Source organism: Paenibacillus diazotrophicus (genome assembly GCF_042610465.1).
This window is the reverse complement of sequence record NZ_JBGJZN010000008.1, coordinates 286,704-341,398: the sequence shown is the minus strand read 5'-3', so window position 1 is coordinate 341,398 and position 54,695 is coordinate 286,704. Positions and strand designations below refer to the sequence as shown.

General features: G+C 49.8%; 54 protein-coding genes and 1 pseudogene (1 of these 55 only partly in view). 7 read left to right on the top strand and 48 right to left on the bottom strand.

Going from position 1 to position 54,695, the window contains the following annotated elements; translation table 11 throughout:
* On the bottom strand, window positions 1–1,637 hold a 1,637-nt coding region (locus tag ACAN54_RS26155; RefSeq protein WP_379162519.1), incomplete at its 3' end, for a dynamin family protein.
* A gap of 298 nt (window positions 1,638–1,935) precedes the next feature.
* Here ACAN54_RS26155 and ACAN54_RS26150 point away from each other — a divergent pair.
* Both ACAN54_RS26150 and ACAN54_RS26145 read left to right on the top strand, forming a co-directional pair.
* Window positions 1,936–2,361 (top strand): SRPBCC family protein, encoded by a 426-nt coding sequence (locus ACAN54_RS26150; protein ID WP_379162516.1) that lies wholly within the window; start codon window positions 1,936–1,938, stop codon window positions 2,359–2,361.
* 2 nt (window positions 2,362–2,363) lie between these two features.
* Window positions 2,364–2,696 carry an ArsR/SmtB family transcription factor gene (locus ACAN54_RS26145; protein WP_379162513.1) on the top strand — a complete coding sequence of 111 codons (333 nt, stop codon included), beginning with the start codon at window positions 2,364–2,366 and terminating at the stop codon, window positions 2,694–2,696.
* A gap of 110 nt (window positions 2,697–2,806) precedes the next feature.
* Here the strand turns inward: ACAN54_RS26145 and ACAN54_RS26140 are convergent, their stop codons facing one another.
* The 8 genes from ACAN54_RS26140 to leuC all read right to left on the bottom strand — a co-directional run bounded on the left by ACAN54_RS26140 (window position 2,807) and on the right by leuC (window position 12,973).
* Window positions 2,807–3,073 carry a hypothetical protein gene (locus tag ACAN54_RS26140; protein ID WP_020432793.1) on the bottom strand — a complete coding sequence of 89 codons (267 nt, stop codon included), beginning with the start codon at window positions 3,071–3,073 and terminating at the stop codon, window positions 2,807–2,809.
* 25 nt (window positions 3,074–3,098) lie between these two features.
* Window positions 3,099–3,788, bottom strand: a complete 690-nt coding sequence (gene nth, locus ACAN54_RS26135; protein WP_379162510.1) for an endonuclease III — start codon at window positions 3,786–3,788, stop codon at window positions 3,099–3,101.
* A 138-nt stretch (window positions 3,789–3,926) separates the two neighbouring features.
* Window positions 3,927–6,677, bottom strand: coding sequence for an S-layer homology domain-containing protein (locus tag ACAN54_RS26130; RefSeq protein ID WP_379162506.1), 2,751 nt, complete (start codon window positions 6,675–6,677; stop codon window positions 3,927–3,929).
* Between the two features lie 79 nt (window positions 6,678–6,756).
* Complete coding sequence (locus ACAN54_RS26125; protein ID WP_379162503.1) at window positions 6,757–7,413, bottom strand: GerMN domain-containing protein; 657 nt, start codon at window positions 7,411–7,413, stop codon at window positions 6,757–6,759.
* 112 nt (window positions 7,414–7,525) lie between these two features.
* Complete coding sequence (locus tag ACAN54_RS26120; RefSeq protein ID WP_379162500.1) at window positions 7,526–8,965, bottom strand: N-acetylmuramoyl-L-alanine amidase; 1,440 nt, start codon at window positions 8,963–8,965, stop codon at window positions 7,526–7,528.
* Between the two features lie 163 nt (window positions 8,966–9,128).
* Window positions 9,129–10,736 (bottom strand): N-acetylmuramoyl-L-alanine amidase family protein, encoded by a 1,608-nt coding sequence (locus ACAN54_RS26115; protein ID WP_379162497.1) that lies wholly within the window; start codon window positions 10,734–10,736, stop codon window positions 9,129–9,131.
* A gap of 182 nt (window positions 10,737–10,918) precedes the next feature.
* On the bottom strand, window positions 10,919–11,521 hold the full coding sequence (gene leuD, locus ACAN54_RS26110) for a 3-isopropylmalate dehydratase small subunit (protein WP_379162494.1): 603 nt from the start codon (window positions 11,519–11,521) through the stop codon (window positions 10,919–10,921).
* A gap of 27 nt (window positions 11,522–11,548) precedes the next feature.
* Entirely contained in the window at window positions 11,549–12,973 is a 1,425-nt protein-coding gene (leuC, locus tag ACAN54_RS26105; RefSeq protein ID WP_379162491.1) for a 3-isopropylmalate dehydratase large subunit, read from the bottom strand.
* Window positions 12,974–13,185: 212 nt separating this feature from the next.
* Here leuC and ACAN54_RS26100 point away from each other — a divergent pair, with 212 nt between their 5' ends.
* The 4 genes from ACAN54_RS26100 to proC all read left to right on the top strand — a co-directional run bounded on the left by ACAN54_RS26100 (window position 13,186) and on the right by proC (window position 17,934).
* Entirely contained in the window at window positions 13,186–14,097 is a 912-nt protein-coding gene (locus tag ACAN54_RS26100; RefSeq protein WP_379162488.1) for a LysR family transcriptional regulator, read from the top strand.
* 467 nt (window positions 14,098–14,564) lie between these two features.
* Entirely contained in the window at window positions 14,565–15,668 is a 1,104-nt protein-coding gene (gene proB / locus ACAN54_RS26095) for a glutamate 5-kinase (RefSeq protein ID WP_379162485.1), read from the top strand.
* Between the two features lie 74 nt (window positions 15,669–15,742).
* Window positions 15,743–16,990, top strand: a complete 1,248-nt coding sequence (locus ACAN54_RS26090) for a glutamate-5-semialdehyde dehydrogenase (protein WP_379162482.1) — start codon at window positions 15,743–15,745, stop codon at window positions 16,988–16,990.
* 77 nt (window positions 16,991–17,067) lie between these two features.
* The gene (proC, locus tag ACAN54_RS26085) at window positions 17,068–17,934 is read left to right on the top strand and encodes a pyrroline-5-carboxylate reductase (RefSeq protein WP_379162479.1); all 867 of its coding nucleotides are present in this window, start codon (window positions 17,068–17,070) and stop codon (window positions 17,932–17,934) included.
* A gap of 136 nt (window positions 17,935–18,070) precedes the next feature.
* Here the strand turns inward: proC and ACAN54_RS26080 are convergent, their stop codons facing one another.
* The 22 genes from ACAN54_RS26080 to ACAN54_RS25975 all read right to left on the bottom strand — a co-directional run bounded on the left by ACAN54_RS26080 (window position 18,071) and on the right by ACAN54_RS25975 (window position 40,158).
* Window positions 18,071–18,835 (bottom strand): DnaD domain protein, encoded by a 765-nt coding sequence (locus tag ACAN54_RS26080; RefSeq protein ID WP_379162476.1) that lies wholly within the window; start codon window positions 18,833–18,835, stop codon window positions 18,071–18,073.
* A gap of 20 nt (window positions 18,836–18,855) precedes the next feature.
* Window positions 18,856–20,151 (bottom strand): asparagine--tRNA ligase, encoded by a 1,296-nt coding sequence (gene asnS / locus ACAN54_RS26075; protein ID WP_379162473.1) that lies wholly within the window; start codon window positions 20,149–20,151, stop codon window positions 18,856–18,858.
* Window positions 20,152–20,173: 22 nt separating this feature from the next.
* A complete protein-coding gene (locus ACAN54_RS26070; RefSeq protein ID WP_379162470.1) occupies window positions 20,174–21,382 on the bottom strand; it encodes an acetate/propionate family kinase in 1,209 nt (402 codons plus the stop codon).
* Entirely contained in the window at window positions 21,379–22,251 is an 873-nt protein-coding gene (locus ACAN54_RS26065; protein ID WP_379162467.1) for a 3-hydroxyacyl-CoA dehydrogenase family protein, read from the bottom strand. Before ACAN54_RS26065 ends, ACAN54_RS26070 begins: the two co-directional genes overlap by 4 nt.
* 132 nt (window positions 22,252–22,383) lie before the next feature.
* Window positions 22,384–23,886 carry an AAA family ATPase gene (locus ACAN54_RS26060; RefSeq protein WP_379162464.1) on the bottom strand — a complete coding sequence of 501 codons (1,503 nt, stop codon included), beginning with the start codon at window positions 23,884–23,886 and terminating at the stop codon, window positions 22,384–22,386.
* A complete protein-coding gene (locus tag ACAN54_RS26055; RefSeq protein WP_379162461.1) occupies window positions 23,879–24,421 on the bottom strand; it encodes a hypothetical protein in 543 nt (180 codons plus the stop codon). The genes ACAN54_RS26060 and ACAN54_RS26055 overlap by 8 nt, the downstream gene beginning before the upstream one ends.
* Before the next feature lie 428 nt (window positions 24,422–24,849).
* Window positions 24,850–25,368: a cell wall elongation regulator TseB-like domain-containing protein gene (locus ACAN54_RS26050; protein ID WP_379162459.1), complete on the bottom strand. Its 519-nt coding sequence runs from the start codon at window positions 25,366–25,368 to the stop codon at window positions 24,850–24,852.
* Between the two features lie 44 nt (window positions 25,369–25,412).
* Window positions 25,413–26,714 carry an amidohydrolase gene (locus tag ACAN54_RS26045; RefSeq protein ID WP_379162456.1) on the bottom strand — a complete coding sequence of 434 codons (1,302 nt, stop codon included), beginning with the start codon at window positions 26,712–26,714 and terminating at the stop codon, window positions 25,413–25,415.
* Entirely contained in the window at window positions 26,701–27,354 is a 654-nt protein-coding gene (locus ACAN54_RS26040) for a redox-sensing transcriptional repressor Rex (protein WP_379162453.1), read from the bottom strand. Before ACAN54_RS26040 ends, ACAN54_RS26045 begins: the two co-directional genes overlap by 14 nt.
* Window positions 27,355–27,533: 179 nt before the next feature.
* Entirely contained in the window at window positions 27,534–30,395 is a 2,862-nt protein-coding gene (dinG, locus tag ACAN54_RS26035; RefSeq protein WP_379162450.1) for an ATP-dependent DNA helicase DinG, read from the bottom strand.
* A 116-nt stretch (window positions 30,396–30,511) separates the two neighbouring features.
* On the bottom strand, window positions 30,512–31,153 hold the full coding sequence (locus ACAN54_RS26030) for a tetratricopeptide repeat protein (RefSeq protein ID WP_379162447.1): 642 nt from the start codon (window positions 31,151–31,153) through the stop codon (window positions 30,512–30,514).
* A 107-nt stretch (window positions 31,154–31,260) separates the two neighbouring features.
* Complete coding sequence (gene panD, locus ACAN54_RS26025; RefSeq protein ID WP_379162444.1) at window positions 31,261–31,644, bottom strand: aspartate 1-decarboxylase; 384 nt, start codon at window positions 31,642–31,644, stop codon at window positions 31,261–31,263.
* Window positions 31,637–32,473 carry a pantoate--beta-alanine ligase gene (gene panC / locus ACAN54_RS26020; protein ID WP_379162564.1) on the bottom strand — a complete coding sequence of 279 codons (837 nt, stop codon included), beginning with the start codon at window positions 32,471–32,473 and terminating at the stop codon, window positions 31,637–31,639. The genes panD and panC overlap by 8 nt, the downstream gene beginning before the upstream one ends.
* Before the next feature lie 55 nt (window positions 32,474–32,528).
* Window positions 32,529–33,395: a 3-methyl-2-oxobutanoate hydroxymethyltransferase gene (panB, locus tag ACAN54_RS26015; protein ID WP_379162441.1), complete on the bottom strand. Its 867-nt coding sequence runs from the start codon at window positions 33,393–33,395 to the stop codon at window positions 32,529–32,531.
* Window positions 33,396–33,817: 422 nt separating this feature from the next.
* Complete coding sequence (locus ACAN54_RS26010) at window positions 33,818–34,618, bottom strand: biotin--[acetyl-CoA-carboxylase] ligase (RefSeq protein ID WP_379162438.1); 801 nt, start codon at window positions 34,616–34,618, stop codon at window positions 33,818–33,820.
* Window positions 34,608–35,999 carry a CCA tRNA nucleotidyltransferase gene (locus ACAN54_RS26005; RefSeq protein WP_379162435.1) on the bottom strand — a complete coding sequence of 464 codons (1,392 nt, stop codon included), beginning with the start codon at window positions 35,997–35,999 and terminating at the stop codon, window positions 34,608–34,610. The genes ACAN54_RS26010 and ACAN54_RS26005 overlap by 11 nt, the downstream gene beginning before the upstream one ends.
* Window positions 36,000–36,013: 14 nt before the next feature.
* The gene (gene bshA, locus ACAN54_RS26000) at window positions 36,014–37,171 is read right to left on the bottom strand and encodes an N-acetyl-alpha-D-glucosaminyl L-malate synthase BshA (RefSeq protein WP_379162432.1); all 1,158 of its coding nucleotides are present in this window, start codon (window positions 37,169–37,171) and stop codon (window positions 36,014–36,016) included.
* 87 nt (window positions 37,172–37,258) lie between these two features.
* A complete protein-coding gene (bshB1, locus tag ACAN54_RS25995) occupies window positions 37,259–37,978 on the bottom strand; it encodes a bacillithiol biosynthesis deacetylase BshB1 (RefSeq protein WP_379162429.1) in 720 nt (239 codons plus the stop codon).
* A complete protein-coding gene (gene mgsA, locus ACAN54_RS25990) occupies window positions 37,975–38,397 on the bottom strand; it encodes a methylglyoxal synthase (protein ID WP_379162426.1) in 423 nt (140 codons plus the stop codon). Before mgsA ends, bshB1 begins: the two co-directional genes overlap by 4 nt.
* Before the next feature lie 15 nt (window positions 38,398–38,412).
* Entirely contained in the window at window positions 38,413–39,216 is an 804-nt protein-coding gene (dapB, locus tag ACAN54_RS25985; protein WP_379162423.1) for a 4-hydroxy-tetrahydrodipicolinate reductase, read from the bottom strand.
* Between the two features lie 31 nt (window positions 39,217–39,247).
* Complete coding sequence (locus tag ACAN54_RS25980) at window positions 39,248–39,769, bottom strand: tetratricopeptide repeat protein (protein WP_379162420.1); 522 nt, start codon at window positions 39,767–39,769, stop codon at window positions 39,248–39,250.
* Window positions 39,770–39,828: 59 nt separating this feature from the next.
* A complete protein-coding gene (locus ACAN54_RS25975) occupies window positions 39,829–40,158 on the bottom strand; it encodes a nucleotide pyrophosphohydrolase (protein ID WP_074114995.1) in 330 nt (109 codons plus the stop codon).
* 208 nt (window positions 40,159–40,366) lie between these two features.
* Between ACAN54_RS25975 and ACAN54_RS25970 the strand changes: the two genes are divergently transcribed.
* On the top strand, window positions 40,367–41,242 hold the full coding sequence (locus ACAN54_RS25970) for a YitT family protein (protein WP_379162416.1): 876 nt from the start codon (window positions 40,367–40,369) through the stop codon (window positions 41,240–41,242).
* Between the two features lie 151 nt (window positions 41,243–41,393).
* Here the strand turns inward: ACAN54_RS25970 and ACAN54_RS25965 are convergent, their stop codons facing one another.
* The 17 genes and pseudogenes from ACAN54_RS25965 to trpB form a co-directional block, all read right to left on the bottom strand.
* Window positions 41,394–42,287 carry a sporulation protein YpjB gene (locus ACAN54_RS25965; protein ID WP_379162413.1) on the bottom strand — a complete coding sequence of 298 codons (894 nt, stop codon included), beginning with the start codon at window positions 42,285–42,287 and terminating at the stop codon, window positions 41,394–41,396.
* A gap of 63 nt (window positions 42,288–42,350) precedes the next feature.
* Window positions 42,351–42,992, bottom strand: a complete 642-nt coding sequence (locus tag ACAN54_RS25960; RefSeq protein ID WP_379162410.1) for a DUF1405 domain-containing protein — start codon at window positions 42,990–42,992, stop codon at window positions 42,351–42,353.
* A gap of 93 nt (window positions 42,993–43,085) precedes the next feature.
* Complete coding sequence (locus tag ACAN54_RS25955; RefSeq protein WP_379162407.1) at window positions 43,086–43,961, bottom strand: c-type cytochrome; 876 nt, start codon at window positions 43,959–43,961, stop codon at window positions 43,086–43,088.
* Window positions 43,962–43,991: 30 nt separating this feature from the next.
* Window positions 43,992–44,663 (bottom strand): menaquinol-cytochrome c reductase cytochrome b subunit, encoded by a 672-nt coding sequence (gene qcrB, locus ACAN54_RS25950; RefSeq protein WP_020427667.1) that lies wholly within the window; start codon window positions 44,661–44,663, stop codon window positions 43,992–43,994.
* Window positions 44,664–44,668: 5 nt separating this feature from the next.
* Window positions 44,669–45,223, bottom strand: a complete 555-nt coding sequence (locus ACAN54_RS25945) for a Rieske (2Fe-2S) protein (RefSeq protein ID WP_379162403.1) — start codon at window positions 45,221–45,223, stop codon at window positions 44,669–44,671.
* A gap of 225 nt (window positions 45,224–45,448) precedes the next feature.
* On the bottom strand, window positions 45,449–45,868 hold the full coding sequence (locus ACAN54_RS25940; protein WP_379162400.1) for a DUF2487 family protein: 420 nt from the start codon (window positions 45,866–45,868) through the stop codon (window positions 45,449–45,451).
* A 96-nt stretch (window positions 45,869–45,964) separates the two neighbouring features.
* On the bottom strand, window positions 45,965–46,144 hold the full coding sequence (locus tag ACAN54_RS25935) for an IDEAL domain-containing protein (RefSeq protein ID WP_020427670.1): 180 nt from the start codon (window positions 46,142–46,144) through the stop codon (window positions 45,965–45,967).
* Window positions 46,145–46,162: 18 nt separating this feature from the next.
* The gene (locus ACAN54_RS25930) at window positions 46,163–46,669 is read right to left on the bottom strand and encodes a gamma carbonic anhydrase family protein (RefSeq protein WP_379162396.1); all 507 of its coding nucleotides are present in this window, start codon (window positions 46,667–46,669) and stop codon (window positions 46,163–46,165) included.
* Window positions 46,670–46,739: 70 nt separating this feature from the next.
* Window positions 46,740–47,825 carry a hypothetical protein gene (locus ACAN54_RS25925; protein ID WP_379162393.1) on the bottom strand — a complete coding sequence of 362 codons (1,086 nt, stop codon included), beginning with the start codon at window positions 47,823–47,825 and terminating at the stop codon, window positions 46,740–46,742.
* A gap of 90 nt (window positions 47,826–47,915) precedes the next feature.
* Window positions 47,916–48,503: a histidine phosphatase family protein gene (locus tag ACAN54_RS25920; RefSeq protein ID WP_379162390.1), complete on the bottom strand. Its 588-nt coding sequence runs from the start codon at window positions 48,501–48,503 to the stop codon at window positions 47,916–47,918.
* Between the two features lie 156 nt (window positions 48,504–48,659).
* Entirely contained in the window at window positions 48,660–49,106 is a 447-nt protein-coding gene (locus ACAN54_RS25915; protein WP_379162386.1) for a hypothetical protein, read from the bottom strand.
* A 51-nt stretch (window positions 49,107–49,157) separates the two neighbouring features.
* Window positions 49,158–49,253 (bottom strand): annotated as a pseudogene (locus ACAN54_RS29925) (anti-sigma factor family protein); the annotation flags it as partial.
* 5 nt (window positions 49,254–49,258) lie between these two features.
* On the bottom strand, window positions 49,259–49,846 hold the full coding sequence (locus tag ACAN54_RS25910) for an RNA polymerase sigma factor (RefSeq protein WP_379162383.1): 588 nt from the start codon (window positions 49,844–49,846) through the stop codon (window positions 49,259–49,261).
* A gap of 766 nt (window positions 49,847–50,612) precedes the next feature.
* Window positions 50,613–51,707 (bottom strand): prephenate dehydrogenase, encoded by a 1,095-nt coding sequence (locus ACAN54_RS25905; RefSeq protein ID WP_379162380.1) that lies wholly within the window; start codon window positions 51,705–51,707, stop codon window positions 50,613–50,615.
* 48 nt (window positions 51,708–51,755) lie between these two features.
* The gene (gene hisC / locus ACAN54_RS25900; protein ID WP_379162377.1) at window positions 51,756–52,853 is read right to left on the bottom strand and encodes a histidinol-phosphate transaminase; all 1,098 of its coding nucleotides are present in this window, start codon (window positions 52,851–52,853) and stop codon (window positions 51,756–51,758) included.
* A 55-nt stretch (window positions 52,854–52,908) separates the two neighbouring features.
* The gene (gene trpA / locus ACAN54_RS25895) at window positions 52,909–53,730 is read right to left on the bottom strand and encodes a tryptophan synthase subunit alpha (RefSeq protein WP_379162374.1); all 822 of its coding nucleotides are present in this window, start codon (window positions 53,728–53,730) and stop codon (window positions 52,909–52,911) included.
* Window positions 53,730–54,695 carry the 3' portion of a tryptophan synthase subunit beta gene (gene trpB, locus ACAN54_RS25890; RefSeq protein ID WP_379162371.1) on the bottom strand. 231 nt of this gene lie beyond the right edge of the window, so only the last 966 of its 1,197 coding nucleotides appear in the window; the start codon falls outside the window, past its right edge — the gene reads right to left on this strand; its stop codon occupies window positions 53,730–53,732. Before trpB ends, trpA begins: the two co-directional genes overlap by 1 nt.

The following is a 54,695-nucleotide window of genomic DNA, read 5'->3' as shown; positions in this document are numbered from 1 at the left end:
GTGCCGGGGGTGAGGGTGCGGCGCGGCGGAAGCAGCGCCGCAAGTTCTGCCGCGCGGGCGTCCGCCGCGCGGTCCAGGGCAGCCAGCGCGCTGAGCGCGCGCGCCTGCCGCTGCAGGGCTGCCTCGCGGCGCGACAGAGCCGCGCGCCGCTCGTCCAGGAGCGGCGGCAGCTTCGCCAGCAGCTCATCGCCGATGCCAAGAGCGGCGCGCCGGAACTGGTTCTTGATCTCAGCCGCAAGCGTGCGGCAGAAATTCAGCAGCGCCTCGCCGCTGAAGCCGGTTCCCGGCTGGACGGCAGCCGCCAGCACACTGGGGCTGAACGCCGGGAAAGCCTGCTTAAGGGCATTCTCCGCGGCGTCATCCCAGACTCCGAGTTCTTCTCCCCACTGCCGGACCAGCTGGAGCAGATGCCATTCCAGCTGGGCTTCGATCTCCCGGCTCTGCAGCGTATGCCAGGCGGCCAGCCGTTTCTGCTGTTCCTTCTCCCTCTTAGCTGCCGTGAAGAGCAGCCCCTTGCGGAAGCCGGGACTGACACTTTCAGCATAGGCTCCGGCTGCTTCCCGTACCTCTGCCGGCATCAGGCTGCTGTTCCCCAGCAGCGCATCCAGACGGGTTCGCAGATGGTGCCGTGCTTCTTCAGCCAGCCCCTCAATGCTTGCCCGCTCATCCGCGCATTCGAGAAGCTCCCGCTCCACGTATTCCCGTTCCTCCGCTGTTCCTGCCTCCTCCAGCAGATGTTCCCTTTCCTCCCGCTGCTCTTCACGGTAAGCGGTCTTGGCTGCATCTGCAGTATGATAAAGAGAACGCGTCAGACTATACTGAAGCAGCTCATCCCGTTGTTCCAGGAGTTTCGCAATCAAATTCAGCAGATCCTTCCACTGATTTAAGGGATGATCCGGAACCTTAAGGGATGTAAAGAGAATTCCTGCCGGCTCTATCCCCCACTGGCCGAAAGCGCTTTCCAGTTGCTGCCGGTACACCTCGACCGTAATTTCCTGTTCACGGTGCTTGTCAATCTGATTAATGATGAGATACAGCGGCTTGCCCCATTCACTAAGTGTTTTGGCAAAAGCCAGATTATTCTCGGATTGCACATGGTTATAATCCATCACATAGAAGACTACATCAGCCAAATGGAGTGCCGAATGCGTTGCCGCCTGATGTCCGTGATCGGTCGAATCCACTCCCGGTGTATCCATCAGAACCCCATGGTTCCCCAGCAGTGGAACGTTTTCCCATACAGATATAGCGGAGTATTCGCCGCCTTTGCGGCAATAGTCCTGCAGATCTTCTGGGGTCGTCTCCAATGGAGGCGGCTGGATTCCAGTATCACCGGTTTGCGGATACAGCAGAACACGAGGGGTTCCACTCCGGATGGAGACAATATTCGCACTGGTCGGAACCGGTCCGGAAGGCAATACAGACTTCCCGCACAGAAGATTAATCATACTCGATTTCCCTGCCGAGAAATGCCCGCAAAAGGCCAAGGTCAGCTCATCTGCAGCAGCTTTTGACTCCAGATCTATGATAATCTGTTCTGCAGCCGGATCGTCCCATTGCTTCATAAGCTTCTTGAGCCCCGAAAAGGACAGTTTCTTCAAAATTTCATTCTCCAATTTGGCCCGTTCCGCTCCCACGTTTACTCCCACCTTTGCTGCTTCGTGTCTCTTTAGCTTACCAAGTATAGAATAATTACATTTTATCACCAGTTTGCCACAATTCAAATCAGAACTATTTACAAATTCCCCTATAATCCCTCACGAATCTCACAAACCCAGGCATCTTTTTTACAAACTTGTTGATCTTCTCATATTTATTCCAGAGTAAGAAAAGACTATACCAGGTTAGCTTACCCGTAAGCATTGAAAAATAACACCATATGGTGTTACAATGAATCACGAATTCAAAAAATTGCGCAACCCCTGGAGGTAACAAATGCACTCTGAAAAAACATTGCCTGAAATCCGCAAAACTGTAGTTCTGAACGCACCTATTGAAAAAGTATGGACAGCCGTGTCCACATCCGAGGGATTGGCAGCTTGGTGGATGGACAATACATTTGAACCGGTCCTAGGTAAGGAATTTATTCTGCGTTCAGGCCAATTTGGTGATTCTCCTTGCAAAGTTACTGAACTCGCTCCTCCTCAACGGCTGGGCTTTGACTGGGGCAAGGACTGGCATCTGGCGTTTGAATTGAAAGAGCTGGGCAATCAGCAAACAGAGTTCACCCTTATTCATTCCGGCTGGGATGAAGCAAAGGTTACCGAGTTCGGACAACCGCATTCGGTGATCCACGGCATCATGAACGGCGGCTGGGAGGGTATTGTCCATAAGAGCCTGGTTCGTTACACCGAGGCTTAGGCATGGCTGCTCCAGTCCTCAAACATGATGTATTTCAGGCGATCGCAGATCCCACCCGCCGAAGCGTGCTTAAGCTGCTCGTCCATAACGATATGCCGATTGTGGCCATCTCGGAGAACTTCCCTCTCTCGCGTACAGCCATTAACAAACATCTACACATCTTATCGGAAGCAGGTCTTGTCAGCTCCAGGCGGGTTGGCAGGGAGACAAGGTATTCGCTTCACCCTGAGCCTCTGGCAGAACTTAAAGACTGGTTAGCTTTCTTCGAGACCTACTGGGATGACAGACTATCGGTACTCAAGGCATTCGTCGAGAATGTCCCCGAGCCCAAATAATTTTGCAGAAACAATAGACGTTCTTATGGGCACAGCAAAAAGCCGGCCACAGGGCCGGCTTATCTACAACATATTCGAGTCACTTATATTAATAGAACCACGCTAATTCCTTAAGCAGTTTCCAGAACTGGCAGCAGAATTTCGAAAACCTTGCCGTGCTGCAGAATAGTCAGACCACGGGATTTGTCTCTCATCACGACCACTTCAGGTTTTTGGGACATCCGTTCCAGGTAATGCTCAGGCACATCGCCGGAGTGGCTGATTGTGATGCCTTCCACTTCCTGTTCTTCGTTTTCCTCAAGCGGACTTTCTACAACACGTTCAAAAATATCGGAGAACGCTTCAAAATTGTCGGTATATACAGAAATGCACTTCATCTCTATCCCATCCTCTTCTTCATCTCTAACTCTTCATTCTTGTTTCCGTATGATTCTTAGCTTTCCTGATTACAGCTGTTTTCATACGTTTCTTACCTTCCCGGCATACATCCAGCAGCGGGCATACTTGACATTTGGGGTTCTGTGCTTTGCAGTGATAGCGGCCGAAAAAAATCAGCCGGTGGTGCGTGAGCGTCCACTCGTCACGCGGCACCGCCTTCATCAGCTTCTTCTCTACTTCCATCACGGAATCCTTCCAGCCTGCAAGGGCAAGCCTCTTAGCTACCCGCTCGACATGTGTATCCACCGCTATGGCCGGTACTCCAAAAGCATTGGATACTACCACATTCGCGGTTTTGCGACCGACACCCGGTAGGGTTACCAGCAAATCATGTGCCTGGGGCACCTCTCCACCATACTGCTCAATCAGGATTGAACAGAGACTTTGAATATGCTTTGCTTTGTTACGGTATAGACCAATCCGCCGGATGTCACTCTCCAGTTCCTCTATCGGTACTGAAACATAATCGAGCGGGGCTTTATACTTTTGGAACAGGTCCTCGGTTACTTTATTCACTGTTGCGTCCGTACACTGGGCTGAGAGCAGCACGGCTATCGTAAGCTCAAAAGCGTTGCGGTGATTCAGCTCACAGTGCGCATCAGGAAACAGCTCTCCGATGGTATCCAGGATGTGGCGGACCTCTGCAACCTTCATAGTGTCCCCTCCACGGAGTGTTACGTCGCTTGTAGCGAGTGTAACTTCTCATTTGTACAGTCATTTCAAAAAAAACGTCTTGAAACAGGCAAAACGCCTGAATCAAGACGGTGTTTCACACGGAAAATCACCAAGCCCTTATTGTTTCGCGATCTCAACAAGAATATTATTATTGAAATACATTATAATATTATCATTTTCTTTGATAGATTGCACGGATAAAGTCGTGTCGCCTTGATGAATATATACATTCGAAGCCAGAACAAATTCGTAATTGTTATCCTCCGTACTTGAGCGTTTGACCAGAACCTTATTCGTTGCGCTTTCGTATCGCCAGAAAGTTCGTGTCTGCTGGCTTAATACACGAATTATTAGGGCTCCAGCGGAGTCCTTGCGCACTTCCACACGGTCAGCAGTAGTAAGCGAACCCAGTGTAGTAGCGGTGGAACCGTCGCGGATAATTTTGACCCCGCCAGTCGCTGTGAAGGTTTGTATTCCACTAATATAATCCTTCACAGTCAATGTTCCGGTAGCGGCATCTACTGCAGTCAGTTGTCCAGTAGTAAGCTTAACCGACTGAAGGGAAAGCGGTGTGCTGCCGCTAAAAGTGGCATTTACAAAGCCGCCCACCTTCAAATCACTGATTTTGATAGTTTGTCCGGATTCGTCTGTGATCGGCAGTGTCAGAGTGTTCAGCACAGTTGTGCCATCGGAATACTTCACTCCGAGCTTATTGGCAGTAGAATCCAGACTGATGATCTCCAGTTGCAACGATGAATTAACACGTAGCACAGAGATCACATTTTGATTATCAGCAAGGAAAGCTGTGACGGTGCTGCCCAGAGCCACATCTGAAATCGACGAAGTAACACGGCCAAATATATCCACGGTTTGAGGATAAGGCAAACTTAGCAGCTGCTCGTTGGCAAGTTTGATGGTCATCATTCTGGTCGTTGTATTTATGGCGCTTAACGTGCCTTCATATTTGGTACTAGTCTCCACTGAAAGTGCGCGCTGACCGGCAGCAACCACATCAATCTTACGGCCTTCAGTTAGTCTGTACCCCATATTGGTGAGAGAGGTGGTTACCGCTCCATCATATGCAAGCTTGGTGTTCGAATCAAGCTTTACTAGTTGTGCTTTGCCGCTGGTGTCCATTAAGGTCAAAAGCTGTGTCTTGGCACTGTAGTCCACCACAGACGCTCCCGTATACAAGGAAATTTGGCGGCTTAGCACTTCTATTTTGGTCACTTGATCACTACTGTTCAGCGTAATTTGCACATTGTCTCCAGCCGTTGTATCGGCGATCAGATCACTGATGAGCGGAGTTGCAACGCCAGGAATTACGATGACAGGCTTAGTGCCAAGCAGCTTCACCTCAAGCGTGCCATCCGATTTTTTGTACACGATTGTTGAACTGGTCAGCTCAGTAATCGCCCCTTTTACGGTTCGCTCAACCCCTGAAGTCACTTCTATAGTTCGGATCACATTATCCTTAACTGTGTATTTGACCGATGCCCCCGCCTTCAGATCAGCTGGCGTCAGGACTGCGCTTTGCGAACTGAACAGTGTTGACCCTTCCTCCCAATTGAAGGATTCGGTTACACCATCGGCTGTTTTAAAGGTAATTCTCTTGGCTGCAGTATCGACACTTTGAAGGGTTCCGGTCGCTGTTTTGTTCACCATACCAGAGGTCACTTGAACTCTGACGAGCTTGTTCGCACCGCTGAAGGTTTCCCGTAGCAGTGAAACTTTGCTGGCTTTAGTAATTGAAGATGGAGTAATTGCAGCACCATTCACATCCACAAAAGTAGTGCTTCCATCATAGCTGTATTGATCGTATCCGGATGGAGAATCCAGCCAGATCGTACCCGGAGTGATTTTGGCAAATACGCCCTCTATGCTCTGCACCTGCTGCACCGGATCTGTCACTTCAACATAAGCGGCATTGTAGGTAGCTCCGATAACAGTCACTTTGGTGTAAGGCTTAATATCACTAAAATTGATTCTGGTATCTGAAGTGCTGTTAAAGTATGCTGTGCTCGGTGTCAAATTATACCCGGAAGTGTTCCCATTGCTGTACAGGGTCAACTTCCCGTCCTGAAGGGCGCTGACGCTGCCTTTGACGGTATTGTCGTAGTCTAAGGTATTGTGTGCTTCAGCACGGCTGAAGAAAGTGGCCAGCTGCGCACGGGTTACAGCACCCTGCGGATCAAATCGGTTGCCATCCAGTCCGTTGGCCAGGCCCAAATCCACTGCAGCATTAATGAATCCCCGTTTGTTTGCCGTAACCTTGGCATCATCAGCAAAGCCTGTCGGTTCACCGGATACTGCAACGGCTTCCTGGCCTTTACCCAGCGCACGGATCAATAACTCAGCAATCCATTCACGGCTGGCCTTGCGTTCTCCCCATGAGGTCTTCAGATTATCCGCAGCCATTTCAACCGTCTTGTCCAGGAGTCCCTGCTGGAAAGCAAGTATTACATAGGGTTTATAGTAATTGGTTACTTTGAAATCTGTAGGAAGTACTACATCCGTATTATTGTTCACATTACCCTGCTGCTTCATGAAACGCAGTGCCATGAGTACCGCCTCTTGCTGCGTAACGGAATCCCCCGGACGAAACAGGCCGTTGTTGCCTACAACAATCCCTTGGGAGGCCAATTTATAGATATGTTTTTCGGCCCAGAAGCCGTTTTTCACGTCAGTAAAAATCCCTGCATTAGCCGCGGGAGCAGCTGCGTTAACTGCTGGTGTTGTTACTGCCGCAGCTGTATCGGCGAACGCCGAAGCTGCTCCGCCAAGCACCATCGTACCAGCCAGAATTACGCTTGCCGCTTTACTGGAATAATTATGAATAGAACGCTTTGATCTTTTTTGCCCGGACAATAGGTTATTCCCCTCTCTATAATCATCTAAAATGCCAGTATTTAATTTCGCCGGTTAACTGCTTATTCCTGCATTTTCCTTATAAACCGCTGTTTTCTCTAGTCATTGGATGCTCGAGATCCACATGTCCCATGAGACTTTCCACTTGTTCACCATCCACTAAAACCTCAATACTCTTCACTTCTTCAAATTGGAACAGAGTCTGGGCCAGTGCGCTGATGGCAAAGGCCTCACCGCCGGCACCAAGCTGGGCTTCATCCGGTTTATGGATGTCCATGGTAATCTGGCCGTCCGCAAATTTAAGCGATTTAAGCTCTATTTTGCCCCACAAAGGAATCTGTTCAGGGTTGGTGCTGCTCTGCAGGGCTTTGTAGGCCTCGCTGTACTTCTCCACATCATCTGTATAGCTAATCTCAGATTTAGCGGGAACCAGCTCCATTTGCTGAGGATCGGTGAAATACACGGAAATGCTCTGACTCTTTTTGGCGGGGGCTGTTGGCTGTTCTGTAGCTGCTGGTGAAGGAGTTGCAGATTCTGCTGTCGGCTGAGCAGTGGCACTGGCTTCAGGATCCTCGCTCACGTTGTTACTGCCAGCAGTACTCCCGGCGCCGTTCACAACCGTTGTGGAATCTTGTCCTGCTTGATCCGCCGGAGCTGCAGCAGGTTTATCACCGCATCCGGCGATCACAAGCAGAAGCACTGCTGCAATACCTGCATAGGTCCATTTCTTATTCATTTACAATTACCCCCTCTTGATGAATATGGGCAGACAGGGCCGCAAAGCCTTTTTGACCTGATGGTACGGCCGAAAGCTGACTTTGCGGCCCCGCTCTGCCGCTTGGCTGCTGCTATAATTTGAGATATTCCTTTATACCGGCGACCATACCTGCGGCTACTTTATTCTGCAGAGCCTCTGAGAACAACAAGGATTCGTCTCCTTTATTGCTCAGGTAACCGACCTCCAGCAGAACGGCAGGCATAGTCGTTTCACGAATGACGTGAAAGTTCCCATACCGGACACCCCGGTCACTTAATCCGGTTGCCTGGACGAGATACTTATGCATTACGTTTGCCAGAGCCTTGCTGGCCTCACGCTGATAATAGGTTTCTGATCCGCTCGAAACGGATGAACCACTGCTGTTCGCGTGAACAGAAATAAAGAGATCCGCTTTGAGATTATTGGCCATTCCCGCACGGTCCTTTAGTTCCAGAAAGGTATCATCGCTCCGGGTAAGAACAACATCGATGTTTTTTTCCTGTTTCAGCAGTGCGGCAGCCTTCAGTACAACGGCCAGATTAAAATTTTTCTCGTATTTGCCGGTAATCCCGACAGCACCAGAATCCTTAGCTCCATGTCCTGCATCGAGCACTACAAGTTTGCGTCCGCTGTTGCCCGGCAATGTCGCAGTGTCGTCGGTGCTTTCCGCATTCAAATCAATAACAACAAGCTTGGAGGTCTCTCCAGACACATCAACGCTATAGTTCTTGGCTTGATTCAGATCAATAACAAAACGAACGGTGTAAGGATTAGTGCTGTATAGCGAGTAGCGAACACCTGAAACATCCGGATAATCCGTCACGGTAAGTTTACCGTTCAAATTCGGATCAAGCACTTGGCCTGTCCCAAAAACATCCGAGAATGTAGCATTCGGCAAATCAATCACGATCCGCTCTGGTCCGGATACCTTGGATACCTTCGGCTGCGAACTTCCATCCATTGCAATGGTAAGCCTGTTCTCGCTGAAGCTGACTCCATTGACCATGGTTAAGTTAGCCGTCTGACTCGCTGGAGGTACAATTACACTGCTCCCGCCGCCAACAGTACTCTCTCCAGTACCAGTGTTACTTACAGGTATTTCTGGGGTAATAAGATTCACAACCTTGGCTGTGTTATCCCAGTTGACCTTTAAACCAAACTGTTCGCCGATGAACCGGATCGGCACGAGTGTTGTGTCGCTCCTTAGCAGAGGTGCTGTTGTTAGAATCACAGTCTTGTCATCTACAGAAGCCGCTGTCTGATCCACAATCAGCTTGATGGTCTTACCTTGCTGTTCAATCGTAACCGTCTTGCTCTTCTGATCCCAATCTACCTTGTATCCAAGGTTCTCGGCAATCATCCTAAGTGGAACCATGATAGAGTTGTTCACATTTTCAACAGAAACCTTCTGTCCTGCGTTAAGCTCCTTGCCATCCAGATTAATCGTGGTGGTCCCGGAGGCGGCATGTCCTTGTTCCGGCAGAACCAATACAAAGAGCAGCAGCAACAGCATAAAAACAAATTTCTTCATTCTTCACCTCTAAAAATCTAGTATTCCGCCTGTAAAAGCGTTCATGCTGACAATCCGACTGACAACCTTCGACATTCGTTAGACGCCGGCTATCCATAAAAGTTGCGAATATCTGCCATTCAAAAACTTATTTCAGTACCTGTATCTTTCGGGGCAACACCCGCTACAATCCCAGATATTCCTTAATTCCGGCAACGATTTCGCGGGCAAGATTATCCTGTAACAGATTGCTGTACATTGCCGATTCGTTACCCGGATTAGTAAGATAGCCAGCCTCCAGAAGCACAGCAGGCATGCTGGTTTCTCTTGTGACATGAAGACTTTTATTTCTTACCCCATTATCTTTGAAGCCTGTTCCTGCTACCAGATGCTTGTGCATGATCTGGGCGAGTGGCAGACTTTCTGTCCGCGAATAATAAGTCTCACTGCCATTGACCTTATCTCTGTTCGGATACTCAGCAGGCAAAGAATTACCATGCACGGAGATAAATAAATTAGCCTTTGCCGCTTCCGCTATCGCAACACGATCCTGCAGTCCAAGTGTGCTGTCAGTCGTACGCGTGTAGATAACGTCAACCAATCCCTCCTGCTTCAGCAGTGCACCTGCCTTTAGAATTACAGCGAGATTAAAGTTTTTCTCCAGTTTGCCCGTCAAGCTGACGGCTCCGGATTGTGAGCCTCCATGGCCTGCATCAAGGGCGACTATCGGCTTCCCGGTAATTCCGGTTCCTCCGGGGGCTGGTGCTTCTATACTCCCAACATTCAAATCTATGGTTACAAGTCCTGTACTGTCATCCGTACTTACCTGATAAGGCTGGCTTCCAACGGTCTGGATGACAAATCTGACGGTAGGCGGGCTTACGCTGAAGAGCGCGTACCTCACTTCGGTAATTAACGGATAGCCGCTGACATCAAGCTTCCCCTGAGGGCTCCCGCCAACAGAGGCACCAGGAAAGCTCCCTGCAAAATCCGATGCAAATACAGCACCAGGAAAATCAATGATAATACGTTCCGGATTGCCGATCCGACTTACCGTCGGTTTGGCTCCCCCAGCCGCAGCGATGATCAGTCTGTTCTCGCTGAATACAGCACCCATAACCTGAGGCGAAGAAGCAACCGTACCCGCGCTTCCTGGAATAGGAGTAGGTGTAGGTGCAGTTACACCGGATACAATATCTCCCCCTGTACCAGACCCGTCTGTAGGCACAGAGCTTGCCTGTGGCGATAGTGTGGGTGTTGGTGTTGGTGTTGGTGTTGGTGTTGGTGTGGGTGTTGGCGTTGACGATGGAAGTGGAACATTTGAACCGGCAGGTTCAGCAGGTATTCCGCCACTCAAGTAGACTGTTTTGTCACTGTTGTCCCATCCAACCTTCAGTCCAAACTGCTCGCTGACAAAACGGATCGGCACCAGTACGGTGCCGCCGGTCTGCTTCGGCGCTGCATTCAGCGCCAAAGACACTCCGTCGGCTTGGGCTGTTTTGCTGCCCACGGCCAGCTGAACACTTTTCCCGTCCTGCTGAACGGTGACATGACGTGACTCCTGCTCCCACAATACCTTAAACCCCAAATTCTCTACCACTACACGAATTGGTATCATAACGCTTCCATTTACATTTTCCAGATTGACTCCCTTGGGAAGCATTAATTCCTTGTTGTCCATTACAATTCTGCCCGTGCTGTTCCCGGCAGCAGCGGCTTCATGGCCGGCGAATGAAAGCAATAGCAGTGGCAGCAGTAAAAGAAATAACACCCGTTGTCCGGCTCTTCTCATCCTTTCCTCTCCTTCTGGCAAATGATAGATACAAAGATATAGATAAGATTAAGACGACAGAAAACTCCAAAAGTTACCTTCTGTACAATGAATATAACGATTATAGCAAAAAAACTTCTATTTCCGACACCCGGAAATAGAAGTTTTGTGTAAATCTTGTAAAGTTTTCGTATTGACTTCTCTTAAGAAAACAGCTTAGCAGCGTGACGCTCCTCATAGGCGGCGATTTCGTCCGCATGCTGAAGAGTAAGTCCGATATCATCCAGACCCTGCAGCAGAAATTGGCGGCGGTGCTCATCAAGCTCAAACGTAATACTGAGGCCGTATTCATCACTAAGCCGGTTATTCTCCAGGTCCACCGTCAATTGATATCCTTCATGCTCAGCCGTACGTTTGAATAGCTCATCAACCTGGGATTCCGAGAGTTTAATCGGCAGAATACCATTTTTGAAGCAGTTATTGTAAAAAATATCTGCATATGAAGGAGCAATTACGACTCTGAAGCCATAATCCATAATCGCCCATGGCGCGTGCTCACGTGAAGAACCGCAACCGAAATTGGCCCGGGAGATCAGAACCGAAGCCCCTTTGTACCGGGGTTTGTTCATTTCAAATGCCGCATTGTCGTTGCCAGCTTCATCAAAACGCCATTCGTAGAACAAAAACTGTCCAAATCCAGTGCGTTCGATCCGTTTCAAAAATTGCTTCGGAATAATAGCATCCGTATCCACATTTACCCGGTCCACCGGGGCAACGAGTCCGGTTAATTTCTTGAATTCTTCCATGATTATTTCCTCCTGCTCACTCAGTTTCTATGCGTTGACGGCTTCCGTCTTATAATTCCAGTCCCGTACATCCGTAAAATGGCCTTTGATCGCAGCGGCAGCCGCCATAGCAGGAGAAACCAGATGCGTGCGTCCGCCACGTCCCTGACGTCCTTCAAAGTTACGGTTCGAAGTTGATGCACAGCGCTGTCCTGGCTGCAGAACATCCGGGTTCATGGCCAGACACATACTACAGCCCGCTTCACGCCATTCGAATCCTGCTTCAGTAAAGATTTGGTCAAGCCCTTCCTTCTCTGCCTGAAGCTTCACACGTCCCGATCCCGGAACCACAATGGCCGTAACCTGACTGGATACCTTATGTCCCTTGGCTACTTCAGCAGCTGCCCGCAAATCTTCAATACGTCCATTCGTACAGGATCCGATGAAAACATAATCGATGCCGATCTCGGAAATCGGTGTTCCTGGTACCAGATCCATATATTCCAGCGCTTTTTCAGCCGCTTTGCGTTCATTTTCTGTTGTGAAATCCGCCGGATTCGGCACTGTAGAGCTGATATCCGTACCCATACCTGGGCTGGTTCCCCAGGTTACCTGCGGAATCAATGTCTCAACATCAAATTCAACAACCGTATCATACTGGGCACCTTCGTCACTGACAAGACCTTTCCAGTCTTCAATGGCAGCTTCGTAAGCTTCACCCTGCGGTACGTATTGGCGTCCGCGCAGGTAGTCAAAAGTAGTCTCATCCGGAGCAATCAGACCCGCTCTTGCGCCGCCTTCGATCGACATGTTGCAGACTGTCATACGTTCTTCCATCGACAACTCACGAATCGCCTCACCGGTATATTCAATAACATAGCCGGTAGCAAAATCCGTACCGTATTTGGCAATCACGCCGAGAATCATATCCTTTGCGGTGACTCCTGGATTACGTTTGCCTACGAACCGGACCTCCATCGTTTTGGCCTTCGATTGCTGCAGACACTGGGTGGCCAGCACATGTTCTACTTCACTGGTCCCGATGCCAAAAGCCAAAGCGCCGAACGCTCCATGTGTAGAGGTATGGCTATCGCCGCATACAATGGTTTTGCCTGGATGAGTCAATCCGATTTCTGGACCCATAACATGCACTACACCTTGGTCAATATCATTCAGGTCGAAGAGTCTTACCCCAAAATCACGACAGTTCTGCGATAGGGTATCAATCTGCTGCTTGGATATAGGATCAGTAATGTTGAAACGGTCTTTGGTAGGTACGTTATGATCCATAGTGGCAAAAGTAAGACCCGGACGGCGGACCTTGCGGCCGCTAAGACGAAGTCCTTCAAAAGCCTGCGGGGAAGTAACCTCATGTACCAGATGCAGATCAATGTAAATGATGCTTGGCTTGCCTTCCTCCTGGTGGATAACGTGATTGTCCCAAATCTTTTCAAACATTGTCTTGTTGCCCATGTTTTCACCTCATAAAGTAGAATCGTTCATTGGAAGAGAAAGTCGAGTCTCTCTTGAATGAATTAAATATAACATCGCCACGTTTATAATTCCAAGATATGATTTCTATAAAAGTCATAGGTTTGACCTATAAAGACAGTGCTACATAACTACTCCCTTCACTTATAGGTTATACTTATAACTATAACTTGAATAATTAAGGAGTCTTTTCGATGGAACTTAGACAGTTGCAATACGCTTTGCAAATTGCGGCAGAACGGAATTTTTCCCGGGCGGCAGACAAGCTGCATATCGCCCAGCCTTCACTCAGCCAGCAGCTCTCGAAGCTTGAGAAGGAGCTTGGTGTTCTTCTTTTCCAGCGGAATACAAGTTCAGTGGAACTGACTCATGCCGGGGAGAAATTTGTTGAACAGGCGCAGACGATTATTGATGCAGTGGAACTTCTGCGGCAGGAGATGTCGGATATCTCCCAGCTGCGGACCGGACATGTGGTTGTAGGAAGCATGCCTATCACGGGTGCGCATTTGCTGCCGCATGTACTGCCTGTGTTCAAAAGCAAATTCGCTGAGGTCGAAATCACGCTGCTCGAAGATTCATCCATGAATCTGGAAAAACTCACAGCCAGCGGTCAGACGGACTTGAGCCTGCTCTCCCTGCCTTTGGAAATTCCGACACTCGCCTACGAGGTGCTGGGTGAAGAGCGGATTGACCTGGCTGTGCCACCGGAGCATCCGCTCGCCGCGCGAATTGCATCCGGAACCCGCACCTCTCTTCAGGAACTTAAGGATGAGCCATTTATCGTTCTAAAAGAGGGACAGGGCTTTCGTAAAATGACCGTCGAATTATGCCGGGAAGCAGGCTTTGAACCCCGCATCGTATTTGAGAGCAACAATATGGAGACCGTTCAATCGCTTGTCGCAACCGGCATGGGCGTGACTCTGGTCCCCCACTTTATCGCCCGGGCACCGCGCAGTGAGTTTGTTCCTGTCTATCTGCCTTTGGCCGAACCGGTGCCCAGCCGTACGCTGGTGGTTGCCTACCGCCGTGGACGCTATTTATCCAAAGCTGCAGAAGCCTTTATGGAAACCTTCAAAACAACGGTCAAAGATCTTACAGATCACTAGCTACAACCCGGCAGCTCATGAATACACAATAAGGGCCTTCCCGTCTCATAGATGAGATAAGAGGGCTCGCCCTAAGGATAATCCTTATTCCCAAGAATCACTCCACTGGCAAAAATATTACACCTCCTGCACTTTGCAAACCCGCCATTTGCATGGTATTCTAAATGACAAATAGTGAAACGTGAAGACGGGACCAGTACGAATTGGCGATTATCCGTGAACAGAGAGTAAATTCCGGCAGGCTGGGAGAATTTACCGCGGTTGTCCATTCCGAATCCTACCCCCGAGCGGCCTGCGCTGACAGGACGGTAACTCCCGTTATGAGAATGAAGTCGGATGAACCCTCATCAATGAAGGTGGTACCGCGGAAGTTAACAAGCTTTCGTCCTTTGCTAAGTCTAAGGATGGGGGCTTTTTGTCGTTTTCAGCAATAGATAGATTCAAATTTGAGAAGGAAGTGAACTACATTGACAACACGAATCGTGGTCAAAATCGGCAGCAGCTCGCTCACCGGACCTGAAGGCGGGCTGAACCGGGAAGCCGTGGCCTTCTTTGCCGCCGAGATCGCCGGACTGCGTAAGGACGGGTGTGAAGTACTGCTGGTTACCTCCGGGGCAGTAGCAGCCGGGTTCAGGGGCATCGGCTACCCAACACGTCCCAAGCTACTTCATGAGAAGCAAGCTGCAGCTGCAGTCGGCCAGGTGATGCTGATGCAGGCCTACCAGGAAGCCTTTGCGGAGCATGGCATTCCTACTGCCCAGATTCTGCTGACCCGGACTGACTTTTGCAGCCGGCGGGCAATGAACAACGCTGTGATGACTGTAGAGGAGCTTCTGCGGCAAGGAGCTGTTCCCGTATTTAATGAGAATGATACGGTTTCGGTAGATGAGTTGAAATTTGGCGATAACGATACCTTATCAGCTCTGGTAGCTAATCTTCTGAAAGCCTCCCACCTTTTTATTCTGACCGATATGGACGGCTTATACAGTGGTGATCCCCGCAAGAATCCGGCGGCCGTACGCTATGAGCGCGTCGAGGAGATCACTCCTGAGATTTATGCTTTTGCCGGAGGCGCCGGCTCCAGTGTAGGCACAGGCGGCATGCGCTCTAAGATTGATGCCGCCAAAATCGCCACACGCGGCGGTGTTCCTGTCTTCATAGGCAGAGCAACCGAGCCCGGCGATTTACAGTTGGCTGCCGCAGGCAACGGAAAAGGGACCTATTTTGCCACTACCCTGTCCTCCTTGCCCGTTAAGAAACAGTGGCTCGGCTTCATGTCCACTCCTCTTGGCTCCCTGTATGTGGATGAAGGTGCAGTGGAAGCCCTTCTCCATGGCGGGCATAGCCTGCTGCCTGTTGGTGTGAAACGGATTGAAGGGAACTTTCATTCTGGAGATGTTGTGGAAGTCCTCGGACCTGATGCCAAGCTGCTCGGGCGGGGAATAGTGAATTACGACGACAACCAGCTCCGCAGTATTCAGGGACTGCCCAGCGGTCAGATCGTACCCAAGCTGGGTGAAGTTCACCGGCTGGAGGTCATCCACCGCGATGAATGGATTACTTTGCGATAACCGATTGAAGCCTATCTGACAATATCGGGATTGTGCTTGCTATATTGCCCAAAAAACCATTAGGAGGGTTAACCATGAGTGAGGTTGTAAACAAAGCAACATTAGCTAAAGAAACTGCCGGGGTCCTTGCCAGCCTGAGCACCGGTCAAAAGAATGAGGCTTTGCTGATCATGGCCGATGCCTTGATCAGTGAAGCGCCAGCGATTATTGCCGCTAATCACGAAGATTTGGAGCGCGGACGGCTCGGCGGTACGCCCGAATCAATGCTTGACCGGCTGGCGCTGGATGTTGGCAGGATCACAAGCATCGCAGAAGGACTCCGGCAAATAGCCGTACTGCCTGATCCTATCGGCGACCACCTTGAAACCTTCGAACGTCCGAATGGACTGTTCATTGAGAAAATCCGTGTACCTCTAGGTGTTATCGGCATTATCTACGAAGCACGTCCTAATGTAACTGTAGATGCAGCAGGTTTATGCCTAAAAACAGGGAATGCTGTTGTCCTCCGGGGTGGCTCCTCTGCCCTGTCATCCAACCGTAAAATCATCGAAGTACTACATCACGCCCTCGATGAAACGGCCATTCCAAGCCAAGCACTGCAATTGATCGAAGATCCGAACCGCTCATCAGTAGATGAGATGCTGAAGCTGAACGGACTTCTGGATGTAATCATCCCACGCGGCGGAAGCTCACTGATTCAGAATGTGGTGCTCAATGCTACTGTGCCTGTCATTGAAACAGGGGCAGGCATATGCCATACTTATCTCGATGCCAGCGCTGATCCTGATATGGCAATGTCGATCAGCCTGAACGCCAAGGCCCAGCGTCCTTCCGTATGCAACTCTATGGAGACGCTACTGGTTCACCGGGAATTTGCTGCAAAACATCTAGCTGCAGTGGCAGAAGCGTTCCGCGAAATTCCTGTAGAGCTGCGGGGCTGTCCAGAGACGGTTGCAACCATTCCATGGGCATTGCCGGCATCCAGAGAGGATTTTGCTACGGAGTACAATGACTATATCCTTAATATCAAAATCGTCGGCGGGCTGGATGAAGCGCTTCAGCATATTGCTGAGTTCAGTACCCGGCATTCTGAATGCATCGTAACCGCGGATGCGGGTAACGCAGAACGTTTCTTGCAAGAGGTAGACGCTGCTGCTGTCTATCATAATGCTTCAACGCGTTTTACTGATGGTTTCGAGTTCGGGTTTGGGGCAGAGATCGGCATCAGCACGCAAAAGCTCCATGCTCGCGGTCCTATGGGACTGCCCGCACTGACATCAACCAAGTACAAAATTCACGGTTCCGGACAAATCCGGGGATAACCCCTTGCTTCCGTAGCCAGTTTTACGAAGATATTTCATTCTAATGTAATCTCAATACTTTTAGGGGGACATAAGCCATGTGTCAGCAACCTGCAATACCTTTAATTAATCACAATATTGTTTTCTATGGCGCTGGCTCGATGGCGGAAGCGATTGTACGCGGCATGATTGCCCGTAATGTGGTGGATTCCGGCAACATCGTGATGCTGAACCGTAGCAGCAGTGAACGCCTGAGCGAGCTCCGCAGCCGTTATGGAGTACTCGGCAGCAATGATACTGAACAAAAAAATGAATATCTACGCAAAGCACCGGTTATTGTGCTTGCTATGAAGCCAAAAGATGCTGCCGAAGCATTGCGCGGTCTGAGTCCTCTGCTCTCTCCTGATCAGCTAATAATCTCTGTGATCGCAGGGATGACTATCCGTACAATGCAGGGCCTCTTAGGGAAGCCTCAACCGATTGTCCGTACCATGCCCAACACCTCAAGCTCCATCGGCCTTGGTGCAACTGGCATTGCTTTTTCCAAAGAAGTGGATGAACAGAGCCGCCGGACCTCGCTCAACATCTTCGAAGCGGTTGGGTTAACCTCAGTAATCGATGAAGAACGCATGGAAATCCTGACCGGTATTTCGGGCAGTGGTCCAGCGTACATCTATTACATGATGGAGGCTATGATTGCTGCAGGAATTCGTGGAGGTCTGCCGGCTGAACAGAGCAGAGAGCTCACCGTTCAGACTGTACTGGGCGCTGCCAGGATGGTACAGCAGACCGGCGAAGAACCAGCTGCCTTGCGTAAAAAAGTCACCTCACCGAATGGCTCCACCCAGGCTGCTCTAGAAGTGCTGGAAAAAGGTGATTTCTTCGAGACTGTAATCTCCGCCGTTAACCGCTGCGCCGAGCGCTCCCGCGAAATGGGTGCTGCACTGGAAAAGGAGCTTTCATAAATCCTTTCTTCAAAACAAAACAACCGTACTTCACATGGCTAAATCAGCCAATAGAAGTACGGTTGTTTTTATGTTAGGAAAAAGTTGAAAAGCAATCCGTCCTGTTGAGGACAAGAAACTTCAGCTGGTCCTCTTATCATCTGCCTCCGCTGCGGAACTTCTGGGAGTAGACCTTGACATCCTGGGCATTCTTAACCCGGTTGCGGGCCCATTCCAGCAGAATACGGTCGATATAGCGGAAATGAACTTTTCCGGCGAATACAGACTCTTTCAGAGCGAGGAGAATCAATTCTTCCGGATATTTATCCTGATCTACCCAACCGGAGATGGTTTCACATTCCATTGGGGAAAGCGGACGTCCGAATTCCTTCTCAAAAATAGTGAACAGACTGCGGCTCTCCTCCGCATCCTTGCTTGCAGGAGCGGCCGGACTGCCGTAGCCCCCATCAGGAGCGGGAACACCTATATGATGCGCTGACGCCCGGTGACTTGGCACACTATCAGGTTTGCTTCTCTCATTTACGGATTCCTGAACTACTTCCGACAGAAAAGCACCTAGCTTGTTATATAAACCGGAGAAATTATAGCACTCATAGTGGATGTCCCTCAGCTCGTCGTGGGCTTCATCAATACTGATGAAACCTTCCTTCATAAGCTTCTGCAGTTCACCCGCTATCGCCGCTGCACTACGTCCGGTTACTGTCTGAAGCTCTTCCAGAGAAGGGAATTCAATTCCCTCCACCTGGCGGAACGATAGCAGATGAATGAGCAGCATCGCTTCACTGCCGGTCAAGTTCAGCTTCCGGTAATACTTCAAGAGTGCGTAAGGAATGACGGCCATCCCGTTCTGGAGGCCAAAAGATACGCCTTCGCCCCAGGTACTCCATCCTTTGCCTTCCATGCGCAGCCCCCTTTGATAGCCTATGGGTATAAACGGTACAGTGTACGAGGGAACGGAATCGTTTCCCGTACATGATCCAGACCGCAAATCCAGGCTACCGTCCGTTCAAGTCCAAGACCAAAACCGGAGTGTGGCACAGAACCATATGTGCGCAGATCCATGTACCATTTGTACGTATCCATTGAAAGATTATGTTCCTTGAAGCGCTCTTCCATCAAAGCCGGATCGTCGATACGCTGGGATCCGCCAATAATCTCCCCATAACCTTCAGGAGCAATCATATCGGCGCAGAGTACAACCTCAGGGCGTTCAGGATCAGGCTTCATATAGAATGCCTTAAAGGAAGCTGGATAATGCGTAATGAAAACCGGTTTGTCATTAGCCTCCGCAATCGCTGTTTCGTGCGGCGCACCGAAATCATCACCCCAGGCAATTTCATGTCCGTGATCGTTCAGGAATTTGATCGCATCATCATAGGTGATACGCGGGAACGGTGCTTTGATATTCTCCAGCTTGGACACATCGCGGCCTACCGCTTCCAGCTCTGCACGGCAGTTGGTTAATACAGACTGAACAATAAAGCTAATAAATTCTTCCTGAACTTTCAGGCTTTCTTCGTGATCCGTGAAAGCCATTTCCGGCTCAATCATCCAGAACTCGATCAGATGACGACGGGTTTTGGATTTCTCTGCACGGAAAGTCGGGCCAAAGGAATACACACGGCCAAGTGCCATTGCCGCCGCTTCCATGTACAGCTGTCCACTTTGTGTTAGATAAGCGTCCTCATCAAAATATTTGGTGTGGAAGAGGTTCGTCGTACCTTCAGCAGACGTTGGAGTCAGGATCGGCGGATCTACCTTCGTGAATCCGCTTTGATTGAAAAATTGCTGGATCGCCCGGATAATCTCCGCACGGATCACAAGCACTGCCCGCTGCTTCGCGGAACGAAGCCAGAGATGACGGTGATCCATCAGGAAATCAACACCATGCTCCTTCGGGGTAATTGGATAATTCTCTGTAATATGCAGTACCTCTATACCGGTAACAGTCATCTCAAATCCAGATTGACTGCGGGGCTCTTCACGGATGATTCCGGTCACATACAATGAGCTTTCCTGGGTGAGGCTCTTGGCATCGTCCCAGACCTGCTCCGGCACTTCCGATTTCACCACAACGCCCTGGATATAGCCTGTACCATCGCGAAGCTGCAGGAACTGAATTTTACCGCTGGAGCGCTTGTTGTTCACCCAACAGCCGATTACAACACTTTCCCCAACATGTTCATTCACGTTCTTGATTACACTCTTGTTAGCCATCCCTACTGATCTCTCCTCTGATTTAGCCGTTAATTCCTTGCACAATACGATAAGTATCGCGTGCAATGACAAGCTCTTCGTTTGTCGGAACCACGAGCACCTGCACCTTGGATTCTGCCGTAGAAATACGGCGCGGATCACCGGAGCGGACCTTATTGGCTTCTGCATCCAGTTCAATACCAAGGTAAGTAAGGTTATTCAGCACTTTGGCACGCAGCAAGGCGGCATTCTCGCCGACACCGGCAGTAAATACGATCACATCTACTCCATTCATCGCTGCCGCGTAAGAACCGATATACTTCCGCAGACGATACTCATACATTTCAAAAGCAAGTGTAGAGTTCGGCTCGCCTTTTTCCGCACCATCAATAATATCACGCATATCGCTGCTGACGCCAGAAATAGCCAAGAGTCCGCTGTGCTTGTTCAGCATCGAATTCACTTCGCCAACGGAGAGCTCTTCCTTGTTCATTACATATGGAACGATTGCCGGATCAAGGTCTCCGCTGCGGGTACCCATCATCAGGCCTTCAAGCGGTGTCATCCCCATCGAAGTATCAATGGACAGTCCGCCGTCAACAGCAGTCACGCTCGCACCGTTACCGATGTGGCAAGTAATGATCTTAAGGTCTTCAAGCGGACGCTCCAGATATTCTGCAGCAGCCTTGCTCACGAAATCATGGGAAGTCCCGTGTGCGCCGTAGCGGCGAACCTTGTATTTGTTGTACAGCACTCTAGGAATGGCATACATATAAGCTTTCTCAGGCATGGTCTGATGGAATGCAGTATCAAAAACAACGGCCTGCGGTACACCAGGCATATTCACTTCGGTTGCCGTAATCCCCATCATTGCTGCCGGATTGTGCAGCGGTGCAAGGTCAAACAATTGGCGGATCTTGGTTTTGGCATCGGCATCAACCAGCGCGGAAGCCTTGAAGAATTCGCCCCCGTGAACTACACGGTGTCCAACTGCGTTAATCTCGTCGATTGAAGCAATCACTCCGTGCTCTTTGTCAGTCAGACAAGCAAGCACCTTGCGGATCGCAGTATTATGTTCAAGAATTTCACTGACTTCAGTAATTTCCTGTTTGCCTGTTGGCTTGTGGTTCAGAATGGAGGAGTCCATCCCGATGCGTTCTACCAGACCTTTGGCAAGTACAGATTCATCGGTCATATTGTAGAGCTGGTATTTCAATGAAGAACTTCCTGAGTTAATTACTAGAATATTCATACACGGTCACCATCCTTGTCGTACTTGAAGAATCCTTCGCCCGATTTCATGCCCAGTTGTCCTGCACGCACCATTTTCTTGAGAATAGTGGATGGACGGTATTTCAGTTCACCGTACTCCCGGAACATATTCTCCAGTGCAGCAAGAACGGAATCCAGACCGAAACGGTCAGCCATTTCAAGCGGCCCGTGCTGGAATTGATAACCGATACGCATAGCATCATCAATATCTTCAGGAGAAGCGACACCTTCCTGCAGGACATGCATAGCTTCGTTAATGAACAGGCAAATGAGGCGTGAAGATACAAATCCTGGAGATTCGTAGATCATGACGCCTTTTTTCTCAACAATTTCATCAACAAAGGCTTTGGTATCTTCAAAAGTGCTGTCAGAAGTTTTCAGTCCGCGCACGATTTCGACGAGATCTACCTTCGCTACAGGATGTATGAAATGCATGCCGATGACGCGTTCCGGGTACATTGTAGAGCTGGCAAGCTCAGTCAAGCTGAGTGTAGACGTGTTGCTGGCCAGAATAATGTGGCTCGGACACACCTGATCGAGCTGATTGAATACCTTTTGCTTGGCTTCCAGGTCCTCGGTGATAGTCTCAATGACCATATCGCAGGAGCTAAGTTCAGCGAAATGTGTTACTTTTTCGATACGGCTAAGAATCAGTTTCTTTTCAGCTTGGGTAATTGCCCATTTCTCCAGCTGTTTGTCGAGACTTGTCTCGATCATTGCATAGGAATAGTCCAGTCTTTCTGCGGTTTTCTCCACAAGCATAACATCCAGGCCTTTGGCTGCCAGCATTTCAGCAATCCCTTGACCCATTGTGCCACCACCGATGACACCGATTTTTTTAAAATTCATGTAAAAGTCTCCATCCTTTCAGGTATCTATACTTTTGTATTGTACCTTGTCTGTCGTAAAAAATATGTAGCCCGACATATAATAATATCTTAGCATGTCTGAAAAGTAAAAAAAAATAACCGGCATAAAGAATTATGCCGGTAAAAGGACACTGTCACGAAATTGACAACGAAATTGCTCTCCGGAGAGAACTTCTTCTTTCATTAATATGTCAAGAGAGTAATCAAATACATTTCGCTGCTTCCCGAGAAGCTCATGAGTACGCACCATCAATTCATCCAGTATTTTACTGTTTTCCTTCATTAACTCTTCGGTGGTAACCATTTGCAGATTAGCGATCCCAAGTGAAGTCAGTCCCGACTTCATCATTGTCTCCACAATATTCAGCGCCTGATCGAAGTCACCACGTGATCCGGTGCTTCTTCCGCCATAGTACATTTCTTCTGCTACTGCTCCGCCCAGCGCAATCATAATCTGATTCTCCAGGTAGTCCTTTGTATACAGATACTGCTCAGTCTGCGGGTTATGCCGTACGTACCCAAGCGCTTGCCCGCGCGGCGTAAGCGTAACCTGGCTGACACTACCGGGACGCAGCAGCTCGGCCATAATGGCATGTCCCAGTTCGTGGATCGCCACCCGTTTCTTCTCTTCGTGGTTCGTCTCCCGGTCTGTCTTTTCGCCCATCATCACTTTATCGATTGCCATCGACAGATGCCGTTGCTCCACTTCTGTCAGGTTCTCACGCATCATGTAGATCGCTGCTTCGTTCATCACACTCTCGAGCTGTGCACCGGAGAAACCGTAAGCCTCTTCTGCAATCTTATCCAGATTAACCCCTTCATGCAGCGGTTTATTCTGGGCATGGAGATCGAGAATAGATTTACGGCCTTTCTTGTCCGGCATGTCCACCTGGATATGACGGTCGAAGCGGCCGGGACGCAGCAGCGCTGAATCCAGCATTTCTTTGCGGTTCGTTGCCGCGACCAGCAGAATGCGCGGCGTATCATTATTGTAAATTCCGTCCATTTCGGTCAGTAGCTGATTGAGTGTCTGATCATACTCACGCTGCTGTCCGCCTTCGCGCTTGCCGCCGATGACATCAATTTCATCGATAAAAATAATCGCGCTCTGTTTATTTTCCTTCAAAGCGCGTGTCCGTGCATCCTTGAACAAATCACGTACGCGTCCGGCGCCGACACCGACATACATCTCCACGAACTCACTGCCTGATGCAGCTACGAATACAGAGTTTGTATAGTGTGCTGCAGCTTTGGCCATAAGAGTCTTACCGGTCCCCGGAGGGCCTGTCAACAAAATCCCTTTGAGCGGACGGATACCAAATTTGCTGATTTCTTCATGGCGGATCAGAAAATCCAGCGCCTCACGCAGCTCCTGCTTGGCATTGTCCTGTCCTCCGATTTCTTCAAAGGTCAGCTTCGAAGGGCCGCTCTTCTTACGTTTTTTGTCTCCTCCGGCATTCACTGTTAATCCGCCGCGCAGATGTGCAATAAGGAGCAGTGCGCCAACCATACCGGCCGCAATGATAACCGGAAAAATATTAATGCCGATAAACGCCATAAAAATCATCAGTACAGGAACAAATCCGATGACTACCTCTTTCCAAAACTTAGGCATTATTCCACACTCCCATCGTTGCCGCTGCGCGTGGTAAAATAATGAATTTGCTTTCCTTACCGTCGCTAAGGCTCACATATACGTTATTATCATCGATCTCTGTTGTAGCGACCACACTGCTGTAACTGGGATTCTGAGATTTCAGTTCATCCAACTTCGCAGGAATTAATGTATATTTACGGCTCTCCATCGCTTCAGCAACCGAGAACATCGCTTGATCCCAATATTCATCCAGAAGCTGACTGGAATGCTGCTCCACATCCAGTTTTAGTGCCCGGCCGTTAATAGCCGATCTTCCCTCAGTATTTACGTACTGAACAAGTTCACGTAATTTTGTGCCCGGCTTCAAATCAAGTTTCAAAGTAACCTCATTACGTTTAATAGAGATATGGGAATCATTCACTCCCTCATAAGCAGATACTATCTTCCGAAGCGGCTCCTGCACGGCGAACTCCCGATAGGAATACCAGCCTCCGAATAGCAACGCAGCAGACAGCAAAGACGTTAGCAGTACAGGCATAAGGCGTAGCTTCATGAAACGTCCTCCTCTCAATAATAAAAAACAAGTTACATAATAGAATAGATATGAAATAGCGTGTCTACCGCTCTTCCGAGACTGACATGCTCTTTAGCATGCCTTAGTACAAGTAGTAGTATATCATAGGTGTATATACGATTTCGAAGAAAAGTGTGAATATATTTAAAATTTTCAGTACTAATTTCTGGGCATACTGACAGCTCATTTCCCCTTATATCGACACCAAAGACCGCAACATTTAGTGTTGCGGTCTTTTTTCTTTGGATACTATTTGTTTTTTTATATCAAAGTTATAATTATGTCTTCATCAAAAGTATATATCGGCTGATATATCCGTTAATACAGCCTATCTTTCATCTTCCCCATATACAAAAAAGCGGGTAGACAGATTACTATCTACCCGCTCGATATTCTACTCTAGCACTTTATCGGCTTGGTAAGCTGTAGCCGTCTCCAATCGCGCTGCCATCGGCAAATCGGTAAAACTTGTAATAATACCTGCCTTCCAGCTTGTAAAATAACTGCCAGGCATATTCTCCGTTATACACTCCGGGCAAAAGCCGTTCAATGCTGCTTCCCGGCAGATCCGTTGCTATGACGGAGCGGATTTTCTGCTCCGACATGCCCTTGGACAACTCTTCCGCATACACATCGTTGTCGCCTCCGGCGGGTTTGCCATCCCGGGTAAAACGCACCCATACCATAAGGTCCGTTCCAGCTGCATTACGTCCTGTGAGCACCCAGTATATCGAATTTTCGTCCCAGACGGACTTCTGTGCTTTGGTTACCTTGGTCAGCCCTGCCCTTGCTTCAGCAACCTCTCTGGCTGCACTGCGTTCGTTCCACTGGTCTTTCATCACGTAAGCATAGAACTGGCTTAGTCCGAACAGAAGGAGCAGAACCAGGAGGATCCCCAGCAGAAGCCATTTTCTTCTTTTCTTCAAAGTGCAGCTCCCTTTCTTCTGGATGCGTCATTGATCCTGTTCATTTACCGTTTCAGCAGGCCCTCGAAGGTCTCCTGCGCCTTGCGGCGGATAAGCTCCTCATCCAAGGTCAGGCATTGACCATTCTTCACCACTTGCTTGCCGTCCACCCATACATGTTCTACATCGTTGGCACTTGCCGAATAGACGGCATGGGAAAGCAAATCCGTATGCGGAAGGAAGTGGGGCTGGTCGATATTTAGAGCTATGAAGTCTGCCTTCATCCCTGGAGCCAGCCGTCCTGTATTGCCAAGGAATATGGACTGTGCACCATATTCGGTCGCCATCAGCAATGCTTCCGGTGCCGGTACAGCTGTCGGATCTCCGCTCACACCTTTGTGGATCAGAGCAGCCAGGCGCATCTCCTCGAACATATCCAGGTTGTTGTTGCTTGCAGCACCGTCCGTGCCCAGCGATACCTTGACTCCCGCCCGCAGCAGCTCCGGTACCCGTGCTACCCCGCTTGCGAGCTTCAAGTTACTGCCAGGATTATGCGATACCCCTACGTTGTAGCGGGCTAAAATCTCTATTTCTTCATCATTCAAATGAACTCCGTGAGCCACAAGCGACGGGCGGGTGAACATCCCCAGCTTCTCCAGATGTGCAACAGGACGCAAGCCGTAATCCGCCGCATTCTGTTCAACTTCCCGCCGGGTTTCCGACATGTGCGTATGCATAGGCAGGTCCAGATCATGGGCAGCCTGAACAAACTTTACGAAAAATTCAGGAGGACAAGTGTAAGGGGCATGCGGGGATATCATTGTCGTGATTCTTCCATCCGCCTTGCCATGCCAATTGCGGGCAAAGGCTATCGCTTCTGCCAGTTTATGGTTCTGCACATCCTCCGGACAAAGTCCGATAACCCCGCGCATAAGTACAGCACGCATGCCCGATTGTTCTGAAACCTCGGCAACCCTGTCCATATGATCATACATGTCCAGGAAGGTGGTTGTGCCGCCCTTCAGCATTTCCAGTACAGACAATGAGGTTCCCCAAAAAACATCGTCTCCGGTGAACTTTTCTTCCATTGGCCACATTTTCTCCTGCAGCCAATTCTGAAGGACCATGTCGTCACCGTATCCGCGAAGGAGCGACATTGCTGTATGACCATGGGTATTGACCAGCCCCGGCATGAACAGCAGGCGGCTTCCGTCAATAGTCTGCGTACCTTCTTCAATGACAGGTTTGGCTTCTCCTATGTATGTGATGATATCCTTTTCTATAGTCATATAGCCGCTTAGTACTGGTGTCTCAGTACCCGGAACCAGAAATCGGCCGTTTACAATTACAATCTTATTGCTGTGCATCTTCCACTTCGTCCTTTCCATCATGCAAATAATAGGCGAGACTCTGCAAATCAGTAGTAAAATCAGCGGCATGAACCCTGATATTAGACGGGGTCTTCAAGATCACCGGTGCAAAATTAAGAATGGCCTCAATGCCTGAATCGACCAGAATATCGGCAACGTTCTGCGCTTCGCTATCCGGTACCGTAATAATTCCAATACGGATGCCCTGCTTACGGATTGTGCTTCCCAATTCTTCCATGGGCTGCACGGTAAGTGAGTTAATCTGCTGCCCCACCTTGGGAGCATAGGAATCAAATACAGCAGTGATTTTCATGGTGTCCTTCAAGTAGGCATTGTAATTAGAGAGAGCGTGACCAAGATTACCTGCCCCCACCAGCGCCACGTTGATCTGTTGGTCAAGCTTCAGGATATGGCGGATTTTCTCAATGAGGTATGAGACATCATAACCGATACCCTTTCTGCCGAAATCCCCGAAATAAGCCAGATCCTTGCGGATTTGGGCTGGATTCAGTTCAAGCTTTTGTCCCAGTTCCTGGGAAGATACGGTGGAGATTTCACGCTTCAGGAGATCGTTCAGGAAGCGCAGATACACTGGAAGTCTGCGTACCACGGCCTCCGATATTTTATCCGATTTCATATTTTCTCCTCCTAAAAGTTTTGTGAGCATTGCATCATAATATTACTTCGTACAAAACTTACTTCGTAAGCATAAACCAAGTTTTGTGAGCTTAGTCCATTCCCCGGCGTCACAGCAGAACCGGACGCCAAGAAAACGGAGTTTTGTTGTTCTTTGACTATAATAGAAATGATTGCAGGTTAAGATACACTGCCGTCTTCCAGCCATTCCGCAATTCGCGGAACCATCTGATCTGTCAGCATATGTTCCATCTTGGGTCCAGGCAGCGAATAGAGAAAGTACTTTCCATAATAAGATTCAATAACCCTTGTATCGTATACAATAACAATACCCCGATCTTGCGCAGTACGCACCAGACGTCCGAAACCCTGCTTGAAACGAATAACGGCCTGGGGGACTGACAACTTCATAAACGGGTTCTTTTTCTGAGCCTGAAGCAGTTCAGCCTTAGCCTCCGCAAGCGGATGGTTCGGCGGCTGAAAAGGCAATCTGACAATGGCAAGGCAGGTTAAAGCCTCCCCGGGAATATCCACACCTTCCCAGAAGCTGCTGGTTCCAAGGAGCACAGAAGCTGCACTATCCTGAAAACGCCGGATCAGCTTGCTCCGGCTGCCCCCTTCCACTCCCTGCCCCAGTACAGTGATATCCTCAGAGAGGAGTGCCTCCTTCAGAGGATCATAGACCTGGCGCAGCATTTTATAAGAAGTGAAAAGTACAAGCATCCGCCCCCGTGTTGCCACAGCTGCCTCAGCCAATGAGTGCACCAGCTTATCGACAAAACGGGCATCGCCCACGCTGCCTTTGACACTGGGGAAATCACGCGGGATGACCAGAAGAGCCTGTTCACGGTATTTAAACGGCGACGGGAGCAGAGCTGTCATCAGCCTTCCTTGTTCTGCGGATTCACTAAGTCCCAGATTGTCAATCATAAATTGAAAGGACTTATCAACGGACAAAGTAGCTGAGGTAAGGACTATGCTTTTCTTTTTATCAAAAAAGAGCTCCTTAAGCTGGGCGCTGACATCGACTGGCACCGCATAGAGCTGCAGCGACTTCCCGCGATAGTTACCGCTGCCTTCCATCCAGTAGACAATATTCTCGTCGTTCAGGTTCATGAAGAACCGCACTTGCTCCCGTATGGAGGCTAAATCCTTGAACAACCCTCCGATATCCGTCACCAGACTGTCCGATGACGATTGGCTCTCCGATTCACGCATTTCACTTAGCATCTTATCGCCCTTGCGGATAATTTCACTAAGACTTAGATGTAGAGTGTTCTCAAGCGCAGCCAGCTCTTCCCAATCCTTGGGCTTCTTGCCTGGCAGCAAACGTGCTACCAGTTGTCCGGCCTCCCCGGCTGCGGCATCACTACGTTCTGGAAGCAGGGCAAACAGTTTGTCGCTAAGCGTGTCCCACGATTCCTTAACCGTAAGCAAATCCGGGTAGATTCTGTCGATCACCCCGCTCCATTCCGCCGCCTGCTCACTGCCTGAAGACTGCAGTGTTTGACGCAGAGCCGGCAATTGGCCGCTCCGGCTGTCCTTATAGAGACGTGTAAGCGTATGGGCTACGGTAAAGTATTTCATCTGCATGCCCAGGTGTTTACCTGCAATATCCTCCAGATGATGGGCCTCATCAATAACAAGGTGCTCATAAGCTGGAAGCAGCTGATGCCCCGCTTTGACGTCAGCAAATAGCTTGGAATGATTGGTCACTACGACATCCGCAATCCCGGCTTCGTGCTTAGCCCGGTGGTAATAGCATTTGCGGAACCAGGGGCAGGATCGTCCAAGGCATGAGTCCGTATCACTGGCCACAGTCTCCCAGAAATCACCGCCTCTGCCGTTCAGATTCAGCTCCTCATCATCACCCGACTGGGTCTGCGTCAGCCACACAATCATTTGTGCCGCAGTAAGCGCTTCTTCCCTCGGACTTGTAAAGTCCTTTTTGTTTATTCTTTGTTCAAACTTTCGCAGACACAAATAGTGCCCTCTTCCCTTAAAGATTGCAGCCTTAAACGGGAACGGCACGACACTCGTCAATAGCGGGATGTCGCGCTCACGCAGCTGGTCTTGAAGGTTGATGGTATGTGTGCTCACCATTACTTTCTGGTCTGAGCGCACACTGTGATAAATAGCAGGAAGCAGATATCCCAGCGATTTACCTGTACCCGTTCCTGCCTCAATCAAGAGATGCTTGTCACCCTCAAGGGCCGCCATGACCTCGTGAATCATAATCTCTTGGGCTTCACGGCTCTCGTACTGGGGCAAAGTCTCCTTCAGCCGCACAGTCACCTCTTCCATAAATTCCTCAAAGGTAATATTCTGCAGAGGATTGCCAGTTCCCTCCTCACGGGGGGGGGACAACTCTGACCAATCCCCGACAGCCAGTGCAAGCTGACGGTAGAAAGTAAGTTCTCCTTCAGGCTGGAAGGTCTCCATTTCCCGTTCACGAAGCAGCCCGTCAAAATACCAGGCCAGATCACTGTCCTCGTCTGCAAACAGCTCATTCAGCCGCTGGATAGTCAGGAGAGGGAGGCTGTATAGTTCCTCCAGGCATTTCAGCAGCACAAGTGCAGTCGCATGGGCGTCGCTGTCTGCCTGATGCGGACGGTCATGTGTCAGGCCGAAATAGGTGCTTACCGCACCGAGCTGGTAAGTGGTCAATGACGGAAAGCATATTTTAAGAAAATCAATCGTATCCAGAATCCGGCCCTGGAACGGCAAATAGCCACACCGGTCGAGCGCATTCTGCAGAAAATGAAAATCAAAAGCCACATTGTGTCCAACCAGAACGACATCATCGAGCATGGGGACAAGCTCCATCATCATCTCATCCAGTTCAGGTGCATCTTGCACATCACTGTCTGTAATACCGGTCAATCCTGTAATAAACGGGGGGATCGGTGTTCCGGGCTTGACGTAGGAACCGTACACCCGGGAAATAGACCGGTCTTCTTCTATAATGGCAAGGCCAACCTGGATGATCTCACCCACGGATTGGGTTCCCGTAGTTTCAAAATCAAGCACGGCAAATTTCATTATAAGTTCTAATCCCTTTCACTTGAGACTCCTTATCAGCATAACAGAAGTTACGAAAAAAGGCGATGTACACCCCTGGGTTAGCGGGATACATCGCTTTAATGGAGGAATAATGGTTATAAAAGCGAAACCAGCTGGTGCCCGAATTGCAGCTTGCCTCCCCGCCTGCGGCAGACCTCCAAATTGACGTTTGGCTCAGCAAGCTGGGGATCATGCTGCAAGGAGAGGCTGAAGAGCTCCTGAGCCTCACTATAGCGCTCCTGGGAGGCCCGGATGCAGCCCAGGGCATTGTAGATCATAGCCTTGAGTTTCTTCTCACGAATCAGGGCAAGCATGTGATTCAGATGACTCCAGGAAACGTCTAATTCCTCCTCCTGGAGATAAGCCATTGCCAAATATAGGCGAGCTGCCAGACTGTCCGGGTATCGGGCGATAACATCTTTGAACTGCTCGATGCATTTCCGGTACATAAGCAGCTTGTAGTAACCCTGGCCACGGACAAAAGAGTCCATAAAAAGCTCAGGTGCTTCTGCCTGGGGAATCTCCTCTTCGGAAGGCAGAGTAAAGTCAGCATTTTGACGGAAATCACTCAGCTTCTCCGCAAAGGATAGCCATTCATCCATAACCTCGTCACTAAGCTTGTGGAGCATATTGTACTTGCATAAAAGGTCATTCCGGCGGGTACCCTCCGCAGTAGGGAAGTCGGCGGTAATTTCCTGAAGCATCTTGTTCATCTCAGCAAATAAATGTTGAAACACGGGACATCCCACCCTTACTGAAAATGAAATCAGCTTAAGCTTGCCTGCCTTCATTTTTCACAAGTACGGGCCGCTTCATCCCTGGCATTCATTGCATGACTTAAGCTTTAGGCAATGGTTGCATGCAGTTCATGATCCGCCAGTTTAACCGGCTTGTTATCTGCGTCCACGAATACAACTGTTGGTTTATGTGTAGCCAGCTCTTCAGCAGACAACATGCCATAAGAGATAATGATTACGGTATCTCCAGGCTGAACCAGCCGGGCAGCAGCTCCGTTCAGACAGATCACGCCGCTGCCGCGGGGGCCGGGAATGACATAGGTTTCCAGACGGGAACCGTTATTATTATCGACGATTTGCACTTTTTCATTTTCGAGCAGATCGGCTGCCTCCATCAGGTTCTCATCAATGGTAATGCTGCCCACGTAATTCAGATTAGCTTCCGTTACAGTGGCACGGTGGATTTTGGATTTCATCATATGTCTAAACAAGAGCGAGTACCTCCTTAGGAATAAATACATTATTGTCGATCAGCCTGGTTCTGCCGAACTTCACGGCGAGTGCCATAATAACCTCTCCCTCAGCATGGCTAAGCAGTGCCCCGTCCTCCAAAGATTCAAGGCCCGGAAAGGAGAGAATTTCCACATAATCGATGACCGCAAGCGGCGAAGAAGAAATAATCGAGACCAGCAGCGTCCGTGCTTCCTCCACCGTTCTCACGGTTCCTTCTTCCAGCGCCTTACGGGTTTCTCGGAGCGAGCGGGAAAGAACCAGAGCCTGTTGGCGCTCCTCACTGCTAAGGTAGACATTTCTTGAACTTAGCGCCAATCCATCCCCTTCGCGGACGATCGGACAGGCGACAATTTCCACATTCATATTAAGGTCAGATACCATCCGGCGCAAAACGGCAACCTGCTGGGCATCTTTCAGTCCGAAAAAAGCATAATCCGGTTGCACCATGTTGAATAGCTTGCTTACTACTGTAGTTACACCGTCAAAATGTCCAGGGCGGGAAGCCCCACACAGCTGAGTTGTCAGTGAGTCCACTGTCACCTTGGTACGGATAGGCTGAGGGTACATTTCTTCCACTGAAGGAATAAATACGATATCGGCACCCTCGCGTTCTGCAAGCTCAAGATCACGGTGTTCGTCGCGCGGATAAGAGGAGAAATCTTCATTTGGTCCAAATTGCAGAGGATTGACAAAAATACTCATCACAACAGTGTTGGTCATTTCTCCCGCTTTGCGAATCAGACTGGCATGTCCTTCATGGAGATAGCCCATCGTCGGTACAAAGCCGATTGGCGTATGTCCTCCCATCCGCAGGTAATCCAGTGCTTCGCGCAATTGTTGTACCGTTCTGACTACTCTCATCTTATTTCTCTCCTTTTGCGGCCGCGCCGTATAAAGAATCCAGCACATGCTCTTCTGCATTAAACACATGACTCTCTGCCGGGAAGGCACGGTTCTTCACTTCCTGGACATAACTGCTGATTCCCTCACGAATCAGAGTGCCTACATCGGCATAGGTTTTGACAAACCGTTTCTCCCTGTATGGAGATGCGTACCGTAGCAAGTCATGGAAAACCAGCACCTGTCCATCACAATAACGGCCTGCACCAATTCCAATGGTCGGAACGCTGACGGCTTTGGAGATGGCTTCAGCCACTTCTTCCGTTACCAGCTCAAGTACAATCCCGAACACACCGGCAGCTTCAAGCGCCTTCGCTTCATCCATCAGCCGCTGGGCGTCCTTGGCATCCTTGCCCTGAATACGGTAACCGCCGATCATATTCACCGACTGCGGGGTAAGGCCGATATGGCCAAGTACCGGAACTCCGGCAGCCACTACCGCCGATACCGTATCACAAATTTCCAGTCCGCCTTCCATTTTGACGGCTTGTGCCCGTCCTTCCTGCATCAGTCTTCGCACGCTGCGCAGGGTTTCGTCGATGCTGCCATGATAGGTCATAAACGGCATATCAGCCACGATAAAAGTATTCTGAGCCCCCCGGGTGACCGAGCGGGTATGGTACACCATATCTTCTATAGTCACCGGCAAGGTGGTGTCATATCCAAGAACTACATTCCCCAAAGAATCGCCTACCAGTATAAGGTCAATACCCGCTTCCTCAGCCAGCAGGGCCGAAGGATAATCATAAGCGGTCAGCATGCTCAGCGGCACACCATCCGTTTTCATTTTTTTCATTTTTACAATATTTAGCGCATGTTTGTCAGCCATGGGCTCCCATTCCCCTTTTCGCAGATAATTACGCGTAAACGCGCAAACAAAAAAACCTTTTAGCAAAAGTCCGCTAAAAAGGTCCGATGGGCAAAAAAGAGTCACTCGCGATCGTCCCTTCTGTCTCGGTCCTTACGGCTCAGAGCAGAATCCAACGTAACCGTGAAATACAGTTATGAAGGTGAATCTAACAGCAAATCCCCTGATATAAAAGGTTTCTTCCAGAGTACAGCCCGATATTCGATACCGTCTCTGTCCTTATTATATCAAAATCTGCAGGCAAGTAAACCAAGAAGAAACAAGTTTGCTGTCCTTTGAAAAAAGAAGCGAACCATTTCACAAAAAGAAAAGGGAGTATAAGGCGCCAATCCAATACATTGATCTCTTCAAAAAAAGATGACAAGGAATGGGACCTTGTCATCTTAGATCATTTCTATCTCTCCCGACAGCACGCTCGACACGGCACCCGTTCGGTCCTTAAGCAGCAACCCGCCGTTGTCATCAAGCCCCACTGCAGTGGCCTGACAGCGTCCTTCCGGAGTATTATAAAAGACCTGGCGTCCCAGTGTGACGGACATGGACTCCCACAGCTCTCTGATCGGCTTGAATCCCTGTTCTCTGTAAAGAATATATAAGTACTCCAGTTCAGTCAGAACGGCCTCAGTAAGCGCTGTACGGTCAACAGGGATGCCGCCGCCTTCGATCAACAAAGAGGTGCCGATGTCCTTCAGTTCCGGAGGATAATCCTCTTCCGTCAAATTAACGGCAATGCCTATACCGGCAATGCAGTAATGAAGACCGCCTTCCCGAAGGGAGGACTCCAGCAGGATGCCGCAGATTTTGCGTCCGCCCGCTAGCAGGTCATTGGGCCACTTAATCCCCGCCTGTACGCCAGTAACCTCACGGATGGCTCTGCAGACGGCAACTCCGGAGAGCAGGGTAAGCTGAGGAGTTAGTGACAATGGAAGGTCTGGTCGCAGCACTATGCTGATCCAAATGCCTTTGCCACTGGGGGAATGCCATTTCCGGCCCATACGCCCCCTGCCCCCGGTCTGCGCTTCAGCCCGTACAGATGTACCTTCGGGAGCACCGTTCTCGGCAAGCTTCTTGGCTTCTTCCTGAGTAGAAACCACCTCTTCCCGTAGCTGCACACGTTTCAGCCAACTGGATACAAAACTTTCCCGTCCACCCCCGGATAGCAGGGGCTTGTCATTACTGTTCATTACTATCCATCCTTTTTGTTGCTTCCAGAAGCAAATATCGATTGTCATTGGGAATGTCCCCTACCGCAGCAGCCATTAACAGCTGCTGCAATAGCTCTCCCAGCCATGGACCCGGCCGCTTCTGCAGTACTGCTGCCAGCTCTTTGCCCGTCACCGCCAGCTCGGCCAATGTATGGAGCGGCATCCCTGCAGTCCATGACCGCAGAATGGGAATGCCCGGCGCGGTAGGCCGCTGCGCGGCAGGGGCGCCTGCATCCAGCGCGTTAGGCCGCTGCGCGGCGGGGGCGCCTGCATCCGGCGCGGTAGGCCGCTGCGCGGCGAAGGCGCTTACGGCGGCCTCCGGCAGCGCCGCAAGCAGCGTCAGCCATCCTTCGGCGGCTGACTGGCCGTGGGCCAGCACGGCGGCGATCCAGCGCCGCCGCAAGGCCTCCGTGCCGCCGGGTTCCCCAGGCGGCACCTCTGCAAGCGCTGCGTCCCACGCTTCGCGGACGCGCAGCACCCTGGCGACGGCGGTGCGCGTCGCCCCCGGGAACGTCCATGCCCGTAGCAGCTCGTCGGCCTCTGAGGCCGACCGCTTCAGGGCATGCAGCAGGAGCGCCCACCGCAGGTGGGCGTCCTGCAGATCCCCGATCCCGGCTGTCAGGGCGGCGGCTGCCGCCATGTCACTGCCGGTCCAGGGGAACGGCGCTTTGCCGCGCGGCAGCAGCCCGCTGCGCGTAAGCAGCCCGAGGCCGCGCAGTGGGTGCGGGCCGAGGACAATGCGTTCAAGCTCCGCGCGAACGCGTTCTACGGCAATATGCGCCAGCTTGTTCCGCTGGCGCAGAAGTCCGCGCCAAGTATTCTTGGCGACCCGGAAATCAAGCACTGAAGCAAAGCGGACGCAGCGGAGCATGCGCAGCGCATCTTCATCGAAGCGTTCCTCAGCGTCACCTACACAGCGGATCAGGTGTTTCTTTGAATCTTCTGCTCCTCCATAAGGATCTACCATTACTCCGTCCAGACCGCAGCACATCGCATTGATCGTAAAATCACGCCGGCGTAGGTCTTCCTTCACATCTTTTACAAATAAGACGTGTTCCGGACGGCGGTGGTCGGCATAACCGCTCTCCGTCCGGTACGTCGTCACCTCAAAGCTCCAGCCATCCTGAAGAACAGTAATAGTTCCATGTGCAAGTCCAGTCGGGATACAGCGCGGAAAAAGACTCATAACCTCTTCAGGCAGAGCCGAGGTGGTCAGATCCATATCGTGCACCGGCCGTCCAAGAAGCTCATCACGGATACATCCGCCAACGAAATATGCCTCATGGCCTTGCTCAAGCAGGCGGGTCAACACTACATTCGCCGCCTCAGCCATTCCGGAAGGCGCCATTGTCCAATTCATACCGCAAACACTCCCTAACTCTGGATCGGATCCAATCCGCGCACTTTGCGCCCCAATACCCGGTAATAGATATTTTCGTATTGATTGGTGATCACATCTCTGCTGAAACCATGGCAGGCCCGTTCGAGACACGCATGTTTGAACTGCTCTTCCAAGCCGGGATCGGACAATAGCTTAACAGCATACTTCGCCATTGAGGTCGTATCTCCGATGGGTGCAAGAAACCCAGTCTTTCCATGCTGGATCAGCTCAGGAATGCCTCCGGCCTCCGAACCGATAGTCGGTACGCCGCAAGCCATTGCCTCCAGTGCAACCAGACCAAAGCTCTCCTTCTCCGAAGGCAGCAGAAGCAGATCAGCCAAGGATATTACCTGTGCGATCTCATCCTGCTTGCCAAGAAAACGAACCTTGTCATCCAGCCCCATTTCAGAGATTTTAGCCTGGATTTTGGGCAGCTCCGGTCCTTCTCCAACCAGAAGCAGACGAGACGGCAGCTCCTGATTCACTTTGGCGAAAATATCCACCACATCCGATACCCGTTTGACCGGCCGGAAGTTGCTGATATGCATCAGAATTTTTTCATCAGGTGCGGCAAAATCCTCCCGCAGATCCGTCACATCCCGCGGATAATACACACGCTTGTCAACAAAATTATACGTAAGATCAATATCACGGGTAATATCGAGTACCTTGCGGGTCTCTTTGATAAGGTCCTGCGAAACGGCTGTCACCGCATCACTCTCATTAATCCCGAGCCGAATCAAGTCCTTCAGCGATTCATCCTGTCCCAGCACCGTAATGTCCGTACCATGCAGGGTAGTTACTACTTTGATATCATTGCCCAGCATTTGCTTAGCCAGATAGGCGCAGACCGCATGAGGTACGGCATAATGGACATGGAACAGATCCAGTCCCACCATTTTAGCCACCTGTGCCATCTTTGTCGCAAGCGCCAGATCATAAGGGGGGTAACGGAAAACATAATAATCATTAACCTCAACCTCATGATAAAAGATATTCTTCTGAAACGTTCCAAGCCGGAAAGGGATACTATGTGTTATAAAATGGACCTCATGACCCTTTTCAGCCAAAAGTTTGCCCAGTTCTGTTGCCACAACACCCGAACCGCCAAGAGACGGATAACAGGTGATGCCTATTTTTAAACGGTCCATCGCTCCGTCTCCTTCATCCTACTTATGTTTATTACTTTGTGTAATGATATGAATTTATTATAGTGGTTTTTGACCAAATTAGAAAGGTTATTGATTGGGCCGCTGTCTGACGGGTGAATTGAACATATCAACAGCATACGGCACTTTACTGGCGAATCCCTCCGCATACGGAATCAGTCTCCGTTGTCCAAGCAGCATATCCCTGGAACGAACACGTTCTATATATCCTTCAGTTAAGGGAGTAGAGACGACGTCTTCTCCTGGGATCTTCTCAAACTGGGACCGGTAGCAGGACAGCGCCTGCTCCTTAAGGCTGTAATGCTCAGTCACATCCACAATAAGATCCGTCCGCCCCAAATCATTAATGAAATAGAAATACAGCTGGGGCGCAGGCACTGAAGGCTCGTCCGGCATATATTTCCGAAGCTTGGCATTAAATACCGCTTCTTCCACCAGCTTGCTGCAGGCAATATGATCCGGATGCCGGTCTTCCCAATAAGGTGCAAATACAATATCTGGTGCGAATCTGCGGATTTCCCGCGTCACTGCCGCCAGATGATTCTCTGTCAGGTACAGCCCGCGGTCAGGAAGACCCAGATTCGTGCGCACCGAAACCCCGAGTAGATCAGCAGCTTGTTGTGCCTCGATTTTGCGGCGTTCTACAGTTCCGTTCGAGGACATTTCCGCTTCTGTCAAATCGCATAAACCAACTTGGAGCCCCGCGGCAGTATGTTTGGCGATAGTTCCCGCCATGCCGATCTCCGCATCGTCAGCATGTGCACCGAACACAAGAATATCGAGCTTCATTCATCCACACCCGGCTTGTATTTATGTACAAGCTCACGCCATGCGAAATCGCCGCGGTCAATCGCTTTGACCAGAATCTCGGCTGTTGCGATATTGGTTGCCACCGGAATACCATATACATCACAGAGGCGAAGCAGAGCCGTAATATCCGGTTCATGCGGCTGCGCCATCAGCGGATCCCGTAGAAAAATAATCAGATCTAACTCATCCGTAGCCACCATAGAACCAATCTGCTGATCACCGCCAAGGGGACCAGACATATAGCGGTGAATGGACAAGTTCGTTACTTCCATAATCCGTTGACCGGTAGTTCCTGTAGAAAACAACTCATGTCCTACAAATACATGCTCATAAGCAGTCACAAAATTAACCATTTCATCTTTCTTACGGTCATGCGCGATAAATGCGATTTTTAACATGATGATATCCCCCGTCTATTCAATAAAATGCTCAAATCCATAAATTAATCCGGTGTAGCCCATCACCTTCTGTATCCCCATTTTGACTCCGGGCATATAACCTGCCCGCTCATAGGAGTCATGCCGGATTTTAAGCGATTGCCCATACCCGCCAAAGACCACTTCTTCCTGCGCAAATACGCCAGGAAGTCTCAGACTGTGAATTCGAAAGCCGTTATAATAGCCCCCGCGTGCGCCTTCGATCACTTCCTCTTCCTCAGGATTCCCCTGACGGAGCTCCTGCCGCACTTCCGAAATCAGCTCTGCTGTCTTAATGGCAGTCCCCGAAGGAGCATCCAGCTTCTGGTCTCCATGGGTTTCGATAATTTCCAGATGCGGAAAGTATTTGGCCGCCTGAGCTGCAAATTTCATCAAAAGAATCGCTCCAATCGAGAAATTGGGCGCAATAAGTCCCCCAATTCCCCGATCCTGGCATTGCTTGTCCAGCTCGGAAATCTGCTCTGGAGTGAATCCGGTAGTACCGATTACCGGACGCACCCCATATTTGATCGCAAGTGCAGTATTAGTATAAGCCGACTGCGGGGTAGTGAAATCTACGAGAACCTCTCCGCCGCTCTCTGCAAGGGCAGCTTCCAGATCAGCCACAATCTTTACTCCGCTCTCCTCCAGCCCTGCTATACGGCCGGCATCGCTGCCGCTTGCCGAACGGTCTACAGCTGCTGCAAGCTCCAGCTCCTCATCCTGCAGCACCAGCTTAACAACCTCTTTGCCCATTCTGCCTCCTGCTCCGGAGACGATAACTCTGATCTTGTCACTCACCCTTATTCCTCCTCGCTATGTCTCGTTCTAATTATCCCAAGTATTTTTGCAATGATTTTTGAAGGTCTTTCATGAGCTGCAGCAACCCGAGATCATCGGGATGCAATGCCATTACTTCTTTGAGTGCGGCAATCGCCTGCACATGCTCATTCATCCGGCTGTGTGCGATAGCGAGCCATACATATGCATCCCCATATAAGGGATCCAGGACTATTGCTTCCTTCAATAAGGTAATCGGACGATAGGGATTAATAGTCCCTGTATGTTCATCCTCCAGAAGCCTTTTGGCCTCTCTTACAAGTTGCAGGGCCTGCAAATGCTGCAGGTGAAGCCCATACTCCGATTTGTCTCTATCCAGCTTCACCGCCGCCTCTGCATGCTCCAGCGCTTTTTCTAGCATGCCGCTGCGGGCGTAAGTAATGGAGCAGCGGTATCTGACTTCGGCATCGTCCGGACTGGCCGCAATTGCCGATTCAAACAAAGTGATTGCCTCAGCAAAATCACTGCGGAGTATAGAGCGGTAAGCCGCTTTTACATAATCGTTATGATCCATTTGCCCACCATCCTCACGGCTAAATCCCGTTCGTTTGGTACAGCATATGATATAGAAGCCTAATCGGTGTTTTTAAGTGTCCACCGTCCGGCATCACGGGTATTGAACTTGTGCATCACTTTATTGTGGGCCTCGGTGAGGTCAATTCCCAGTGAATTGGCGAAGCAAACCGTAATAAACAAAATATCTCCCAGCTCAAGCTCGATTGAGTTATCAGCTTCATCTGCTTTTTTGGGTTTCTCGCCAAACTGATGGTTAACTTCACGGGCGAGTTCGCCCACCTCCTCCGACATCCGGGCCAGCATGGACAGCGGGCTGAAGTAACCTTCTTTAAATTGAGAGATATAAGCGTCAACCTCTCGCTGTATGTCACCAAGACTTTTATCCATAAAATGTTTCTTCGCCCCCTGTATGTTCTTGCCTTCTGTTTGCCCCTATGTTATCGTAAAGACGTTTTGAAGACAAATCTTTTTTGGCGATTACATATATCCCAAGGCCCCGGACAACCGGTGAATGCCATAATAACATGAAATGCAACCCTTTATTAAGAAGCTTACCAATACATTATGCCCATAATTGGGCCATGCGAGGGATCACATGACTTCAACATCCAAAGTAGCTTCCACTATTGTCAAAACGGCAGCACCAATCATGCTGGGTGCGGCCGTATATGCATTTGGGCTGCTGTACTTTATCGTACCCAACCAATTAATGGAGGGCGGGGTAACCGGGATTACCATCCTGCTCAACTATGCTTTTAACATCCCCATTTTTTTAACCACATTACTGCTTAACCTGCCGCTCTTTTTACTGGGCTGGAAGGTCCTTGGCGGACGGCAAATCGCCTACACAGGTGTGGGAATCGGCGCATTGTCGTTTTTCCTCTGGCTGTTTGAGCGTATGATTGATGCCGGCTGGATTATCACCTTCAGCACAGAACATGACTTTATTCTTGCTTCATTATATGCTGGGGTTACACTCGGCCTTGGACTCGGTATCGTATTCCGGTTCGGAGGCACCACAGGTGGAGTCGATATTGTGGCAAGAATCCTCGGACGTAAGTTCGGATGGAGTATGGGGCAGATTATCCTGGCTGTCGATGTAATCATTATCGGCGCTTCCCTGCTCTATATTCCCCGTGAAAAAATTCTTTACACCCTGGTAGCAGTCTTCATCTCTTCACGGGTGATTGATTTCATCCAGGAGGGTGCTTATGCAGCCAAAGCTTTCACGATCATCAGTGACGACGCCCCGCAGATTGCCGATCTGATTACAGCGGAAATGGATCGTGGAGTCACACTGATTCCCGCTATCGGTGCATACTCCAAGCAGGCCAAATACATGGTCTATTGTGTAGTCTCCCGTCAGGAAATCCGCCGCCTCAGTCAATTGGTCAAATCCGTCGATGCTAAGGCCTTTGTCATTATAAGTGATGTCCACGACGTCCACGGTGAGGGTTTCCGGCAGACCTAATACGGCAAAGTGACTCTAGCTCACGAGAAGAAGACTGCTATACTTGCAAGTTACTTTGCAAGCATAGCAGTCTTTTTTTGATGGCATAACGATTCGGCTTCTTCCGTAAATACTATGACAATGACTTTGTAACATCGACTCTACTACCGCTCTATACCGGCTTCCATTCCTCATTCTCCCCCCGGTATTTGCGAAATGCTGCGTAGACAAGTGCAGCAACGATGAATCCGCCGGCAAGCAGGCCCCATGCCCCGTAACCTGGCGGGGTGAGCGGGAGCGATAGAGCAGGTTCATCCCTTTCTTTGCCAAACAGTACCCTGGCAGCATCCTGCCCGTAGGAGATAATCTCCAGCAGCCGTGCACGCCCTACTGGCTGTGAGGAAGACGGAATCCCGGCCGCGTAGGACAGCCAGGTATCAAATGCATTGACCGTTTCCGGAGACCGGGAAATAATAATTGCGGGACGGATATTATCGTATCTGCTCTGGAGACGTTCCAGAGCGGTCTGCCAGCTTTTGAGATCATTAGCAGCCGCACTCTTTTCCATATCATTAAGATCCTCTCGGATCAGCTTATAATATTGCAGCCACATCGGCTGTCGCGGATGATTAAGACTGTTCGCAGCCAACCGGAGCTTTGCTGCCGCCGCCTCCCATTTCTGCGGATCAATCTGCGCTGCGGCAAGTGTGGCCTTTAAGTCAATAATGACATCAGACAACGCATTGATCCCTTCCACTGTAGTCAGGCCCTCGAACGAAGACGACACAAAAATCTGCGATACTTTCTCACTCTGCTGTCTGGCCTTCACCACATTTCCTTCCAGCACATAACCATATAGAGCCTCGGCCGCTTCATCCAGGCGCTGGGCAGCGTTCCTTGCGGTGAGCGCCGGTGCATAACTGCTTACAGCATCTCCTGTCTGAACAGAGAGCCTGCTGTTTGGCTCCCGCATACCAGCTTCTGCACTAACGGTCCCGGTATTCATGCCAGCCAGCAGCCAGCATATCATCAATCCTGTCAGCACCACATATGTCCTGAACGGCATGAGACATCCCTCCTGCCTCTAAATATATGGCAGGAGGACAAGAGTTAGAACATGGTTCCAGCCTCAGAGCCTAGGCCTGTCCGGCTGTATAGTCCTTCTGGATCTGCCTCCGAATAACCAGGCTAAGGCGGTGCTCAGGAAGGTCAAAGCGATGGTGTAATATTGAACTTCGGTCACGTTATCTTCGAGCACATTCGGAAGCCACGGAAACACACCTTCCGAATAATCCACCATATCATTGGCAAAAGCCCACAGCAGCGCTATCGGCAGCATTCTGCGGAAGGAGAAGAAGCGGGCGTAGATCAGCGCCTCCACCGCCATGCCGGTATGCGAAATAACCAGCATCCAATCCTTCCAGCTTATTGAATCTCCCTGATAACCTCCAGCAAAAATAATACTGACTGCCCAAATCCCATATTTCACTGAGGTTACAACAGCAAGAGCCTCTATAAGCTCACGGATGAGTGTCCCTTTGATCCCTTTGGGTGGAAAAAGCAGCAACAGCAAAGCAAGCGTAAAGAACAGGCTTGCCGTCGGACTGTCCGGAACGAATGGAAGCAGCCATGAAGGATAATTTTCCGCTGTGTATTCCAATTGATTACCATACCATATGTATCCGTAAACCGTACCAAGAACATTCACAATGAAGAGCAACCACATGACGCCCCGGTGTCTAAACAACCTATCAAACCAGTGTACCGGCATATACAATTTTAACCTCCCGATTGTGGCAGCTTGGAATGAAAGCATACAAAAACCCGACCGCAGTTACGATCAGGTTTGTGCGTTATCATTATTTTACTGTTCGCTTTTTTGTTTGGCAAGCCAGCCTGCGAGACTGTCAATATCCTGCTCGCTGAGACCTGCAGACATTGCAGTATCATACATTGGAGGCATCTGGCCCTTGCCATTTTTAATAATGGCGAGGATCGCTTCCTTATCATGAGTGTCCCCTACACCTCTCAGTGACGGCGGCCCTCCGCCCCCCTTCATATCCACTGCATGACAGGCTACACAGGTGGCCTTTTTGTATAAAGCCATAGCTGGATCGTCCTTGTCCACGATTGCAATTTCTTTTGTCTGGACGGCACTGGTGGTCGGCAAGCCTTTCGCCTTGTTCTCTGCCGCCTTTTCTTCACGCTGCACATCCTCGGGGATCTGGCCGGTTTCAGCCATTTCATGCTTGTATTCCGTCCAGGCTGTGTTGGTCAAATAGATGATCGCAGCCAGGGAAAGAAACATCAGCGAAGAGGCGATCGGCCGGCGGTAGAAGCGGCGCTCCCGGCCCGTATCCAGAAAAGGAGCCAGCAGCAGCGAACCAAAGGCTACTCCTGTAACACCAAGCGTTCCCAGAACGATATAATCGCCCGAAGCATAGGGCAATTTCAGATACTGATACAAAAACAGAAAATACCAGTCTGGAATCGGTATAACTGTAGCACTGGCATTTGCAGGAAATCCTAAGGGAGCCGGTTCAGAGATCGTCAGGACCAGAATACCCACCAGCACCACAACGCCAACCATCCATTCCTTAAGAAGAAAGTTAGGAATAAATGCTTCCGACTTGCCAGGGTATGCCGTGTAATCCGGTGGCGTGATGAAGCCGTTGCCTCTGCGCACCCGGGAATCTCCCACATAAACAATCTTTTCTTTGGAGTTGTCTCCGTGAGCCATTGCATTTCCTCCTTTAGCTGTGGTCAGGGCTCATAGCGGACCAGAAATACCCTGTCTGCGGATCATTATAAAGTGTCCGACGAGCAGAATAAGCAGGACCGCCGGGAGGAAGAATACATGGAGGGCAAAAAAACGGGTCAGCGTTTCTGCACCGACGATGGTGCCGCCCTGCATCAGCTCCTTCAGCACCGGCCCCATAACCGGTACGGAATTGGCAATCTCAAGTGTAACCTTGGTAGCGAAATAGGCTTTATTGTCCCAAGGCAGCAGATACCCGGTAAGACCGAGGCCCAGCATCACGAAAAAAATCAGCATTCCCACTACCCAGTTCATCTCACGGGGCGCTTTATAGGAACCTGTAAAAAATACACGCATCGTATGCAGGAACATCATGACAATGACCAGGCTCGCACCCCAGTGATGCATGCCGCGTACAATTTGACCAAAAGCTACTTTGGTCTGCAGATATTCCACACTGGCATATGCGTTAATAATATCCGGCACATAATACATGGTGAGAAACATACCTGATAAAATCTGAATGACCGTAATGAAAAAAGTGAGTCCGCCAAAGCAATACACAAAGGCCGAGAAATGATGAGCCGGGTTCACGTGTTCAGGAACCTCATGATCGGCAACATCTCTCCAGATCGGCGTAATATCCAGACGTTCATCAATCCAGTTGTAGACATTCTTAAACATCAGATCTACGCCTCCTTTTTAACCTCGGTATTGGGAACTATCTCGCCCAGGTAGACCCAATCCCCATCAATTTTAGTCTTGTACTGGTCAAGGGGCTTAGGGGCAACGGCAAGGTTTTTACCCAGCTTCGTATATCTAGCTCCGTGGCAGGGGCAGTGATATTCATCTGGATATGCCTTGTCATTATTCCAGCCGACTGTACATCCCAGATGCTTGCAGACGGGTGAAAGCGCATAAATATCTCCGTTCTCGTCTTTCCGGATCCACGCAGTCAGCGTAGCTGTGCTGGCATACCATCCATCCTGCTGGGGCAATTCGAAGGTAAACTCCTGAGGAACATCGGTGATTTTGGCTGCTTCGGCAACTTTAATAAATTCACCCGCACCTTTTTTATGTAATACCGGATCCACTGCGAAACGAATCATTGGCAGAATCGCACCTGCACCCATAAAAGCGGTTGCCCCTCCAAGCGTATACGTTAAAAACTGCCTCCGAGACATCTCTTTCCGGGTGGGAGGTCCTTGCAGAAATGATTCATGCTCCTCATTATGGCTGCTCATACGGCGTGTAACCCCCTTTTCACATTTGAGAAGGCACCTGAACTGTAGATGATAAATCTAATTTCTGTAAATAATACGTTTTCAATGATAATTATCACATGACACAAGTTCAATCTAATCATAGCCCAGCCTCTAAAAGCCGTCAAGAATATTGTCTAAATTGTGACGGATGTATTACGGAGTTCTCATGTAAATTGTTGATTTTCTGTCACATTTACTCCTGTTTCATTTATGCCATAAACCCGAGATTTCATCTCTGATATAGCTTCCGGTTGTCTTACTCTGAGACCGCTGAATAACAGGCAGGGAAAGAACTAAATCGCTTTCATCAATGTCCGGTTCAGCAAGCGATATATCTGCGCTGAGTACGATCACATACTGGAATCCACTGGATTTGACTTTACGGCAAATCTCATTTATGAGAGCGAAACTTTCTGCTCCATTGTACTGTATAGCCGGGTAAGTCACGACACGCCCCTGATATGGTTTTTCAGCCAGATCCAGAAAGTCTCTCAGTCTCTCAAGTGCTTCCACCACTTCATGCGGGCTTTCCGTACCCTTAAGACCAGTAAAGGGGATGATGCAGGTATCAAAAAATCTCCGGTTGTCTAACCAGCTATCCGCAGTGAAGTCACTGAATTTCATTACAGCCCACTCCTTCTCTCAGGTTCGTATTATTTCTTATGAATGTCATTGTAACAAAAAAAAAGAAATGCGCCAGGCGCATTTCCTGTATTTTTCTCAGGCCAGACTTTTCAGTTCCTCAGTCAGATTGCGGAACGCCGTCTTATCACCGGCAGCCAGCGCCGTGTCGATCTCCCGGTACAAGATGTCGGTACGACGCTTTCTAAGCGCTTCATCCCACACCATTTCTGCCGCAAGTCCTAGCATCACTTCATAGGTAGCCTTCATTTTGTCCATTCGATACACCTCCGCTGTTTAGATCCTTCCATATTCTTTTGCTTTTAGTACATAACTCTCGCTTGTGCGGGCCATCCGCTGCAGATCCAGCTCGGTTAATTCACGGACTACTTTGGCAGGTGAACCTAGGGAGAGAGTATAGGGTGGAATAATTTTGTTTTCGGTTACAAGAGATCCGGCTCCTATTAAAGCATATTCACCAATCTCTGCACCGTTCAAAACAATTGCACCCATTCCGATTAATGTGCCGTTGCCTATTTTGCATCCATGAATAATCGCAGAGTGGCCTACCGATATGTCATCACCCAGTACCAATGGCAATCCCTCAGCCACATGCCCCACAGTTCCATCCTGGATATTGCAGCGGCTCCCTATAATAACCGGGGCCAGATCCCCGCGTAATATAGTGTTGAACCAGACACTCGACTCCTGTCCTATCCTAACATCACCAACAAGCTTTGCACCTTCCGCCACGTATACAGATCCGTCCAGCTGTGGTATGTAATTCCCGTAAGCTATCCGCATTCTTCTCCCCCTAGCACTTCTCGAAAATGCATCAGTCTGTTCCCCAAGAATACAGCTGCAGTATGCAAGCCTACAACAATTGCTTCGGCACCGCCGCCTCCAGCCCCCATCGCGTCATTATTATAGCCGGTCCCTCAGGTGTCTCGCCCAGCCGAATCATGCCCAAATGCAGCATCATCCGCAGGATGCGCTGCTCCATAATGGAAGCAGCATCATCATAATAAAAGGGTTTGATTAACCAGCCAAGACCTTCTATTAGTGAAGCAACAGTGACCCATTTCCCCGCACTTACACTAATCCAGTATATGAGTGATGGCAGATTTGGAATAGCGCCCTTATACAGTTTTAACCAAAAGGAGTATATCTGCATCAGCTTTTCAGCTTTCCCTTGCTCCAGCAGCATTTCTCCCTCCTGTGTAAGCCTAAGCCGATAACCTTCTTCAGAAGTCCAGCGGCGGTGTCGTGTGTAATCAACCATCAGGGCAAGCCGGGGAGGATAATGCTCACAGGCTCTGCCATAGCCGAATTTCCAGCCCCCTTTACCCAGTAGAGGCTCAGGAATCTGAATAGCGTTCATCACACCCTGTTGGTACCTTTTATGCATCGCACCCTCTTGGTTCAGCTCCGGCTCATTCTCTCTAACGTAGCGCATAAAGAGAAGCAAATCCTCTGCCAGCATCTCTCCTTCGCCACGGTAGATGGCTGGCTCGTGAATCGGTGTAATTTGTTCCCTGATAAATTCACCCATCCGTTCACGGAAACGCATTTTCAGATCCTGCGGAACCCGGAACAAATACCTGTTTTGCTGGGATGCACCCCTGAACAGCCAGCCGGCATTTTTGAATCTGGCAACCATCTCGCGGTGCCCGTCTTTTTTACCTGGTACGGAATCGAAGGAAGCCTGCCTTGCTGCCGCCAGCAAATCCTCAAGACTGAATTGGCTACGCTCGTCAAACAACAGGGTATTCAGAAACCGCAGTTCCTCAGGAGCACACTCCCGAATATGAGACTCCATAAATTCGCGGCTTCCCAGTCGGATCAATATACTCTGAATCAAATCATGTTTGGAATTCCGTTTGCAATCACATTGATAGCGTCCCGCAATGGCGGTAAGCTGACCAATGTCCGCATAGTTAAGCATATCCGCCAGATTCATCGTTTATCGCCTCACTGTTTTACTACCATTATGGGAAATACAGCCCTTTTTATTCCTTTTTGCACAAAAAAAATAACCCGAAGGGTCGGGTTAATGCTGATTTTGAAGAATATGACGTGTACAATTGTACAGCAGTGGATTCCATTCCTTCTCATTCTTCTCCAGAATGGTTAGAGAGAGATTACCCAGACGTTCGGAATATTTGTCTTTATATAAGGCAATGTAGAGCTGGGCCAAAAAACCTCCATGCGATATAACGAGGATATTCTTCTTAGGATAACGCGCTGCAATCTCCTCCATAAAAGCCAGAGCACGCGCCTGAAGCTGCTCATCCGTCTCTTGTCCCAGAGACAACTGATTCCAGTCCTTGCCCCATTTCTCTTCACGCTGTACTGCAGTCATTCCCTCAACCTGGCCATAGGCGCGTTCACGGATGCGCTCATCCGGTTCAAGCAGTGGGATTCCCAGCTTAGCAGCGATAATTCTGCCTGTCTCTGCTGCTCGGGAAAGACTGCTGGTGATGCAGTAATCCCAGCGATAAGTTTCCTGCAAAAGCCGGTCTCCCAGCATCTCAGCCTGCCTCCGGCCTTCGTCGTTAAGTGGAATGTCGCTTTGCCCTTGAATTCTGCCTTCCGCATTCCAGTCCGTCAGCCCATGGCGTATTAAGCCGATCAGCATCACCTATCACCCTGCCTTCCATTTATGTTTGCTTAATAATGTAACACGAATGAAAACAAATGTCTTCTTTTTGAAGGAATACTGATGCCATTAACATTATCTACAGACTGGCAAACCAAAAAAAAGCCCGCTTTACCTTAGGGTAAAGTGAACTTTTTATTGTCTGCGGTAACGGTTCAACCGGTACAGTAAAAAAATCGACAGGCCAATACCAAGCATGGAGAGCATCATCCAATATTGCGGGTGGGTTGGCCCCATGCTCACCACGAGCGGTTCAATGATTCCTCCACCCGATTCAGAGGCAGGATAGGAGGAGGACCAATCCAAAGACAAACCAGCCACACCGGTCTCCACAATTCCGCTCTGTGCCACTGTAGTATTGGCAGGTGTTCTGAACATTGTGAAATACAGAAAGCTGGATATGAAAACAGCCAGGAAACATGCAATCCAAAGAATTAGCCTATGGCGGAAAACGGCAGAATTCCCCGCAGATTTACCATCCCCCGGCAACAGCCAGGGACTTTCCAGATAAATCCGCTCCATCACCCGGAGATTCACAGTCTCCGCACGTTCTTCGCTGACTTCTATCTGTGTTTCTCGCATAAGCAGACTGCTCTCCTGCCACAACGCCCATTCCGTTGAACAGTAGGAGCAATTGGCAATATGCCTTTCAAGCTTGATCCGCCTTGGGTCCGTGGGGGGAGCGTCCCACAACAGCGGAATGGAATCCTGCGCTTCCCTGCAATTCATAGGCCTTACACCCTCTCAGCCTGCTCTTCTGTTTCAGGCTCATAAAAATAGGATTCGAGTTGAAGCTTCACACTGCTCCGGGCACGGAACAATAATGATTTCACGGAGCTGACACTCTGATCCAGTATTACAGCTATTTCCTGGTAGTCCATTTGATCATATTCCCGCAGGATCAGCGCTGAGCGCTGTTTCTCCGGAAGATTATTAATCGCTTCCCGAACCAGATTCATCCGTTCTTTACGGAGTGCAGCCTGTTCTGGAGCCACCTCAATCGGGGCGACCGGAGTATATCCGCTCTCCTCCAGAGACACGTTACCGGCACGGTTCTTGCGAAGCTCACTTAGCACAGTATTCCGGGCAATGGTGTACAGCCATGTGGAGAACGACGCGTCCACTTCACGGAAGGAATGCAGACTCCGGAACGCCTTATAAAAGGTTTCCGAGCATAGATCCTCAGCAAGAAGCTCCATGTGGGAATTCTTAAGCATATGGTATACAAAAGCCAATATTTTCCGTTGATAGCGCCGCATTAATTCTGAATATATCTCTGTGTTTCCTTGCTTGATTAGCTGGATCAACTGGGAATCCGTCATGGTGAGTTCGGCCCTCCTCGCCCTTGCACGTGTAGTCCCGTCCGGTCCATAATCTTATACCGGCCGAGGTTCAAAAAGTTGCGGTAATACTATAATTTCGCTCTGTTGCACGCAATACTTCCTATGTATATTCATGTACCCAATAAATAAGGCATAATGTAAGTGGATACAGAAATAAAAATGTACATACATAAATTTCCTGGTAGCCAAATACCGGGTCGTCTGCTGTGGACTGGAAATCTATAAACATACTTTCCCTAGTATAACATACAATCTCGCAGGATGACATTAATAGACTTTTAGCGGCAGAATTACCTCCATTCCAGGTTATGCAAACGTCGAATTAAGCGGGGGGATGTTGTTGACATAGAATAGAGGGCCATTCCCCATTTGGTTATACTTTTATACTCTTTATCTGACCCAGTAAGCTGTCGCTGAAGATAAATTTATTATCTTTGAATAAAGTATTGACAAAATGTAAACGGATACATATAATAAAAGTACAGTATGGTTTCTCTCCACTCCTATCCAAATACTAGACGGTTCCAAGAAATTGTGAACTGTAACCGCTTATTATGTAAGCGGTCTTTTTTTGTCTATTTTCATATCCAGCCCCCATCTAAAACACCTATCAAGTCCTATTGTCTATTTCGTGTTATTCGAGATGATCTGCATAATAAAACAAAAAAATCCCCTTCAAGCTTCACTCCTTTACCCCATGGAAACAGAGGGTACGGAATATAATCTCAAAGGGGAACTTCTCCATCTATACGTATACCGTATAATCGTGATGCTGCAGCAGAATCTTCGCCCGCTCCATATCATTCTCCTGACGGAAGGACAGGCGCATTATACCCGGAACATCCTCCCGGCTCTCAATAATCTGTACGTTGCTAAGGTTGATACCCTGATCACCGAGTTCAGTAGCGATCCGTCCAATAATCCCCGGGTGATCGGGAACATCGATATGCAGATCGAACAATGGAGTGATCATTCCTTTACGCCGCTCGGGCAATTGGTTGCGGAAGCCGCCCGCTTCAAGGAAAGCCTCTTCAATGCCCTCCCCATCCGCGTTCTCCAGCAATTGAACGAATGATGAAACCTCATCATTCCAGTCCCTCAGCAGACGAAGCATGACTAGGCGGTTGTTCAACAGAATATCACGCCAGATAATCGGATCGCTGGACGCAATTCTCGTGATGTCACGGAAGCCCCCCGCAGCCAAAGTGCTGTACAGGGAATCTGTATCGTCATAGGTACGGATCTGATTCACCAGCGCAACTGCAATAATATGCGGCAAGTGGCTGATAGCCCCCACAATCTCGTCATGGCGCTCCGGATTAAGCCGGACAATCTGTGCTTTGGTATGTAGAAGCAAAGCTTCAAGGGCCTGATACGCTTCCTCCGGCACTCCCGGCGGTGGTGTCAGGACATAATAGGCGTTCTCGAACAACAGTGAAGATGCAGCCTCCACACCAGAGCGTTCTGACCCGGCCATTGGATGCCCACCAATAAAATGAACCCCAGGCAGGTTCAGTGAAACTGCACAGGCGGCAATAGTGGCCTTGGTGCTGCCAACATCCGTAATAATGCAGCCTGGCTTCAGCGGAAGCTTGCTGAGGCGCTGCAAGTAATCCTCCAGCATGCCTACAGGTACGCATAAAAAAATAAAATCAGCGTCTAGCGCTGCCTCCTCAAGAGAAAGTGTGGCCTGATCGACCACACCCCTGCTAAGGTACTTTTTTGCCGATTCAGGACGGTGGGCATGGCCCATAACGGTCAGGCCCTCCTTGCCTTTGAAGCAAAGGGCCAGTGAGCCTCCGATCAGACCGACACCGAAAATTGCTATTTTTGTCGTCATGTTCTTTGAACTACCTGCCTTCTGTAGATTCGTCTTGTCAGTTGATCCTTAAACCTGTACTCCCTGTTCCCGGAGCGCCTGCTCCAGCGCAGTAATAAACGCCTTATTCTGCTCTGCCGAACCGACAGTTACACGAATATAGGTAGGGTACAGCTTGTGTCCTGCTCTGACAATGATCCCCTGCCGCAGCAATGCATCAAAAACATCAACTGCCGGTTTCCGTACATCTACCATAATGAAATTCCCGTGAGCCGGGAAGGCTACAAGGCCCAGCCGTTTGAACTCCGCCTGAAGCTGCACGATACCTGCACTGTTAAGACGGCGGCACTCCTGCACATACTCCTGATCTGCCAGGGCAGCCAGTGCTCCAGCCTGCGCCAGACGCGAAGTATTAAATGGTTCCCGTACCTTGTTAATCAAAGAAATAATCTGGGGGCTTGCCACTCCATAGCCGATGCGCAGGGCAGCCAGCCCATAGATCTTGGAGAATGTGCGCAGCACAACCAAGTTCGGATAGTATTCAAGCAGCTTGATTCCATTAGAGTATGAAAGATCGGTCACATATTCAAAATAAGCCTCATCCAGGACAACCATCACTCCAGACGGCACGGCATTCAGGAAAGTGACCAATGCTTCCTCCGATACGATCGTTCCTGTCGGGTTATTGGGATTGCAGACCCAAATGATTTTGGTACGGTCTGTAATGCGGGCCAGCATGGCGCCCAAATCATGTGTGCCGTTGACCAGAGGGACTTCAATGGAGACTGCACCTTCAATATCGGCATTGCTTTTGTATACGGAAAAGGTCTGATCTGCCATAATCGTCTCGTCTCCCGGCAGAAAAAATGCACGGGCCAGCAAAGCGATAATCTCATCGGAGCCGCAGCCAAATATGATATTATCGCTCTGCACTCCAAGATGCTCAGCTAATGCAGCTGTTAATTCAGCCGCCGAGCCATCAGGATAAAGATACAGATTGTTAAGCTCCGCCATAATAGCAGATCTTGCACTTGGTGAAGAACCATACGGGTTTTCGTTAGAGGCCAGCTTAATGACATCGCTTAAGCCAAGCTCCTTCTTCACTTCCTCAATAGGCTTCCCTGGCTTGTAGACAGGGAGGTTAACGATATTCGGTTTCGGATTCATGAAAGGTCCTCGCTCTCCATAAATATTACAATTGTATCAGGTCTGCCAGCAGACGTTATGGTCTCAATTGTGCCACAAATTCACGAATTTGCAACAAGCCTTCACTGCGGGTAGCCGGATTATCCAGAAGAGGAATGACATCCTCTACCTTGCGGACAATCGCACTGCCTACAACCACTCCATCGCAGATGCGGGCAAACCGTGCAACCTGCTCCCCGGTAGATATGCCAAAACCTACAGCCACAGGAAGGTCTGTAACCTGACGGACAGATGCTATGAACTCATCCACTCCTGTATGGAAAGTAGAACGTTCGCCTGTCACTCCAAGTGAGGACACGCAGTAGACGAAACCACTGGCCCCTGAGACAATCCGGGCTATACGTTCGCTTGAGGTGGGTGCTACAAGCGGAATAAGATTCACTCCGGCAGCACGGCTCCGTTCACGCATTTCCTCTGACTCTTCAACCGGAAGATCAGGAATAATCAAGCCACTAATCTCATGGGAATCCAGCAGAGAGAAAAAGCTGTCCAGTCCCATTTGCATAACCGGATTATAATATGTGAATAGGATAAAAGGCAGCTTGCTGCCTGCCTGACGTGCTTTCAATGCGGTTTCCATGCACGTGCGAAGATGTATATTGCCTCGAAGCGCCCTGGAAGAAGCCCGCTGGATCACTGGACCGTCTGCAAGCGGATCGGAATACGGCACGCCAAGCTCAAGAATATCAGCGCCTGCTGCTTCCAGCTCAGCGATGATCTCGAGCGTCGTCTCCAGATCCGGATCGCCTACAGTCAGGAAAGGAATAAGCGCCGACCGGCCCTCCTCCTTCAACTTGCGGAAGGTCACATCCATCCGGTTCGTAGTTTCGGTTGTCATTACTTACCCGCTCCTTCCGTATAAGCCATGATCGACTCCACGTCTTTGTCGCCTCGCCCTGACAAACAGATTACCACGATATCGTCCTTGGTGAGCGTCGGTCCAAGCTTCATTACATGAGCGATCGCGTGAGCGGATTCAAGAGCCGGAATGATACCTTCGGTAACACACAGCAGCTTCAGGGCCTCCAGGGCTTCATCATCCGTAACCGGTACATATTGTGCCCGGTGAACATCCTTGAGATAGGAATGCTCAGGGCCTACTCCCGGATAGTCCAGTCCGGCCGAGATCGAATGTGCCTCCTGAACCTGTCCATGCTCATCCTGCAGCAGATAGCTGAGTGAACCCTGGAAGACCCCATGTGTGCCTTTACTCATGGTTGCCGCATGGAAGGGAGTGTCCACGCCTTTGCCTGCAGCTTCAACCCCAATCATCCCCACCTGCTCATCCTCCATGAACGGATAGAACATACCGATCGCATTGCTGCCGCCGCCTACTGCAGCTACCAGCAGATCCGGCAGCCTTCCTTCGGCTTCCAGAATCTGACGCCGCGTCTCATCACCGATAATCCGCTGAAAATTACGGACCATCATCGGGTATGGATGAGGGCCTACAGCTGAACCCAGCACGTAGAAGGTGTCCTCGACGTTGCTCACCCAGTAGCGAAGAGCTTCATTCCCGGCGTCCTTAAGTGTCCGTGAACCGGAGGTCACCGGAATAACCTCTGCACCCAGCAGCTTCATGCGGAATACGTTCAGCGCCTGTCGGCGCGTGTCCTCTTCACCCATGAACACCTTGCATTCCATCCCCAGCAGCGCAGCTACTGTAGCCGTTGCTACTCCATGCTGGCCAGCACCGGTCTCGGCGATTACTTTGGTTTTACCCATCATTTTGGCAAGAATGCCCTGGCCGATTGCATTGTTGATCTTGTGTGCTCCGGTGTGATTAAGGTCTTCACGTTTCAA

Bases quoted from the DNA above. Each gene is read 5' to 3' on its own strand.
- bshB1 (WP_379162429.1), bottom strand. From the start codon at position 37,978: ATGAAGCTCGATATTCTTGTGTTCGGTGCACATGCTGACGATGCGGAG.
- ACAN54_RS25975 (WP_074114995.1), bottom strand. From the start codon at position 40,158: ATGGATAAAAGTCTTGGTGACATACAGCGAGAGGTTGACGCTTATATC.
- ACAN54_RS25930 (WP_379162396.1), bottom strand. From the start codon at position 46,669: ATGCGGATAGCTTACGGGAATTACATACCACAGCTGGACGGATCTGTA.
- ACAN54_RS26100 (WP_379162488.1), top strand. From the start codon at position 13,186: ATGGAACTTAGACAGTTGCAATACGCTTTGCAAATTGCGGCAGAACGG.
- asnS (WP_379162473.1), bottom strand. From the start codon at position 20,151: ATGGCTAACAAGAGTGTAATCAAGAACGTGAATGAACATGTTGGGGAA.
- ACAN54_RS26080 (WP_379162476.1), bottom strand. From the start codon at position 18,835: ATGGAAGGCAAAGGATGGAGTACCTGGGGCGAAGGCGTATCTTTTGGC.
- ACAN54_RS26145 (WP_379162513.1), top strand. From the start codon at position 2,364: ATGGCTGCTCCAGTCCTCAAACATGATGTATTTCAGGCGATCGCAGAT.
- ACAN54_RS26150 (WP_379162516.1), top strand. From the start codon at position 1,936: ATGCACTCTGAAAAAACATTGCCTGAAATCCGCAAAACTGTAGTTCTG.
- hisC (WP_379162377.1), bottom strand. From the start codon at position 52,853: ATGAATCCGAAACCGAATATCGTTAACCTCCCTGTCTACAAGCCAGGG.
- ACAN54_RS26115 (WP_379162497.1), bottom strand. From the start codon at position 10,736: ATGAGAAGAGCCGGACAACGGGTGTTATTTCTTTTACTGCTGCCACTG.
- proC (WP_379162479.1), top strand. From the start codon at position 17,068: ATGTGTCAGCAACCTGCAATACCTTTAATTAATCACAATATTGTTTTC.
- ACAN54_RS26040 (WP_379162453.1), bottom strand. From the start codon at position 27,354: ATGAAATCGGATAAAATATCGGAGGCCGTGGTACGCAGACTTCCAGTG.
- ACAN54_RS26010 (WP_379162438.1), bottom strand. From the start codon at position 34,618: ATGAACAGTAATGACAAGCCCCTGCTATCCGGGGGTGGACGGGAAAGT.
- qcrB (WP_020427667.1), bottom strand. From the start codon at position 44,663: ATGTTTAAGAATGTCTACAACTGGATTGATGAACGTCTGGATATTACG.
- trpA (WP_379162374.1), bottom strand. From the start codon at position 53,730: ATGACAACCGAAACTACGAACCGGATGGATGTGACCTTCCGCAAGTTG.
- ACAN54_RS25910 (WP_379162383.1), bottom strand. From the start codon at position 49,846: ATGACGGATTCCCAGTTGATCCAGCTAATCAAGCAAGGAAACACAGAG.
- ACAN54_RS26005 (WP_379162435.1), bottom strand. From the start codon at position 35,999: ATGAATTGGACAATGGCGCCTTCCGGAATGGCTGAGGCGGCGAATGTA.
- ACAN54_RS25965 (WP_379162413.1), bottom strand. From the start codon at position 42,287: ATGCCGTTCAGGACATATGTGGTGCTGACAGGATTGATGATATGCTGG.
- ACAN54_RS25970 (WP_379162416.1), top strand. From the start codon at position 40,367: ATGACTTCAACATCCAAAGTAGCTTCCACTATTGTCAAAACGGCAGCA.
- ACAN54_RS26090 (WP_379162482.1), top strand. From the start codon at position 15,743: ATGAGTGAGGTTGTAAACAAAGCAACATTAGCTAAAGAAACTGCCGGG.
- panC (WP_379162564.1), bottom strand. From the start codon at position 32,473: ATGGGAGGACATACGCCAATCGGCTTTGTACCGACGATGGGCTATCTC.
- ACAN54_RS26120 (WP_379162500.1), bottom strand. From the start codon at position 8,965: ATGAAGAAATTTGTTTTTATGCTGTTGCTGCTGCTCTTTGTATTGGTT.
- ACAN54_RS25980 (WP_379162420.1), bottom strand. From the start codon at position 39,769: ATGGATCATAACGATTATGTAAAAGCGGCTTACCGCTCTATACTCCGC.
- ACAN54_RS25915 (WP_379162386.1), bottom strand. From the start codon at position 49,106: ATGCGAGAAACACAGATAGAAGTCAGCGAAGAACGTGCGGAGACTGTG.
- ACAN54_RS25905 (WP_379162380.1), bottom strand. From the start codon at position 51,707: ATGACGACAAAAATAGCAATTTTCGGTGTCGGTCTGATCGGAGGCTCA.
- ACAN54_RS25920 (WP_379162390.1), bottom strand. From the start codon at position 48,503: ATGCTGATCGGCTTAATACGCCATGGGCTGACGGACTGGAATGCGGAA.
- ACAN54_RS26140 (WP_020432793.1), bottom strand. From the start codon at position 3,073: ATGAAGTGCATTTCTGTATATACCGACAATTTTGAAGCGTTCTCCGAT.
- dinG (WP_379162450.1), bottom strand. From the start codon at position 30,395: ATGAAATTTGCCGTGCTTGATTTTGAAACTACGGGAACCCAATCCGTG.
- ACAN54_RS26055 (WP_379162461.1), bottom strand. From the start codon at position 24,421: ATGAAGCTACGCCTTATGCCTGTACTGCTAACGTCTTTGCTGTCTGCT.
- ACAN54_RS25940 (WP_379162400.1), bottom strand. From the start codon at position 45,868: ATGAAATTCAGTGACTTCACTGCGGATAGCTGGTTAGACAACCGGAGA.
- nth (WP_379162510.1), bottom strand. From the start codon at position 3,788: ATGAAGGTTGCAGAGGTCCGCCACATCCTGGATACCATCGGAGAGCTG.
- ACAN54_RS26125 (WP_379162503.1), bottom strand. From the start codon at position 7,413: ATGAATAAGAAATGGACCTATGCAGGTATTGCAGCAGTGCTTCTGCTT.
- ACAN54_RS26070 (WP_379162470.1), bottom strand. From the start codon at position 21,382: ATGAATATTCTAGTAATTAACTCAGGAAGTTCTTCATTGAAATACCAG.
- ACAN54_RS26065 (WP_379162467.1), bottom strand. From the start codon at position 22,251: ATGAATTTTAAAAAAATCGGTGTCATCGGTGGTGGCACAATGGGTCAA.
- ACAN54_RS25955 (WP_379162407.1), bottom strand. From the start codon at position 43,961: ATGGCTCACGGAGACAACTCCAAAGAAAAGATTGTTTATGTGGGAGAT.
- ACAN54_RS26045 (WP_379162456.1), bottom strand. From the start codon at position 26,714: ATGCACAGCAATAAGATTGTAATTGTAAACGGCCGATTTCTGGTTCCG.
- ACAN54_RS25960 (WP_379162410.1), bottom strand. From the start codon at position 42,992: ATGCCGGTACACTGGTTTGATAGGTTGTTTAGACACCGGGGCGTCATG.
- ACAN54_RS26060 (WP_379162464.1), bottom strand. From the start codon at position 23,886: ATGCCTAAGTTTTGGAAAGAGGTAGTCATCGGATTTGTTCCTGTACTG.
- ACAN54_RS25935 (WP_020427670.1), bottom strand. From the start codon at position 46,144: ATGGACAAAATGAAGGCTACCTATGAAGTGATGCTAGGACTTGCGGCA.
- panB (WP_379162441.1), bottom strand. From the start codon at position 33,395: ATGGCTGACAAACATGCGCTAAATATTGTAAAAATGAAAAAAATGAAA.
- leuC (WP_379162491.1), bottom strand. From the start codon at position 12,973: ATGGGCAACAAGACAATGTTTGAAAAGATTTGGGACAATCACGTTATC.
- bshA (WP_379162432.1), bottom strand. From the start codon at position 37,171: ATGGACCGTTTAAAAATAGGCATCACCTGTTATCCGTCTCTTGGCGGT.
- mgsA (WP_379162426.1), bottom strand. From the start codon at position 38,397: ATGTTAAAAATCGCATTTATCGCGCATGACCGTAAGAAAGATGAAATG.
- ACAN54_RS25945 (WP_379162403.1), bottom strand. From the start codon at position 45,223: ATGAGCAGCCATAATGAGGAGCATGAATCATTTCTGCAAGGACCTCCC.
- ACAN54_RS25925 (WP_379162393.1), bottom strand. From the start codon at position 47,825: ATGAATCTGGCGGATATGCTTAACTATGCGGACATTGGTCAGCTTACC.
- leuD (WP_379162494.1), bottom strand. From the start codon at position 11,521: ATGGAAGAATTCAAGAAATTAACCGGACTCGTTGCCCCGGTGGACCGG.